This is a genomic window from Bradyrhizobium sp. 1 (assembly GCF_023073315.1).
GTDB lineage: Bacteria > Pseudomonadota > Alphaproteobacteria > Rhizobiales > Xanthobacteraceae > Bradyrhizobium.
This window is the reverse complement of record NZ_JADPJH010000022.1, coordinates 555,917-613,587: the sequence shown is the minus strand read 5'-3', so window position 1 is coordinate 613,587 and position 57,671 is coordinate 555,917. Positions and strand designations below refer to the sequence as shown.

Here is a 57,671-nt window from a genome sequence, read left to right as displayed (position 1 = left end):
TCCCTTGCGGCCATTCCCTGGCGCGCGCCCGCATCGCCTCGTGGAAGGCGGGAATGGTGACACCGGCGCTGGCCGGATCGCCGCCGACCTCATTCAGCGCGAGCAGCCGATGGAATTGATAGAATGCAGTGTCCTCCAGCGACTTTGCCATCATCGGTCCGGTGAACTGCTGCACCTTCAGCGCGAAACGTCTCACGCGCGGTGCACTGTGCGGCGGACGGCCGGGCTTGAGCAGGTCCATGGTCAGGGCGTCGCGCAGGAAGTCGAAAATGCCTTCGTCCGCGGCGAACCATTCTCCGCGCGCGTGCGCGATGGTGTCGTCGATCAACTTGCGGTCGAGGGCGGTTGGGCCGCTATGCGTCAGATAGGTGCGGTACACCGGAAAATGCAGCACGTACAATTCGAGCGCTTGCCGCAAACTGTCGGCAGAGAAGTCGCGGGTCGAATAGTGCCCGTTGGCGATGCGCGCGAGCAGCCGCGTCAGCACGGTGAATTCGCTGGTCAGCAGCGTCTCCAGCACGCGACGCTTGGCGTCCTTGACGTAAGGCACGAGCCGCGGCGGGCGGTTGCTGATCTGCCGCCAGGTCTCGTCCAGCGGCTCCAGCCCCTTGGCGTCGACCAGGACCTGGGTGATGACATTCATCCATTCATAGCCGGTGGTGCCCTGAACGCCGGCGAAATGCGGCAGCTGCTCGTGCTCGCACAGAATCTTTTCGATCACGGTATAAAACGGTTTCGTGTTGCCCTGCGCGTCGCGCACCAGCCGGCGCAGCCGCTGGCAATATTGCGCGGGATCGCGCAGGCCGTCGATGTGATCGAGACGGATACCTTGCAACTTGCCGTCGGCAATCAGCTGCTTCACCAGCCGGTGCGTGGCGGCGAACGTGCTCGGGTCCTCGACGCGCAGGCCCGCGAGCCCGTTGACGTCGAAGAAGCGGCGATAGTTGATGTCGCTGGAGGCGAGCCGCCAGTGGCCGAGCTTGTAGTTCTGGCGCTCCAGAAGGTGATGCAGCGCCAGTGTCGGTGCGGGACGGTCCTCGGCCGGGCGATAGGCTGCAAGACCGCGCGCGATGATGTCCGCGGCGCCCGCGATGTCCTTCAGCTCGGCTTTGAAGCCAGGGGCTTCCTTGCGGTTGGGGCGGCGCAGGCCGGTATAGCGCGCCGCAAGCGCGACCATGTGCTTGCCGGCCTCCGTCTCGGCGGCATCCGCTTCCTTGACCACCATGCGGAGCATTTCGCCGTAGCGTTCGGGCGCGATCGGCAGGCGATGCTCGAAATACCAGGCGGAAAAACTGCCTTCGCCGGCATCGTAGCGCAGCTCGATGTCACCGCGCTCCAGCGCTTCGCCATAGAAGGTGCCGAGGATCGGCAGCAGCACGCCGCCGCGGGCGCGGTGCGGCAGCAGATCCCAGTCGATATCGAATGCGACCGCGTGCGGCGAGGTCGGTCCCCATTCCAGCACGTCCAGCCACCAGGGATTGTCGGCAAAGTGCACGCCGACATGGTTCGGCACGAAATCGATGATGAGACCGAGATCGTGTTTGATCAGCGCCTCGCTCAGCCGTGCAAAGCCGGCTTCACCGCCGAGCTCGGGATTGAACTGGCTGTGATCGACGGTGTCGTAGCCGTGGGTCGAGCCCTTGCGGGCCTTCATCACCGGCGAAGCATAGAGATGCGTGATCCCCAATGCCTTGAGATACGGCACGACCGCAGCAGCCTTGTCGAAGTCGAAATCCGCGGTGAGCTGAAGCCGGTAGGTCGCCAAAGGAATTGCGGGAGGCATGCTAACCCCCGAGATGCCAGATCACCGACCAGGGCGGGAGCCGGTCGCCGGTCATGCCGCCCCAGATCGGCGCGCCCGGAGCGTTGCTGGAATAAGTGATGTCCTTGTCAGACAAATTAGCGGTCAGGCTCAGTGTCGTGCCGTCGCCCATGCGCCAACGTGCCGTCAGCAAGCCACTATCGGCCGCCGCGGCATCGCCGAAGCTCGCACCGTTCAGCCGTGGTGCGATCTCTTTGCCACGCAGTGCGAGCAGCTCACGCACCAGCGCAAGCCGCGCCTCCTGCTCCGGCGTGCGGCCAGTCCAGTCGAGTACCGCCGATTGCATCGTCGCGGGATCGAGCGGATCCGGCACCTCGTCGCCATACTTCTCGTAGGCCCAGGCATATTCCTGCTTGCGCCCCTTGCGTACGGCATCAGCCAGGCCACCCTGGAAATCGCAGAAGAACGGGAAGGGCGCGGCCGATCCCCATTCCTCGCCCTGAAACAGCATCGGCACCATCGGCGCGAGCAGGGTGATTGCGAGTGCGGCCTCGATCTGCTGCGGCGATGCCAGGCTCTCGAGCCGGTCACCGAGCGGCCGGTTGCCGATCTGGTCGTGATTTTGCAGGAAGTTGACGAAGGTCGTCGGCGGCAGCTCGCCGCTGGCCTCGCCACGCGGCTTCTTGCCCCAGAATTCCGAGATCTCGCCCTGATAGACGAAGCCTGAGGCGAGCGCCCGCGCGAGGTCCATGCGTGGGGTCTGGTAGTCGGCGTAATAGCCGGCGAGCTCGCCCGTCAGCAACACATGCCAGACGTGGTGATAGTCGTCGTTCCACTGTGCGCGGTATTTGCCGTTCGGCGGCTCCTGCGCGGCATCGAGCAGGCTGGCGCGGTTGTCACCATTCTCCAGTACGAGATGGATATGCCGTCCCGTTGCCTTTGCGAGCTCGCCCGCGGCGACGCTGAGATCGTGCAGCATAGATGGCTCGCCGGGCAGCGCCATGATGTGGTTGGCGGCGTCCAGCCTCAAGCCATCGAAGCGATAATCGGTCAGCCATGACAGCGCGTTCTCGACCGCAAACGCCCGCACCTGCGGCACGCGAAAATCGATCGTGCTGCCCCAGGGCGTGTGCGCGTCGGTGAAGAAAGTCGGCGCATAGCGGCCGAGGTAATTCCCTTCCGGACCGAAGTGATTGTAGACGACGTCGAGAAACACCATCAGCCCGCGCAGATGCGCTTCGTCGATCAGCGTCTTCAGGTCTTCTGGGCGGCCATAGGCATCGTCGGGCGCATACCACAGCACGCCGTCATAGCCCCAGCCGCGGCGGCCGGCGAAATCGGCCAGCGGCATCAATTCCAGCGCGGTGATGCCGGTTGCTGTGAGATGATCGAGCTTGTCGATCATGGCGCGGTAGGTGCCCGTAGCTGTGAAGGTGCCGACATGCGTCTCGATTAGCACCGTCTCTTCCCAGGGACGCCCGCGCCAATCTTGCGCGCGCCACGCGAAGGAATCGTGATCGATCACCTCGCTCGGGCCGAACACATCCTCGGGCTGGAACGCCGACGCCGGGTCGGGCACGTCGATCTCGTCATCGATCCTGAATTTGTAATTGCTGCCAACCGGCAGCCCGGCAATCTCAGCCACATACCAGCCATCCTGCCGGCGCTGCATCGCGTGCCGCCTGTCGAGCAGCAGATCGACGCGGCGCGCGCCGGGCGCCCACAGGCGGAACGACACGCCGTCCTTCGTCGGCATTGCCCCGAAGGATGGCCTCATAGCGCCCCCGCGAAAGCGAGCACGGAACGCGGCGGCGCCTTGCTGTCGCTTCCAGGCAGGAAATCAACGCTGTTCAGCTTGGCGTCCGTCGTGTTCAGGATCTGTTGCCAGCTCTTGTATTCGGGCATTTTGGGCAATCTGAATGCGATCTCTTCGGGGGCGGCGTTCAGTACGATAAAGATCGCGGCGCTCCCCGGTTCCATTGGCCCCATCACATAGGAGAGGAACCGCCCTTCGGGAAACTTCCAGTCGTTCTCCGTCATCTCGTCGCCCGCGGGCGTCAGCCACAGCGCGCCGTAGGAGAGGCCGTCCTTGGGCCGGCCGTCGAGCCAGCGATGGCTGCGCAGCTGCGAGAACCGGCGGCGGATGTCGGCGAGATCGGCGACGAAATCGACCATGTCGTCGCCGTCCTTGCCGAGATTGTCCCAGCCGACCCAGCCGACCTCGTTGTCCTGGCAATAGGCGTTGTTGTTGCCGGATTGCGAATTGCCGACCTCGTCGCCGGCAAGCATCAGCGGAACGCCTTGTGCCAGCATCAGGCAGGCCAGCACGTTCTTGCGAAGCTGCCGCCGCAGGGCAATGATCCCGGGATCGTCGGTCGGGCCCTCGACACCGCAATTGTTGCTGTGGTTGTCGCTGGAGCCGTCGCGATTATCCTCGCCGTTGGCCTCGTTGTGCTTCTCATTGTAGCTGAAGAGGTCGGCGAGCGTGAAACCGTCGTGGACTGTGATGTGGTTGATGCTGGCGCGCGGCCGCCGTCCGTCGTGATTGAACAGATCGGATGATGCGGTCATGCGGCTGGAGATGTCGCCGATCAGGCTGCCTTCGCCGCTCCAATAGCGGCGCATGGCGCTGCGATAGCGATCGTTCCACTCCGACCATTGCGAGGGGAAGGCGCCGACTTGGTAGCCGCCGAGACCGAGATCCCAGGGTTCTGCAACGAGCTTGACGGTCGCCAGCACCGGGTCCTGCCGGATCGCGGTGAGGAACGAGCTGCCGCGATCATAGCCGTTAGCTCCGCGCGCCAGCGTGGTGGCGAGGTCGAAACGGAAACCGTCGACATGGCAGACCTCGACCCAGTAGCGCAGCGAATCCATCACCATCTGGAGCACACGCGGATGGGTGAGGTTCACCGACGAGCCGCAGCCGGTGAAATCGTCGTAATAGCGCGGGTTCTCGCGGTTCAGCCAGTAATAGGAGGCGTTGTCGATGCCGCGGTAGCACAGCGTCGGGCCGAGGTGATTGCCCTCTGCGGTGTGGTTATAGACGACGTCCAGCATCACCTCGATGCCGGCATCGTGCAGGCGCGCGACCGTGGTGCGGAAGGAGTCCAGCGCGTTGTCCTGGGCGTAGCGCGCCTCCGGCGCGAAAAAGGACAGCGTGTTGTAGCCCCAGTAATTGGCGAGCTTCTTCTCGACCAGAACCCGGTCGTCGACGAAGGCGTGGATCGGCAGCAGCTCGACCGTGGTGACGCCGAGCTTCTTCAGATGCTCGATCATGGCCGGCGACGACAGCCCGCCATAGGTGCCGCGCAGATTTGGCGGCACGTCGTCGCGCTTCTGCGTCAGGCCCTTGACGTGGGCCTCATAGATGATGGTGTCTTCCCAGGGAATGTTGGGGCGGATCTCGCGCCGGCCCCAATTAAAAGTCTCGTCGACGACGACGCCCTTCGGCATGCCGCGCGCATTGTCGCGCCGGTCGAACGACAGATCCTCGCGCGCCGAGCCGGTGCGATAGGCGAAATGCGCATCGCTCCAGACCAGCCGTCCCGCAAGCCGCTTGGCATAGGGGTCGAGCAGCAGCTTGTTGGCGTTAAATCGGTGGCCCTGCTCGGGCTCGTAGGGGCCGTGCACACGATAGCCGTAGAGCTGGCCCGGCGAGACGTCGTTGAGATAGCCGTGCCAGACGTCCTCGGTACGTTCCGGCAATTCGATACGTTCGAGCTCGCGCCGCCCCTGCGGGTCGAACAGGCAGAGCTCGACCTTCTGCGCATTAGCCGAGAACAGCGCGAAATTGGTGCCGCGTCCGTCCCAGCTTGCACCGAGGCGTGCGGGCGATCCAGCAGTCAGGCGCATCGGTCAGCTTTCCGGAACGAGGAAGATCGCGGCGAGCGGCGGGATGGTGAGGCGAAGCTCGGGCGCCTTGCCGTCAACGGTATGGACCTCGCCGATGTTCCCGACATTGGTACCGCCATAATGGGCGGAGTCCGAATTGAACACCTCTTTCCACTTGCCGGCAAAGGGCACGGGGACGCGGTAGTTCCGATAGACGTTGGGGGAGAAGTTGACGATCACCAGACACCGCGCGTGCTCGTCAATTCCCTTGCGCAGCCAGGCGAAGACGTTGCGGTTGGCGTCATCCGTGATCAGCCACTCGAAGCCGGCCGGATCACAGTCCATCTGATGCAGCGCGGGCACGGCGCGATAGAGCCGGTTGAGATCGCGGATCAGGGCCTGGATGCCCGAGTGGTTTTTGTATTCCAGCAGGTGCCAGTCGAGCGACTGGTCGTGATTCCATTCGCGGCTCTGCGCGATCTCGGAGCCCATAAATAGCAGTTTCTTGCCGGGATGGCCGAACATGAAGCTGTAGTAAGCGCGCAAGTTGGCAAAGCGCTGCCATTCGTCGCCGGGCATGCGGCCGAGGATCGAGCGCTTCCCGTGCACGACCTCGTCATGCGACAGCGGCAGGATGAAGTTTTCCGAGAACGCGTAGTGCAGACCGAACAGGATGTCGCCGTGATGATGCTTGCGGTGAATGGGATCCTTGCTGATGTAGTTCAGCGTGTCGTGCATCCACCCCATGTTCCACTTGTAGCCGAAGCCGAGCCCGCCGAATTCGACCGGGCGCGAAACCTGCGGCCATGCGGTGGATTCCTCGGCCGCCGTGGTTGCCTGCGGAAAACGCGCGAACAGCTCGGTGTTGAAGCGGCGCAGGAACGCGACCGCCTCGATGTTTTCGCGGCCACCATACTGGTTCGGAATCCAGGCACCGGGCGGACGGCTGTAGTCGAGATAGAGCATGGACGCCACCGCATCGACGCGCAAACCGTCGATGGCGTAACGCTCCAGCCAGAACAGCGCGTTCGATACCAGGAAGTTCGTCACTTCGGTGCGGCCGTAATTATAGATCAGCGTGCCCCAGTCGAGATGGCGGCCCTGGAGCGGGTTGGCGTGCTCGTAGAGCGCGGTGCCGTCAAAGCTGCCGAGCCCGTGCGGATCGTCCGGGAAGTGGCCGGGCACCCAGTCGAGCAGCACGCCGACGCCTTCGCGGTGGCAGGCATCGACCAGCGCGGCGAAATCCTCCGGCGTGCCGAAGCGGCTGGTCGGCGCATAGAGGCCGGTCGGCTGATAGCCCCAGGAGCCGTCGAATGGATGCTCGCTGACGGGCATGAATTCGAGATGGGTAAAACCCATGTCGCGGGCATAGGCCGGCAGTTGTTCGGCCAACTCGCGATAGGTCAGCCATTCATCGCCGTTCTTGCGCCGCCACGAACCAAGGTGGACCTCGTAGATCGACATCGGCGCCGATAGCGCATTGATGCCATCTTGCGCCGGGCGCGGACGTGCGAGGTGCGCCTCGTCGAACACGATCGACGCCGTTTTCGGCCGCACCTCGCTCGCAAAGGCCATGGGATCGGACTTCAGCGGCAGCTGATGACCGTGCGGCCCGATGATGTCGAACTTGTAGTGATCGCCCGTCTTGGCGTGCGGGATGAACAATTCCCAATAGCCGGCGCCGCGCACCCGCATGGGATGGCGCCGCGCGTTCCAGAAATTGAAATCGCCGACCACGGCGACGCGCCGCGCATTCGGCGCCAGCACCACGAAGCCGATGCCATCGATACCCTCGAGTGTCATCGGATGCGCGCCGAGCTTATCGTAGAGCCGCTGATGGGTGCCCTCGCCGAGCAGATAGAGATCGAAGTCGGTCAGGATCGGTGGAAATCGGTAGGCGTCCTCGAACTCGACGACGTTGTCGCCGAATTTGGCGCGGAGCTGGTAGCGCTTGGAGCCGTTGGGAAGCGCGCCGATGAACAGGCCGGAATCGTGGACGCGGTCGAGCTTCGCCACCTCGCCATGCTCACCGACCGCCTCGACATTGGAGGCCTCGGGCAGGAACGCGCGCACCACGCTCCTGTCGCCCTCGGGATGTAGCCCGAGATAGTGGAAGGGGTCGGAGTGGCGGCCCTCGATGATCGCATAGGCCTCGGCTGGCAGTTTAGGCATGGGCTTCGCTCTCACTGGACAGAATGCGAAGCAGTCCGGTCAGCGGCGCATGGAGCCCCTCAGGCCGGTGGGACAGCTCGTACTCTACTTCGTCGAACGCTTGATCAAGCAGGAAAAACCTTAACAGGCCCTCCGCCGAGTGCTGGTCTTCCGGCCACAGAAGCCGGTCGGTCATGGCCTCGCGATAGGCGGACAGGAACGTCGCGGTGGCGCGTTCGCGCCATTGCCCGAGCGCGGCCGTGAGCCGGCCCTGCTCCTCAATCCCCCCCGACAGCGCCCGGTTAAGCGCGGCGTTAACCGAAAGATCAATCGAGCGGATCAGGCCGGCGACGTCGCGCGCGGCAGGCAGCTTGCGCCGCTTGTCGGCCAGCGGCAGGCGCGGATCGCCGTCGAAATCGATGATGAAGATATCATCCTTCACGATCAGAGTTTGCCCGAGGCGGAAGTCGCCGTGATGACGGATGTTCAACCCGCCGATCCCGGAAGGCAATAGTGCATTCAAATGGTCGGGCAGAGTCGCACGGACTGCGGTGAGCTGGTCGACCAGCGGACGGTCGGCTTCGCGCAGGCCATCGCGGCCGTCGGCCAGCCGTTCGAAGACCCGCTCGGCACGTGCCTTGAGGTCGGAGGCCCAGCGCTTGATGTGCGTGGAGCCGATCGGCTCCGGCGCGAGATCGGTGGGCTTTGCAGCGGCGAGAGCCACATGAAGCTCGGCCAACCGCCGGCCGATCTGCGCGATGAAATGCAGATAGAGCGCCTGCTCCTGGGTCTCGCGGGGGGCTTCGCCCACTGGCGTGAGCCGCTGCTCGTCGATATAGCGGTCGAGATAGCCATTGGTCACGGCCCAGCCGTCGCCCTGGTTCTCGACATAGGCGTGCAGCACGCCGACCGCGCTTCGGCTCCCACCTTCGACCAGCTCGACGCTGCCGAGCAGCGCCGGCGTATTGGCAAAGTGGGCGATCTCGGTCAGGTAGCGGCCGATCTCGATCTCGGGATTGATGCCGCTTTCGAGCTGGCGATGAATCTTGGCGACATACTGATTGTCGACCAGCGCCGTGCTGTTCGACTGCTCGATGGCGCGGATGCGTCCGGGCTCCTTGATGGTGTAATCGGCAAACCTGCTGGTGGCCTTGAACTCAAGCCGCAGATTGTTCTCCTCCACCACCAGGTTCTGCGAAAGACCACGCAGGAAAAGTCCGATGAAGATCTGCTCGGTCGCGACGTCGAGCAGTGTGCCCTCGCGCGCGCCCTGGCGCACGGCGGCGAGCGCTTTCGGGTTGAAGCGTTCGCGGTCGAAGCGCACCCATTCGATCTGCATGGGCAGTACGTAACGCGTGGTCGCATCGTCCTGTGTGGTCTCGAAAAACGCAATCCAGGGCCTGTTGTCGCCGATGTCGCTGAAAGGCACCGCCGAGGTCAGCGTGGCCTTGATGTGCTTGGGATTGTGTTCGGGATACCAGCGTGTCCGCGACAGGAAGCCCGGCAGCACGTCGCGCTCGAACATGCCGCGCTCGCGCGCAAGCGACACCCAGTTCGAATTGACCGGCACCACCAGCGTTTCGAACTCCGGCACCGCGTGCGGTATCACCGGCTCGGATTTGTCGCGCTCGTTGAGCTGGAACCAGTAGAAGCCGTAGGGCCCCAGCGTGATCATATAAGGCAGTTCGCCGATCGCCGGGAAACGCGTGCGTCCGAGCATCTCCAGCGGGATGCGGTCCTTCCACGGCGACAAATCAAGCTCGGTCGCCTGTGCTGCGCGGGAGAGGTTCGAGACGCAGAGGATCACTTCGTCGCGATACTGCCGGACATAGGCCAGCACGGCGCGATTGGAAGGCCGGATGAAGGTCATGGTGCCGCGGCCGAAGGCCAGCGTCGACTTGCGTACCGAGATCAGCCGCTTGGTGGCGTTGAGCTGCGACGACAGGCTGCGCGACTGCGCCTCCACGTTCACGGATTCGTAGCCGTAGACGGGGTCCATGATCGGCGGCGCGTAGAGGCGGGCCGGATCGGCGCGTGAGAAGCCGCCATTGCGGTCCGGGCTCCACTGCATCGGCGTCCGAACGCCGTTGCGGTCGCCGAGATAGATGTTGTCGCCCATCCCGATCTCGTCGCCGTAATAGATGATCGGCGTACCGGGGAAGGACAGCAGCAGCGAGTTCATCAGCTCGATCTTGCGACGATCATTGTCCATCAGCGGCGCAAGGCGCCGGCGGATGCCGACATTGATCCGCGCGCGTGGATCGTTGGCGTAGGTCGACCACAGATAATCGCGCTCGACGTCGGTGACCATTTCCAGCGTCAGCTCGTCATGGTTGCGCAGGAACAGCGCCCATTGGCAGCTCGCCGGAATGTCCGGCGTCTGGCGCAAAATGTCGGTGATCGGGAAGCGGTCCTCCTGCGCGATCGCCATGTAGATGCGCGGCATCAGCGGGAAGTGGTAGGCCATGTGGCATTCGTCGCCACGGCCGAAATATTCCTGCACGTCCTCCGGCCATTGGTTGGCCTCCGCGAGCAGCAGCTTGCCTTTGGAATACGCGTCCAGTTCATGGCGCAGCCGCTTGATGATCGCATGCGTCTCGGGAAGGTTCTCGTTCGAGGTGCCCTCGCGCTCGCAGAGATAGGGAATGGCATCCAGCCGGAAGCCGTCGACGCCGGCATCGAGCCAGCGCTTCATTACCTGGATGAGAGCGCTGACCACGCGTGGATTGTCGAAATTGAGATCCGGCTGGTGCGAGAAGAAGCGGTGCCAGTAGAAGGCGCCGGCCTCCGGATCCCAGGTCCAGTTGGATTTCTCGGTGTCGGTAAAGATGATCCGCGTGCCCTGGTATTTCTGGTCGGTGTCGCTCCAGACATACCAGTCGCGGGCACTCGAGCCTGCCGGACTGCGGCGCGCGCGCTTGAACCAATCGTGCTGGTCCGAGGTGTGGTTGACGACGAGTTCGGTGATGACGCGCAGGCCGCGCTTTTGCGCTTCCTGGATGAAGCGCTTGAAATCCTTCATGGTCCCGAAATCGGGATTGATCGAGCCGTAATCGCCGATGTCGTAGCCGTCGTCGCGTCCGGGCGACGGATAGAACGGCAGCAGCCACAGCGCGGTGACGCCGAGCTCCTGGAGATAGGGCAGCTTCTCGGTCAGCCCGGCGAAGTCGCCGATGCCGTCATTATTGCTGTCTGCAAACGCCTTGACGTGAAGCTGATAGATAATGGCGTCCTTGTACCAGAGCTCATCCACGATCTCGGCAGCCTCGGCTTTCTTGGTGTCGACGGAAGACAAAACATTCATGGCGTGATCCTTACGCCAGGCAGCGGAACAGCAATGCCGGATCGCGGTCGGGATCGATACGCAATTTGATCCCGCCCCATTCGATGCGGGACTGTTCGCCGGTGATGAGATTTTCGAGTGCGGAGACGGGACAGCGCTCGCCGCCAACGTCGATGGTGAGGTCGCCGAGCGGCAACCAGAACTCGCGCACATGGCGCGAGAGAGCGACGACCGCAACGACGCTATTGGTCGCGTCGGTCGCCGCCTTGGCGAAGGCGATCGTCTCGCCATCCTCGATGCCGAGGAAGCGCAAATTGGCCGTCTGCTGAAGTGCCGTGTTGTCGTTGCGGATGCGGTTCAGCGCGGCGATGTAGGGCTTGATGTTACCCGGCTTGTTCCAGTCGCGCGGCTTGATCTGATATTTCTCCGAGTCGAGATATTCTTCGCGACCGGGTGCGGCCTCATGCTCCAGCAGTTCGAATCCGCTGTAGACGCCGTAATTGCCCGAAAGCGTTGCCGCCAGCGCAACGCGGGATTTGAACGTCCAGGGCTCTCCGCTCTGGAGATGATAGGGCAGCAGGTCAGGCGTGTTCACGAACAGGTTCGCCCGATAAAAATCCCGCTCAGGATAGCGCGTCAGCTCGCCAAAATATTGCTCCAGCTCCCACTTCGCCGTGCGCCAGGGGAAATAGCTGAAGGACTGCGCGAAGCCGAGTTTTGCGAGGCCTTTCATCGGCTTCGGCCGCGCGTACGTTTTGGAGAACAGGATCACTTCCGGATGCCGGCGGCGGATGTCGCTGATCAGCCAGTCCCAGAACGGAAGCGGTGCGGTGTCGTGATTGTCGATGGCGAAAATCGTGACGCCATGGTCGATCCAGAACAGCATGGCGTCGCGGAACGCGTTCCACAGTCCGGTCCGGTCGACGGAGGCGAAATCGGGGATGACGATGTCCGAGTACGGGCCATCTGCCGTCCGCACCGAGCGATCCGGCCGCCATTTGAACCATTCCGGATGCTGCGTCAGCCAGGGATGATCCGGCGAGCACTGCACGGCGAAGTCGAGCGCGAGTTCGAGGCCGTACTCAAGACAGGTCGCGACCAGCGCGCGAAAATCCTCGATGGTGCCGAGCTCGGGATGCAGCGCATCGTGTCCGCCGTCGGCACTGCCGATCGCATAGGGCGAGCCGGGATCGCCTTCGCTCGCCACCAGCGCATTGTTGCGGCCTTTGCGGCGGGTGCTTCCGATCGGGTGGATCGGCGTGAAGTAAAGCACGTCAAAACCCATCGCGGCGATATCCGACACGCGCGCGATGCAGTCGCGCAGCGTGCCGTGCTGGCCGGCGGCGTGGCTCAAGTCCTGGCTCTGGCTGCGCGGCATCATCTGATACCAGGCGCCGAAGCGCGCTCTGTCGCGGTCGATGATTAACGGGAACAGTGGCGAGCGCGTCAAATCGGGGCGCGATTGGCTGTCGGCCATGGCTTCGCCGAGCTCGGTTGAAAGCAGCGGGGCGACGTCGCCAGTCTGAAGATAGTCCTCGCATTGCCTGACGATGACCTCTGCTGCGTCCTGCCGCACGCCATGCACCTTGGTCAGCAGGCTGGCGCCCTCGATCGCATCGAGGCTGACATCGGCACCCGTGCGCTGTTTTCGCGCGACGGCGTGGGACCAGGTGGCGAATTCGTCGGTCCAGGCTTCGATCGCGTAGACATATGGGCCGGGTTCACCGGGGGTGAACGCGCCGGACCAGCGATCATTGCCGTGAGGAATCATCGGCTTGCTCTGCCATTCCCGGTCCTGCTCGCGGCGCCAGATCAGCGCGGCACTGATCACGGCGTCGCCATCGCGGTAGATGTCGGCCCAGACCTCGACACGCTCGCCCGCGATCCGCTTCACGGCGAAGCGGCCGCCGTCGATCAAGGGATAGACGTCCTCGATGATGAAAGTGCTGCCGGCTGCGGCACTCTCGACAGTTTGAATTGTCTTGTTCACGGTGATGCCATTGACAAGAAAGCAGGAGCCCGTTTCCCTTGTCGGGAACCTACGCTTTATACCTATATAGAAAGCCGCTTGTGTGTCATTGGTTCCCCAGGGAACGGCCAGCGCGGTTTGCGAGTTAACCCTGACTAACGCCTTCCACCGCCTCGTTAAAATCGATGCCCCCGATAATCGGGTGGCTTGCAAGCCGCGTGCCGAATGGATCTTTTAGCTCAAGCCCAGATCAAGGGCGTTCAGTCCGAATTCGTAGACGCCCTCGGAAAGTTGCGGGTCACCGCGCCCGAGGCGCTCAAATCCATCCTCGACGCCCTCCCGGAGAAGCGGGTCTATCGCTTCGTCGGCGGGCCCGTCGTGGTGCGTGCCTTGCGACGTGCGCGCACTGAATTGGCGGCCATCGGCGCGCCGCCGCTGAAATGGACGATTACCGGCAACGGCAATTTGATCGCACAAGGCGAGACGCGCGAGCCCGTGATCGCCTGGCCCGCCGAACTGCCGCTCGGCTATCATCGGTTGACGCTCACTGATGCCGAAGATGCGACGGAAGATGTGCCCATGATCGTGGCACCCGAGCGCGCCTTCGGCGGCGATTTCGACCGCGGCTGGCTGCTCGCCGTGCAGCTTTACAGCATCCGCTCCGACCGCAATTGGGGCATCGGCGATTTCACCGATCTCGCCGGCCTCGTTCGGCTCGCCAAGCAGTTGGGCGCCGACGGCGTCGGGCTCAATCCGCTGCACGTGTTGTTCGACAATCATCCGGCCGATTGCAGCCCTTATTCGCCGAACAGCCGGCTGTTTCTCAATCCGCTCTATATCGACGTCGAGGCGATCCCGGAATTTTCCGCTGATCTCGTGCCTGACGCCACCGCGACCGCCGCGCGGCTGCGCGACGGCGATCGTGTGCCATATGTCGAAATGGCGGCGTTGAAATGGCTGGGCCTGCGTGCCGCCTTTGACAGCTTTGTGAAAAATGCGACCGGTATCCGCCGCAACCAGTTCGACGCCTTCCGCGCCGAGCGCGCACCGTTGCTGTCCCGCTTCGCCTGCTTCGAGGTGCTGCGCCACCGCTTCTCGACGCCGTGGTGGGAATGGCCGCAGGAATGGCAGCAGCCGGATGAGGCCACATGCGCCGAGCTGCGCAACGGCCCCGACAAGCACGAGGTCGAGTTCGTTGAATTCGTGCAATGGACGGCCGATAGCCAGTTGCAAGCCGCCAAGGAGTTGGCCGGCCAGCTCGGCATGCGCGTCGGGCTCTATCTCGACGTCGCCGTCGGTGTGCAGTCCAACGGCTTCGATGCCTGGAACGAGCAGACGGCGATTTCCCGCCATCTCGCCGTCGGCGCGCCGCCCGACGTGCTCAACACCGCAGGCCAGGACTGGGGGCTCGCCGGCTTCAATTCCGGCGGCCTCGAAGCGCAATCTTTCGTGCCTTTTGCCGATATGCTTGCAGCCTCGATGCGCCATGCCGGAGCGATCCGGATCGACCACGTCCTCGGGCTGAAGCGGCTTTACCTCGTGCCGCGCGGCTTCAAGCCTGATAGCGGCGCCTATGTGCAGATGCCGTTCGAGGCGCTGCTTGGCGCCATCGCGCAGGAGAGTATGGCGCATAAGTGCATCGTGATCGGCGAGGACCTCGGCACCGTGCCGGAAGGTTTTCGCGAGACCATGCAGGATTTCGGCATCTGGTCTTACCTCGTCATGATGTTCGAACGGGACGATGCCGGCCATTTCCGCAACAGCGACTTTTACCGGCCAAACGCGCTGGTGACGTTGAACACGCATGATCTTTGCACCTATGCGGGCTGGCGGTCGTTCAGCGATCTCAGGATGAAGCTGTCGCTCGGGATCGATCCCGGTGAGAGCGATCAGGCGCGCTGGGATGCGCTCGGCCAACTCGACGAGATCCTGCGCCAGAACGGCATCAGAGCCAATGATCTCTATTCGGTGCTCGCCTTCCTGTCGCGCACGCCGTCGCGTCTCCTGGCAGTGTCGCTGGAGGATCTGCTCGGCGTGCTCGACCAGCCCAACATCCCCGGCACGATCGACGAGCACCCGAATTGGCGCCAGCGCCTGCCTGTTTCGCTCGACAAGATCGCCGCGAAGATCGATCTCGCGGCTTTGAAAGCCGCGACGCGGGAACGTTCGCTCATCGGCGGGAGTTGATCAGCCGAGATTTTGCAAGGCGCGCAAAACATTGTCGCAGAAGATCGAAGACTATGCGCTGATCGGCGACTGCGAGACCGCGGCGCTGGTCGGGCGCAACGGCTCGATCGACTGGCTGTGCTGGCCGGCCTTCGATTCCGACGCCTGTTTTGCCGCCATCCTCGGCGCCCCCAAGAACGGCCGCTGGCTGATCGCGCCGGCCGAGGACGTCAGCGGCATCTCGCGCCGCTATCTCGGCGACACCCTCATCCTCGAGACGCGCTTCGAGACGAAGAGCGGCTCCGTCGCACTGATCGACTTCATGCCGCCGCGCGGCAAGGCCTCCGACATCGTGCGGCTGGTGCGCGGCGTCAGCGGCACGGTGAAGATGCGGATGGAGCTCGTGATCCGCTTCGGCTTCGGCGTCGACATTCCCTGGGTGCGGCGGATCGACCATTCGCTGCTCGCGGTCGCCGGCCAGGACATGACCGTGCTGCGCACGCCGGCCGAGACCCGCGGCGAGGATCTGACCACGGTGTCGGATTTCGAGGTGGCGGCCGGCGAGACCGTGCCGTTCGTCCTGACCTACGGTCCTTCGCATCTTGATCCGCCCGCGCCGATCGACCCGGAGATCGCGCTCCAGGAGACCGAGAAGTTTTGGCAGGATTGGTGCGGCCATTGCACCCGCGACGGTGATTATCACGATCTGATCATGCGCTCGCTGATCACGCTGAAGGCGCTGACGTTCGGTCCGACCGGCGGCATCGTCGCGGCGCCCACCACCTCGTTGCCGGAAAAGCTCGGCGGCGCCAGGAATTGGGATTACCGCTTCTGCTGGCTGCGCGATGCCACCTTCACGCTGCTGGCGCTGATGAACTCCGGCTATACCGAGGAAGCCTCGGCCTGGCACAATTGGCTGTTGCGCGCGGCCGCCGGCTCGCCGGCGAACATGCAGATCATGTACGGCATCTGGGGTCAGCGGCGGCTATTGGAATGGGAGGCGGGCTGGCTCGACGGCTACGAGGGCGCCCGGCCGGTGCGGGTCGGCAATGCCGCGCATGCGCAGCTTCAGCTCGACGTCTATGGCGAGCTGATCGACGCCTTCCACCAGTCGCGCATGGCCAAGCTCAAGCTCGACGACGAAGCGACCTGGGCGCTGGAATGCGCCGTGCTCAAGCATCTGGCCGAAGTCTGGGACCAGCCCGATCACGGCATCTGGGAGCGGCGTGGCAGGCCGAAACACTACGTCTTCTCAAAAGTCATGACCTGGGTCGCGTTCGACCGCGGCATCAAGAGCGCCGAGACCTTCGGCTTCAAGGCGCCGCTGCTGCACTGGCGCGCTTTGCGTGAAGCCATTCACCGCGACGTCTGCAACAACGGCTTCGACGCCGAGGAAAATGCCTTTGTCGAGTCCTATGGCTCGAAATTGCTCGACGCCAGCGTGCTGCTGCTGCCGGCGGTCGGCTTCCTGCCGGCGCACGACCCGCGCATCCGCGGCACCATCGCCGCCGTCGAGAAGCGCCTGATACGCGATGGTTTTGTGCTGCGGCACGATCCGCGCGAGCTGCCCGCGGGACAGCCGCCGCTGGAAGGGGCATTCTTGGCCTGCACTCTGTGGCTGGCTGACGCCCATGTGCTGTCGGGTGATCTCGACACGGCGCAGGTTCTGCTGGATCGTGTCGTCGCAGTTGCGAACGATGTCGGGCTATTGGCCGAAGAGTATGATTCAGACGCCCGGCGTCAGACCGGCAACTTCCCGCAGGCGCTGACCCACATCGCGCTGGTCAACACCGCGCACAATCTCTCCGCGGCGCGGCAGGAGAGCGAGAAGCCGGCGGTGCAGCGGTCGAAGTAGAGAAGGGGGGTAGTCTCGATTGTATTCCGAGCGGAAGTGCGCTCCCTCCCCCGCTTGCGGGGGAGGGCTGGGGAGAGGGTCTTTCCGCGAGCGAGAACCCCCAAGAGGAGAAAACCCTCACCCGCCGCTACGCGGCGACCTCTCCCGCAAGCGGGAGAGGTGGAACGAGCCGGCCCGTCTAACCACTTCCGTTCCGCTTCAAGATCACCTCCATCGCTTCCGCAAAACCGTCCTGTTCGTTGGTCGCGGTGACATGCGTCGCCTGGTCCTTGACGTTGGCGGCGGCGTTGCCCATGGCGATCGAGGTGCCGCTGACGCGGAACATCGCGAGGTCGTTCTGCATGTCGCCGATGGTGGCGACCGCGTCGGTTGAAATGCCGAGGCGCTTGGCCATGGCCTGCACGAAGGTGCCCTTGTCGAAGCCGGGCGGGGTGATGTCGAGATAATAGGTCTGCGAACGGACGGCGGTCGCCTCGCTGCCCAGCGCCTGCTGCATCGCCTTTTCGCAAGCTTCGAGCCCTGCGGCATCGGCGCTGGCGCCGACGATCTTGCAGGCGCTGGAAAGATACGGCGTGAAATCCGTCACGATGGTCGGGTCGGCGCGGATCGTGTGCTGCTCATGGGCGACGTACTTGCCGCTGGGATTATCGATCAGCCATTGGTCGGTGGTGAACAGCCAGATGTCGGCGCCGAATTCGCGCAGGATCTGCAACGACCGCTCGGCCGCGCTGGCGGGGATGAGATGCTGCTCGACCGGGTGCATCTCGGGATCGACGATCGAGGAGCCGTTGAACGGGCCGACCGGCAGCCACAGCGCCAGCGGCTCGATCAGGAAGCGCATGCCGATTGCGGGGCGGCTGGAGGTGATGGTGAAGCCGATGCCGGCCTTGTGCAGCCGCTGCACCGCGCTCCGCGCCCGCTCCGTCAGCGTCTTGTCCTTGGTCAGCAGCGTGCCATCGACGTCGGAAACCACGAGTGAGATTTGCGTCATGGCAGGACCTCAGGTTTCACGGCTGTCTTGTCGCCGCCCAATTTCAACTGCCGCATGACGCCGTCCACGATCGCCTCGACGGATTCGTCGATCGAGACGGTGATGACGTGCTCGCTCGCTTCGGGCGGCTCCAGCGTGCTGAACTGGCTTGTCAGCAGCCCGGGCGGCATGAAGTGTCCCTTGCGCTGCGCGAGCCGTTCGGCGATCAGCTCCCTGGTGCCTTTCAGGAAGACGAAGCGAACGTCGTTGCGTCCGCGCAGCAGCACGTCGCGATAGGTGTGCTTCAGTGCCGAGCAGGCGATGATGATATGCTCGCCCTTGTCGCAAACCCCTGCGATCTCGTCGGCGATGGCTTTGAGCCACGGCCAGCGGTCCTCGTCGGTGAGGGGATGGCCCGCCCGCATCTTCTCGACATTGCTGGCGGGATGAAAGCTGTCGCCGTCCTCGAACCGCCATCCGAGACGTTTGCCGAGCAATTCCGCAACCGTGCTCTTGCCCGAACCCGACACGCCCATCACGATCAATGCACAAGGTGCTTCAACGCCCGCCACGTATTTCCTCCGGAAGCGCGGCCTGGTCGACCAGCCAGACGGTCTCACCATTCGAGCGCGCGCGTACAGCCGGCAGAGTCTCGCCATTGAGCAGGCGCGTCAAGATCGGTTGCTTGTCATGCCCGGCAATCTCGAACAGCATTTCGCGGCAGGACGCCAGCGCGGGCAGGGTAAGCGAGACCCGGGGCACGAACGGCGCGACATTGGCCTTGGGGACGCCGACGGCCCAGCGCGGGGTCTCCTCGATCTCGGGATAGCCCGGGAAGAGCGAGGCGGTGTGGCCGTCCGGGCCGGCGCCCATCAGGACCATGTCGAACAGGGGACGCTCCGGATCAAGCCGCTCCGCGCCGTAGAAGGATTGCAGCTCGCGCGCGTAGGCTTCAGCGCTGAGATCGGGATTCTCGACCGTCGTCGGAATTGGATGGACATGACCGGACGGCGCGTTGCGGTCGAGAAAGGTCGCGCGCGCGACCGCCATATTGTTGAGGGGATCGCTCTCGGGGACAAAACGCTCGTCGCCGATGAACCAGTGCACGCGGTCCCACGGAATCTTGCCGCGCCAAGCATCGCTGCCGAGCAATTGATAGAGCTTCTTCGGGCTCGAGCCGCCGGTCAGGCAAATCGCGATCCGCCCGGGGTTGGCGGCGATCCGCGCCATCACCCGTTCAGCTGCGGCCTGCGCAAGCGCCTCGGCGTCGGCCGCGACGATCAGCTTCGGCTGCTCGGCCGCCGCCATCACGAAAATTTCCGCCAGCTTCGCCCGTCGCGCCGCAGCAGCTCGTCGGCGCAGGCCGGGCCGTCGCTGCCGGCTTCGTAGGTCTCGATGCCGTTGGTGCCTGCGCTCTTCCAGGCGTCGAGGAACGGCTGCACCGCCTGCCAGCCGGCCTCGATGCCGTCGGCGCGCTGGAACAGGATGTTGTCGCCGATCATGCAGTCGTAGATCAGCGTCTCGTAGCCGGTCGAGGGATCGGCGCGGAAATAGTCGCCGTAACGGAATTTCATCTCGACGCCGTCGATGGTGATGCTCGGCCCCGGGATCTTGGCGTTGAACTGGAGCTCGATGGTCTCGGTCGGCGCGATGCCGATGGTCAGGAAATTCTGCGACAGGCGGTCGACCGTCGTTCCCGAAAACATCGACAGCGGCGCCTGCTTGAACTTGATCGCCACCTCAGTGCGCTTGTGGCCGAGCGCCTTGCCGGTGCGCAGATAGAACGGCACGCCGGCCCAGCGCCAATTGTCGATCATCAGCTTCAGCGCGACAAAAGTCTCGGTGGTGCTGCCCGGTTTGACGTCCTCGGTCTTGCGATAGTCGATGATCTCGTCGTCGCCGATGCGCCCCGCGAGATATTGTGCGCGGACCGAATTCCTCAGCGCGTCCTCGTGGCCTGGCAGCTGTATCGCACTCAGCACCTCGGCCTTCTCGGAGCGCACGGAATGCGCGTCGAAGCGCGCCGGTGGCTCCATCGCGACCAGCGACATCAGCTGGAACAGATGGTTCGGCACCATGTCGCGCAGCGCGCCGGTGGCATCGTAGAAACCGCCGCGATGGCCGACGCCGAGCTTCTCTTCCACGGTGATCTGGATGTGGTCGATATGGTTACGATTCCAGATCGGCTCGAACATGCCGTTGGCGAAGCGCAGCACCAGGATGTTCTGCACCGTCTCCTTGCCGAGATAATGATCGATCCGGTAGATCTGGTGCTCCTCCATGATCTTCAGCAGCTCGGCATTCAGTGCCTTGGCCGACGCGAGGTCAGTGCCGAACGGCTTTTCGATCACGAGACGCCGCCAGGCGCCGTTCTCCTGCGTCATGCCGGTGCGGCCGAGCTCGCGCGCGGTCGGCGCGAACGCAGCGGGCGGCGTTGCCAGATAGAACAGCCGGTTGCCGCCGGTGTCCTGTGCGCATTCCAGTGAATCCAGATGCTCGCGCAGGCGATCGAAGGAGGGCGGGTCCTTTGCGTCGGCCTCGACGAAGGTCACGCATTCCAGCAGCCTTTTGGCAATGTCGTCGTCCACGGGCCGGGTCGCGAACTGGCGCAGGCCCTTCATCAGGCTGTCGCGCAGCTCGTCATCCGACTGGCTCCTGCGGCCGACACCGACCACGCAGAACTTTTCCGGCAGCAGGTGCTCGGCCGCCAGATTGTAGAGCGAGGGCATCACCAACCGATGGGTGAGGTCGCCAGTCACGCCAAAGATGACGAAGGCGCAATTTTCCGGCTTGCGCTTGGCTTGCGGGTCTTTTGTCACGAATGATCGGCCTTCGCTCTGTTACTTGTTACTTCGGCTCTTTATTTGGGTTTCGAAGCGCCGGGCAGCTTCGGCTCCCTGTGGCCGCCGAACCCTGCACGCATCGCGGAGAGAATTTTTTCGGCGAAGGTGTGTTCCTTGCGGGAACGGAAACGTGTGTAGAGTGCGGCGGTCAGGACTTCCGCCGGCACGGCCTCGTCGATTGCCGCATTCACGGTCCAGCGGCCCTCGCCGGAATCTTCCACGAACCCGGAATATTCCGCCAGCGCCGGACTGTCGGCAAGCGCAGTTGACGTAAGGTCGAGCAGCCAGGACGGAATCACGCTGCCGCGCCGCCACACTTCGGCGATGTCGGCGAGATCGAAATCGTAGCGATGATCGGCGGGCAGCGCTTCGATATTCGCGTTCTTGAGGATGTCGAACCCTTCGGCATAGGCCTGCATCAGGCCGTATTCGATGCCGTTGTGGATCATCTTGACGAAATGGCCGGCGCCGACGGGACCTGCGTGGATGTAGCCCTGCTCGATGCGGGGATCGCGGCCGTCACGTCCGTCCGTGCGCGGAATGTCGCCGGCGCCGGGTGCGAGCGCGGCGAAGATCGGATCGAGCCGGTCAACCACCTGCTTCTCGCCGCCGATCATCATGCAATAGCCGCGGTCGAGCCCCCAGACGCCGCCAGAGGTGCCGACGTCGACATAGTGGATGCCGCGCGCCTTCAGCGTCTTGCCGCGGCGGACGTCGTCCTGCCAAAAAGTGTTGCCGCCGTCGATGATGACGTCGCCCTCCTGCATCGCGCCCGCGATCGTATCGATCGTTTGCTCGGTAATGCGGCCCGCAGGCAGCATCACCCAGGCCGTGCGCGGCCGCTCCAGTTTCGCGATGAACTCTTCGAGCGTCGCCGAGCCCACCGCGCCGTCGGCGGCAAGGCCCGCGACGGCCTTGGCGTCCTTGTCATAGACCACGGTCGTATGGCCGTGGCGCATCAGGCGGCGAACGATGTTACCGCCCATCCGGCCGAGGCCGATCATGCCGAGTTGCATTGAGATATTCCCTTAATTCAGTGCGTCGTTAAGCGCCGCGTTGAGCGCCGCAAGACCTTTCTTGAGCGGTCCCTTGAGGTGAACCCGCAACGCGCGTCGGCCGCGCTCGGTGAGCACGTCGAAGTCGCCGCGGGCTTGCGCCGCCTTGATCACACCAAAGCTTGCCTTCTGGCCCGGCACCGGAAGATCCTTCGCGTCGTCAGCGGTGATCTGAAGGAACACGCCGCTGTCGGGCCCGCCCTTGTAGGCCTGCCCGGTCGAGTGCAGGAAGCGCGGTCCGAACTCGGCGCAGGTCGCGACATGACGCTTCTCCCGCACCTCCAGCCGCATCGCCTGGAGCGCGTCGATCGTGGCCTTGTCGCGCGCGATGTAGCCGAGCAGGGCGACATAATCGCCATGGCTGGAGCGCGAGAGATGCGCTTTCAGCCAGGAGGTGAGGTCGCCATTGGCGCCGGCGGCGCGCAGCGCCGCGGCGTTGGCCTCGTCGGTGTAGAGATCGGCTTCATCAGTGCTGACCACCGGCTGCTCGGCCGGCAGCGCGCCGGTCTTCTCGAACGACGCGGTGAGCTCGCGGGTCTTGATCTTGGCCTCTTCCACGTCCGGCTGGTCGAACGGGTTGATGCCGAGGATGCTGCCTGCCACGGCCGTGGCCATCTCGAAGCGGAAGAACTCCTGGCCGAGATGGTCGATCGATTTCATGACGATGCGCACGACGGGATGGCCGGCCGCTTCGATCGCGGCAAGCTTGGAGTCATGCGCGGCGTCCGCCTCGCCTTCGGTGCGGATGTCGATGAAGAACCGGTCGTTGCCGTAAAGCGAGGATTCGCCCAGCGGTTCGCCGGCGATCGGGATCAGGCCCTTGCCTTCCTTGCCGGTCGATTCTGCGATCAGCTGCTCGGCCCAGGCGCCGAAATCGGCGATCTTCTTCGACGACAGGATCGTCACCTTGTCGCGGCCTTCGAGCCCGGCGAGTCCCATGGCAAGGCCGAGCTGCACGCCCGGGTTCTCACTCGGCGGCACGTCCGGCCCGCAGGAGCGAGCCATCGCCAGTGCATGCTTGACGAAGGTTTTGACGTCGATGCCCGCGGTTGCCGCCGGCACCAGGCCGAACGGCGAGAGCACCGAATAGCGGCCGCCGATCGAGGGCTCGCCATGGAAGATGCGGGCGTAGTTCAGCTTCTTGGCGGCCTTTTCCAGCGACGAGCCGGGATCGGTCACTGCGATGAAGCGAAAGCCGGTCTTGGCCTTGGGGCCGAGGGCCTGCGCGACGCGCTCATGGAAATAATCCTTCATCGCGTTCGGCTCGGTGGTGCCGCCTGACTTGCTCGACACGATGAACACGGTGTTGGCGATGTCGATCTTGGCTTCCATCGCCCGCACCTGCGCCGGGTCGGTGGAGTCGAGCACATGCAGCTTCGGGAAGCCCGGCTTCCGCGCAAAGGTCTCGGCCAGCACCTCCGGTCCGAGGCTCGATCCGCCCATGCCGAGCACGACGGCGTCGGAGAACTTTTGCCCCTTTACGCGATTGGCGTAATCTTCGTAGTCGGCAACATCGGCCTTCGCTGCGCTGTCGAGCCAGCCGAGCCATTTGTTCTCGTCTGCGCCGGTCCAGACCGATTTGTCGCGCTGCCACAGCCTGCGGATCTTGGCGGATGCGCGCCACTCTTCCGTGCTCTTGGCCAAGGCCTTGCCGAGGCCATCGCCGAGCGAGAGAAGCTGGCGGTCGATCGCAGGCCCGAGCACGGTTGCGCGCTTGTGGGCGACGGCGCCGTAGAGCTTGTCAGCGGCGTCCGCAAACTGCTTGACGCCGTCCTTGACGAGCTCCTCGGTGATCGCGTCGAGCGAGACGCCGGAGCGCTCCAGCTCTTCCAGCACGCGGTAAGCGTCGTCGACGTTTTCTTCAAGACTGTCGCGTGGCTTGCCGTGGTCGCGGAATGCATCGAGCGTCGCTGGCGGCACGGTGTTGATGGTGTCGGGGCCGATCAGCTCCTCGACATAGAGGACGTCGCTGTAATCCTTGTTCTTGGTACCGGTCGAGGCCCACAGCATGCGCTGCGGCCTGGCGCCCTTGGCGGCGAGCTTGTCCCAGCGGGGACCCGAGAACAGGCGCTTGTAATCCTGATAGGCGACCTTGGCGTTGGCGATCGCGACCTTGCCCTTCAGCGCGGCGAGCCGCTCTTTCTCGGATGGATCGTTGGCGCGGGCAATCTTCTCGTCGAGCTGCTTGTCGACCACGGCGTCGATGCGGCTGACGAAGAAGCTCGCCACGCTCGCGACGTGCGAGGGGTCGCCGCCGCCGGCGACGTATTTTTCGAGACCGGCGAGATAGGCTTCGGCGACCTGAAGATAGACCGCCTTCGAGAACAGCAGCGTGATGTTGATGCTGATGCCGTCGCCGATCAACGTCTCGATCGCCGGCAGGCCCTCCGGCGTCGCCGGCACCTTCACCATCAAATTCTTGCGGTTGACGTCTTTCCAGAGGTGGCGCGCCTCGGCGACCGTGCGGGCGGTGTCCATCGCCAGATAAGGCGAGACTTCCAGGCTGACATAGCCGTCGCCGCCCTTGAGGCGGTCATAGACCGGACGGAGCACGTCGGCGGCGGCCTGGATGTCCTCGATCGCGACGGCCTCGAACAAATCGGCGACGGTCCGGTCGCCGCGCTTCAGCGCCTTGCCGATCGGGGCGTCGTATTCATCCGAGCTGCCGATCGCCTTCTCGAAGATCGAGGGGTTCGAGGTGACGCCCTTGACGCCGTCGGTGTCGATCAGCCGCTTCAGGTCGCCCTTGGCGATGAAGCCACGGGCCAGGAAGTCCAGCCAGACGGCTTGTCCGTGCTTTTCCAGTTCTTTGACGGGATTCATGATGCCTATTTATCTCCAAGCCTGCGGGCGAGGGGTTTCCGCGCCGGTCCTGACGCGCTATCCTCTAGCTTACATGCTCCCGGGAGGGAACCAATCAACCGTATAGGCGTCATACTCTCAGTCTAACTCCGTCGTGATCAGGTCGATCCAGGCGGGAGTGGCGGTGTTGCGTAAAAGGTCGTTGGCCGGTGGAATTGGCCAAGGTCTCGTTGCGTAACGTCATCGTGGCTCGGTCGCGAATGGCCATGCTGGGGGAAAGCATGCACGCACATCCTGACGGCTCTATGGTTGCCGTCGCCGAAAGTCCACCATCGATCGCGCCGGCCGTGTGCATCGACGCGGCTCACGATCTCGAAATCAATCAATGCGCGACGCGCCTGCGGCTGCTGGTCGCGGCGGGCTTTGCGATGACCCTGCTCAGCGCGAGCCTCGCGTTCGACTGGTGGGATGGACTTTGGGGGAATGGTCTTGGCGACTACGACACGACGCTCGGCTATGCCGGCGTCGCCGTGTTCGGCCTGATCACCAGCCGGCTGATCTGGTTGCTCCCCGCCGAACGGGGCTCGGTGGTGATCGTGACCCCCTATGGCATCCGCGATCTCCGCATCGGCAATGAATTTCTGCTGTGGGAGTCGATTGCGGAGGTTTCGGCCGAGGAGCGCCGTGGTCACAGGATGATCGTGCTGACGCCGACGCCGGCCTTGCAGCGGCAGCTCTGCTGTATCCGAGCCAGGATCGGAGGCAAGGTCGGAGGCAAGACGGGATCGAAGTCGGATGGTGTGCGGGATGATCGCATCGTCATTCGCCTCGATGGGCTGGCGACCGATTTTGAGACATTGCTGCGCGCCTGCCGTGACTGTCATGCCGCCAGCGATTCACGCACTGCATTGCGGCGAGACCGCGATCAAGGCAGGCAGGACTCGGTCTCGGCAGCCTCGATCTCAGAAACCCTTGCCGTCCGAGCGTCATAAAGCTGCCGCCAGCTGGCACCTATGCTGCACCGCCGGAAAGGCCGATCCCCGGTATTGCCCGGATGTTGCGACCGAGTGACATTTTCTGGAAATGAGCGAAGATGGATATAGATTCGCACAAATAACAGGCAGGTGCCTGTTCGTAACTCACCCGATGCCTACGTAGTGCGTTGCGTGGTGAAGGCCCCCGGGTGTCGAATGATCGTCATGTGCTCACGCTGATTCGAGAGTGGCGCTGCGGAACGGTCCAGTCGCTGCTTTAGTTCAGTTGTGTAGCGGAACTCATGCGGAGAGGGATCATGTACAACGATTCTCTATTCAACGCTTTCGCTCGGTCGTTCGAGGCGAGAAGCCAGCTCGACATGTCGATGGCGGAATATCTGGAATCGTGTCGAAGCGATCCCATGAAATACGCCAACGCGGCTGAACGACTGCTGGCAGCGATCGGCGAGCCCCAGATGATTGACACGGCCAAGGACCCACGCCTTGGCCGTATTTTTTTGAACCGCACCATCCGTACCTATCCGGCCTTCGCCGGCTTCTACGGCATGGAAGAAACCATCGAGCGCATCGTCGGCTTCTTCCGGCACGCGGCGCAGGGCCTCGAAGAGCGCAAGCAGATCCTCTATCTGCTCGGCCCGGTCGGCGGCGGCAAATCCTCGCTCGCCGAGCGGCTGAAGTCGCTGATGGAAGTGCATCCGATCTACGTGCTGAAGGCCGGCGATGAACTCTCGCCGGTGTTCGAGAGCCCGCTCAGCCTGTTCGATCCAGATAACCTCGGGCCGATGCTGGAAGAGAAGTACGGCATTCCGCGCCGGCGCCTCTCCGGCTTGATGAGCCCGTGGTGCTACAAGCGGCTCGAAGCCTTTGGCGGCGACATCTCGCAGTTCCGCGTCGCCAAGATTCAGCCGTCGCGGCTGCGCCAGATCGCAGTCTCCAAGACCGAGCCCGGCGACGAGAACAATCAGGACATCTCCTCGCTGGTCGGCAAGGTCGATATCCGCAAGCTCGAGACCTACGCGCAGAACGACCCCGACGCCTACAGCTATTCCGGCGGCCTCAACCGCGCCAACCAGGGCGTGCTCGAGTTCGTCGAGATGTTCAAGGCGCCGATCAAGATGCTGCACCCCCTGCTCACCGCGACGCAGGAAGGCAATTACATCGGGACCGAGAACATCGGTGCGATCCCCTTCACCGGCGTGATCCTTGCGCACTCCAACGAAGCCGAGTGGTCGAGCTTCAAGGCCAACAAGAACAACGAAGCCTTCATCGACCGCATTTGCGTCATCAAGGTGCCTTATTGCCTGCGGATCACCGAAGAGCAGAAGATCTACGAGAAGCTGATCCAGGGCTCCGAGCTCGCGGCCGCGCCGTGCGCGCCCTCGACGCTGGAGACGCTGGCGCGGTTCTCGGTGATGTCGCGGCTGCGCAAGCACGAGAATTCCACGGTGTTTGCCAAGATGCGGGTTTACGACGGCGAAAGCCTGAAGGAATCCGATCCGAAGGCACGCAGCGTCCAGGAATATCGCGATGCCGCCGGCGTCGACGAAGGCATGGATGGAGTGTCCACCCGCTTCGCCTTCAAGATCCTGGCTGCGACCTTCAACCACGATCCGCAGGAAGTTGCCGCCGACGCCGTGCATCTGATGTACGCGCTGGAGCAGTCGATCCGCCGCGAGCAGCTGCCCGAGGAAATCGAGAAGCGTTACCTCGAATTCATCAAGGCGGATCTGGCGCCGCGCTACGCCGAGTTCATCGGCAACGAGATCCAGAAGGCTTATCTCGAATCCTACTCGGATTACGGCCAGAACCTGTTCGACCGCTACGTCGACTATGCCGACGCCTGGATCGAGGACCAGGACTTCAAGGATGCCGACACCGGCCAGCTGCTCGATCGCGAGCTTTTGAACCAGGAACTGACGAAAATCGAGAAGCCGGCGGGCATTGCCAACCCCAAGGACTTCCGCAACGAGGTGGTCAAATTCTCGTTACGGTCGCGGGCCCAGAACGGCGGCAAGAATCCGACCTGGATCTCCTACGAGAAGATTCGCGAGGTGATCGAAAAGCGGATATTCTCTCAGGTCGAAGACCTGCTTCCGGTCATCTCCTTCGGGTCGAAGAAGGACGGCGAGACGGAGAAGAAGCACGGCGAGTTCGTCGCACGCATGGTGGAGCGCGGCTACACCGAGCGTCAGGTTCGCCGGCTCGTCGAATGGTACATGCGCGTGAAGCAGGCCGGTTGAGGCGGATGGAAAAGTGCCGATTCACATTATTGACAGGCGCCTGAATCCAGGCGGCAAGAGTCTCGAGAACCGCCAGCGGTTCTTGCGTCGGGCCAAATCCCTGGTGCAGGGCGCCGTCAAGAAGACCTCGCAGGAACGCGACATCAAGGACGTCCTGGAGGGTGGTGAGGTCACCATACCGCTCGACGGCATGCATGAGCCGCGTTTCCGCCGCCAGGGCGGAACCCGCGACATGGTGCTGCCCGGGAACAAGAAGTTCATCGAGGGCGACTATCTCCAGCGCTCCGGCCAGGGCAGCGCCAAGGATTCCGGCCCCGGTGAAGGCGACGGCGAGGACGCCTTCCGCTTCGTGCTGAGCCGCGACGAGTTCGTCGATCTCTTCCTCGACGATCTCGAGCTTCCCGATCTCGCCAAGCGCAAGGTTGCACAGACCGAAAGTGAAGGCATCCAGCGCGCCGGCTACACCACCTCGGGCTCGCCATCCAACATCTCGGTCAGCCGGACGGTCCGGCTCGCGCTGGCACGCCGCATTGCGCTCAAGCGTCCCAGCAAGGACGAACTCGAAGAGCTGGAAGCCGCGATCGCCGCCTGCACCGACGAGGACGAGCGTGCGGAGCTTGTCGCTCAGCTCGAAAAACTGAGGGCGAAGTCGAAGCGCATTCCCTTCATCGATCCGCTCGACATCCGCTACCGCCGCTTCGAGACGGTGCCGAAACCCGTCGCTCAGGCCGTGATGTTCTGCCTGATGGACGTCTCGGGCTCGATGTCCGAGCACATGAAGGATCTCGCCAAGCGCTTCTACATGCTGCTCTACGTGTTCCTGAAGCGCCGTTACAAGCATGTCGAGATCGTCTTCATCCGCCACACCGACCGCGCGGAGGAGGTCGACGAGCAGACCTTCTTCTATGGCCCGGCCTCGGGCGGCACGCTGGTCTCCAGCGCGCTGCAGGCGATGCACGAGATCGTGCGCGAGCGATTCAATCCGTCGGACTGGAATATCTACGCAGCGCAAGCCTCCGACGGCGACAATTCCTATTCCGACGGCGAGCTCACGGGCATGCTGCTGACCGACAAGATTTTGCCGGTCTGCCAGTTCTTTGCCTATCTCGAGGTCGGGGAATCCGGCGGCAGCGCCTTCGATCTCTCCGACTCCTCGCTCTGGACCCTCTACGACCGCCTGCGCAACAGCGGGGCGCCACTCTCGATGCGCAAGGTCAGCGAGCGCAGCGAGATCTTTCCGGTGTTCCACGATCTGTTCCAGCGCCGCGAAACTGCCAAGGAGAAAGCCGCTCCATGACGGAAAGATTGTTCGAAGGCGCGGATTGGGATTTCCACACCTTGCAGCGCATCACCGATGCCTGCGAGGAGGTGGCGCTGAAAGATCTCGGTCTCGACGTCTATCCGAACCAGATCGAAGTCATCACCGCCGAGCAGATGCTGGATGCCTACTCCTCCGTCGGCATGCCCTTGTTCTACAAGCACTGGTCTTTCGGCAAACAATTTGCGTACCACGAAGCGTCCTACCGCAAGGGCCTGATGGGGCTCGCTTATGAGATCGTGATCAACTCCTCGCCGTGTATCTCCTATCTGATGGAGGAGAATACGGCGACGATGCAGACGCTGGTGATCGCGCACGCCGCCTTCGGCCACAACCACTTCTTCAAGAACAATTATCTGTTCAAGCAGTGGACCGATGCCGATGGCATCCTGGATTATCTCGATTTCGCCAAGAACTATGTCATGCAGTGCGAGGATCGCTACGGCCGCACCGAGGTCGAGCGCACGCTGGACGCGGCGCATGCGCTGATGTCGCACGGTATCGACCGCTATCCCGGCAAGAAGAAGCTGGATTTGCGCGAGGAAGAGAAGCGTGCCGGCCGTCGCCGCCAGCACGAAGAGGAAGTCTTCAACGATCTCTGGCGCACCGTGCCCAAGGGGGTGTCGAAGACCCGGTCGGCGATCTCCCTCGAACGCCGCCGCAAGCTGCTCGGCCTGCCGCAGGAAAACCTGCTGTATTTCCTGGAGAAGAGCGCGCCGCGGCTGGCGCCCTGGCAGCGCGAGCTGCTGCGCATCGTCCGCCACATTGCGCAATATTTCTACCCGCAGAGCCAGACCAAGGTGATGAACGAGGGGACGGCGACCTACGTCCACTATCGCATCATGACCAAGCTGCACGAGCAGGGCCGCATCACCGACGGCAATTTCCTCGAATTCTTGGGATCGCACACCAACGTGGTGTTCCAGCCCGAATTCGACGATCAACGCTTCTCAGGCTTCAATCCCTATGCGCTCGGCTTTGCCATGATGCAGGATATCGAGCGCATCGTCACCAGGCCCGAAGACGAGGACCGCGAGTGGTTCCCCGATATCGCCGGCAAGAACGACGTGATGGGCGTGCTGCGCGACGTCTGGGCCAACTACCGCGACGAAAGTTTTATCGCGCAGTTCCTGAGCCCGAAGCTGATGCGGCAGCTCCGCATGTTCCATCTGCACGATGATCCCGAGGAGCGCGCCGGCATAAGGGTCGACGCCATCCACGACGATCGCGGCTTCCGCCGCGTCCGACGCGAACTGGCGCGGCAGCACGATGTCGGCTACATCGACGCCAATATCGAGGTGGTGGATGTCGATCTCTCCGGCGACCGCCGGCTGATCCTGCATCACCACGTCATCAAGGGCTCGCAGCTCAACGAGACCGACGCCAAGCGCGTGCTCCAGCATCTGGCCGATCTCTGGACTTACGACGTCTCGCTGATCGAGGTCGATGCCAACGACAAGGTCTTGCGCGAATATGTCGTGAGCCCGCGCCCGATCACCGCGGCGGCCTGACGCCGCCGGTTATGCCGAACGCTTCCTGGCGGGCTTCTTCTTCGACGCGTTCAGCTCCATCGCCGCTCGGATCAGCGCCTTCAACGCTTTCTCGTTGATCTTTTCGCCTTCGCGAATATCGATCGCGCGTCGCACATTGCCGTCGAGGCTGGAATTGAACAGGCCGGCGGGATCTGCGAGCGCCGCGCCCTTGGCAAACGTCATCTTCACCACGGCCTTGTAGGTTTCGCCGGTGCAGATGATGCCGTCGTGCTCCCACACGGGAACGCCGCGCCACTTCCATTCCTCGATGACATCTGGAGCGGCCTCCTTGATCAGGCCGCGGACCCGCGCCAGCATCTCGCCGCGCCAGTCGCCGAGCTCCTTGATCCGGCCGTCGATCAGCTTGGAGGGCGAGGGCCCAGTCGCGTCCTTCGCGCTGGTCTTCTTTGCGGTCACGGCTTGCTTCATGACCTCGCCTCGCCTCGCGTGTCGTCGCGCCGGCCGAGATAGGGCAGCGCGAACAGATAGAGCCCGGTGATGAGCATTGGAATCAGCGGGACGAGCGCCAGGAAGCCGATCCACGCGGCCTGGACCTGCTGCGTCATGGCGACGATGTTCGCGACGACGGCGAGCGTGAAACCAATCGACAGCCAGCGATGGATCTGCCGAACCCACATATTTCCGGTCAATGAAACCTCCTCTTGAGACGATCGAATGAAGGCCGGCGGCCGGGCTATTCCGCCCGCGCCAGCAGCTCGTCCAGCTTGGTGAAAAACTGCTTCCAGCCGGCATGCGCGCCGCCATAGGCCTGCTTCTGCGTCGGGCTGAAGCCAGCCTGCTCGACGCGCAAATGCGTGCCGGCACCCGTCGGCGTCAGCGTGAATGTCACGACGCTTCGCAAGTCGAACGCGGCATCCTCATGCGAGAAATTCCAGGTGTAGGCGAGCGTCTTCTGCGGCTCGATGGTGAGCACCTCGCAATCGAGCACGCCGCCCCATTCGCCGCGCAAATTGAAGCGATGGCCGACATCGGGCTTGAAGTCGTTCTTCATCAGCCATTCCTCGATCAGATGCGGCTGCGTCAGCGCGCGCCAGAGCCGCTCCACTGGGGCGGTAAACTCGCGTTCGACGACGACGGAACGTGTTTCAGCAGAAGCTTCGGTCATTGGTCCATCCTCTTCAGGAGATCGTCGAGCGCATCGAGCCGGTTCTGCCAGAAGCCGGCCATCTGGCTGGTCCAGTCGAGCAGCGGATTGAGCGCCCCGGGCTGCGCGCTGTAATGGGTCTGGCGTCCTTCATGCCGGTCGCGCACAAGGCCAGCCTGCTTCAGCGCGCCGAGATGCTTTGAGACCGCCGGCTGGGAAACGCCCGACTGCGCCGTCAGTGCCCCGACCGTCTGCTCGCCCTCGCGGCACAGCCGCTCGAAGATCGCCCGCCGGGTCGGATCGGCGAGTGTTCGGAACAGGAGGTCGGGTGCGGCAGGCATGTGAGATCCATAACTCATAGGTTATGAATTAATCCATAACCCTGGAGTTATGAGTAAGTCAAGCGGGATCAAGATCAGTTGGGAAAGGGGAGCCGCGGGCTCCACCTTACCTCTCCCGCTTGCGGGGGAGGTCGCGCACCTTTTCCTTGGCGCTCACGGCCGCAAATAAAGATACCCCTGCGACTGCAGCTCGGCCAAACGAACCACGCCGCCCTTTTCCGCGCTGACGAAGCCCGGCAGCAGGTCCGTCAGCGTGACGTTCTGCGCCTTCATCGTGTTGCCGCACGCCGCGAGCTCGACGCCGTCCTTGGAGAAGTCGCCGACGCGTTTGCTGATGTCAGGATTGGCCTGCGCCCAGTGAAACGCCTTCAGCGCGGGTCCGTGAATCACCAGCGCGATCGTGACGTGGTCGGGCCCGCCGACGCCGTCGATGTGGTTCTGGATATTGCCGAGCACGAAATTGACCTTCTCGGCGTCGCTGAGATGGTAGACGACCTTCAGCTTGTTCGATGCAGGAGCCTCAGTCGCGGCCTTTGCGCTGGAGGCGCCAAGAGCCGCCCCCAAAGCCGACATAGCGCTCCACAAGATGTTCCGGCGGTTCATGGCGATCTCCCTCGACTGCGCCCCACTTTGCCGGAGACATATCACTAGTGACGTAGTGCGGCGAGTTCCTCGTGGTCGGTCACCAGCGAGGCGCATTCGCTGTTGTCGGTGCGATCGAGGCGGAAAATCCCGTCATCGGCGCCGGCCACCAGCGACTCCTCGGCTTCGCTATCCGGCTTCTCGTTCTGCCAGACCCTGACCCTTCCGAGCCGTACAATGGCTGACTTGTCGTTGTTCGCGAGCGCCACGCCGAGGCTGCCGCCTTCGCAGTCGACGCCGCAGCCGAAGCGGATCTCGTTGCCATCCTTCGCGAACACCACCTGGTGACAGGAGCCGCCGGACCTGAAATCTCCGGAGCGATGGCGATATCTGAAGCCGAGGCGGAACGAATTGTGGAGCTGCTTGTCCTCCGTGTCGGCCTCGGCCGAGATCAGCAGCTTCATCGCGGTGACTTTCTGCTTCGGATGCCGGGCCAGATGCCGGGCATCGTAGCGGCGGACGAAGCAGGCAAAGGCTTTGTTGCCGGGGGGGCCCGCATACATCCGCGTATTGAAGGTTTCGGCCTCGGCCTGGCTGGCCTCCCGGATGTCGTCGGCGGTTTCCGCCCGGGCGGCGCCAACGAATGCGGCAAGGACAAGCGGAAGGACGAGGGCAAGCTTCATGGCCGCACCAGCGCGAGAGGCGTCGAGACCCGCATCGGGACGATGAGGGCCAATCGGCCTTTAGTCGCGAGCCAGCCGCCGCGCGTTCAAGTGCCCCTGGCCCGCAATGCCGTGGGGAGCCTCGCGCAAGGTTCCAGTCTTAACACTCTGGAAGGAGGGGCGTTGATAAACCCCTGGTTGTTGCAAATGGCTGGTGGCGCTCAAAATGTCCGAAAGTCACAACTTGCCCAACCTTACGGTCGGCTATTCCCTGCCGCGGCTGTTCATGCTGCTGGGGACCGGCCTGGTGCTGACGCTGCTGTGCGCCGCGCTCGCATTCAACTGGCACTACGTCAAGGACATCAGCACGTTCCAGATCGCGCTCTGCTATTTCGGCATCGTGTTTTTCGGCCTGGCCACCTGCAAGATGCTCTGGACCTTGATCTCGTCCGGTGAGCCGGTCGTCTTCATCACCCGTGTCGGCATTCGCGACACCAGGATCGCCGATGACACCATCTCCTGGAGATCGGTGCGGGACATCTCGATCTTTCGGTATCGCAGCCAGAAAGTCGTGGTGCTCCAGCTCGATCCTCTCCTCGCCGAGCGGTTCGACGGCGGCTTTCTGAAGCGCGTCTTGGTGCTGCTGAATAAGCCAATTGGTGCGGACGGCGTGCTCGTCAATGCGGGCGGCCTGACCATGGATGGCGAAGCCCTGTTCGACACCTGCAAGCATTATTGGTCGGCCGGCCGATTGGCATATTCGGGCCGCGCCGCAGCCGAGCCCGAACCCGTCCATTAGAACACGGTGTGTTTTCGCCGAACCGGAGCAAGCGTCAGCGCAGGCTGGCGTTGAACTTGTCCAGCGCCGCCGAGCCGGGGCACAGCGTGTCCGCTTCCAGCGTGTTCAGCGGCGTCTCGACCGTGTCGAGATGCGCATGCAGATCTTCCGCATCGGGATCGACGTACAGGAGCCCGGTGACGATCTGGCCCTTGGCGGCATGCCTCGCGAGGAAGGTTTGCGCGCCGAGCCGGTCGTGCGGATCGTAATCGGCGTCGATCTTGCGCAGCGCGATCTTGCTGCCGTCGTGCTGTTCGACCACCTGCACCGTGCCCGGCGCATAATCCACCGCAATGGGATCGCGGCCGACCAGCACGTCGAGTCGGTTCACGGCGTCGTTGTGCTCGCGGACATAATCAAAACTCTTGGTCGAGCCGGCGTGGTTGTTGAAGGCGATGCAGGGGCTGATGACGTCGATGAAGGACGCGCCCTTGTGGCCGATCGCGGCCGCGATCAGCGGCACCAGCTGGGTCTTGTCGCCTGAGAACGAGCGCGCGACGAAGGTGGCGCCGAGCTGCAGCGCGATGGCGACGAGGTCGATGGCGTTGTCCGTGTTGGTGACGCCCTTTTTGGACTTCGAGCCGCGGTCGGCCGTCGCCGAGAACTGGCCCTTGGTCAGGCCGTAGACGCCGTTGTTCTCGACGATATAGGTCATGTTGACGCCGCGCCGGATCGAATGCGCGAACTGGCCGAAGCCGATCGACGCGCTGTCGCCATCGCCGGAGACGCCGAGATAGATCAAATCGCGGTTAGCGAGGTTGGCGCCTGTCAGCACGCTGGGCATACGGCCGTGCACGGTGTTGAAGCCGTGCGAATTGCCGAGAAAATAGTCCGGCGTCTTCGAGGAGCAGCCGATGCCGGAGATCTTTGCCACCCGGTGCGGCTCGATCGACAGCTCGTAGCAGGCCTCGATGATCGAGGCCGTGATCGAATCGTGGCCGCAGCCGGCGCACAGCGTCGAGATCTTGCCTTCGTAGTCGCGATGGGTATAGCCGAGCTCGTTCTTCTTGAGGCCCGGGTGATGGAATTTCGGCTTGGCAATATAGGTCATGACACGGCCTTGCGGAGCGGGGTCACCTTGAGGTGATCCTGGTGGTCGCCAATGGCTTTTGCGATGTAACGGGCGGTGATCGGGGTGCCGTCATAGTGCACGATCGGCACGAGGCGGACCGGATCGATACCGTTTTCGTTGACGATGAGCTGACGGAGCTGGGCGTCGCGGTTCTGCTCGACGACATAAACGAAATCGTGCTCGGCAAGGAAGCTCGCGACGCTCGAATGGAACGGGAAGGCGCGGATGCGCAAGCGGTCGAGCTGATGCCCACGCGTTTCCAGCAGTCCGATCGCTTCGTCCATCGCGGGCGAGGTCGAGCCGAAATAGATCACGCCATATTTGGTCGGCCGTTCTGCATTGGCCTGCAGCGGCCGCGGTACCATGTCCTGCGCGGTTTCGAATTTGCGTATCAGGCGCTGCATGTTGTCGGCATAAACCGAGCCTTCCTCGGAGTAGCGCGCATAGCGGTCACGCGAGGTGCCGCGGGTAAAATAGGAGCCCTTGGTCGGATGCGTGCCGGGATAGGTGCGGTACGGAATGCCGTCGCCGTCGACGTCGAGATAGCGGCCGAAATCGCGGCCCTCGTCCAGCATCTCGGCGGTCATCACCTTGCCGCGGTCATACTGCTTGGCATCGTCCCATTTCAGCGGACGGCAGAGGCGGTGGTTCATGCCGATGTCGAGATCGAGCATCAGGAAGATCGTGGTCTGGAGCCGCTCGGCGAGATCGAAGGCGGCGGCCGCGAACTCGAACGCCTCGGCCGGATCTTCCGGGAACAGCAGCACATGCTTGGTGTCGCCATGCGAAGCATAGGCACAGGCGATGATGTCGCATTGCTGGGTGCGCGTCGGCATACCCGTCGAGGGGCCGGCGCGCTGGATGTTCATGATCACGGCCGGGATCTCGGCGAAATATGAGAGGCCGATGAACTCCGTCATCAGGGAGATGCCGGGGCCGGAGGTCGCGGTGAAGGCGCGCGCACCGTTCCAGGAGGCGCCGATCACGATGCCGATCGAGGCCAGTTCGTCCTCGCCCTGCACGATCGCGTATTTCGCCTTGCCCGTCTGGGGATCGTGCCGGTACTTCTTGCAATGGGCGGTGAAGGCCTCCGCCACCGACGAGGACGGCGTGATCGGATACCAGGCGCACACGGTGGCGCCGCCATAGACGGCGCCGAGTGCGGCCGCGCTGTTGCCCTCGATGAAAATGCGGTCGCCGACCTTGTCGGACTTCTTGATGCGCAAACCCAGCGGACATTTCAGATTTTGCAGCGCCCAGTCACGGCCGAGATGCAACGCGTGGACATTGGAGGAGAGCAGCTTCTCCTTGCCCTTGTACTGCTCGCCGATCAGCTGCTCGATCAGCTTCGGATCCATGTCGAGCAGCGCCGAGAGCGCGCCGAGATAGATGATGTTCTTGAACAGCTGGCGCTGGCGTGGATCGGTGTAGGTCGAGTTGGTGATGGCGGTCAGGGGGACGCCGATCACGGTGATATCGTCGCGGAATTTGGTCGACGGCATCGGCTTGGTGGAATCGTAGAACAGATAGCCGCCGGGCTCGATGCCGGCGACGTCCTTGTCCCAGGTCTGCGGATTCATCGCCACCATCATGTCGACGCCGCCGCGGGCGCCGAGATGGCCTTCTTCGGTCACCCGCACCTCGTACCAGGTCGGCAGGCCCTGGATGTTGGAGGGGAAGATATTGCGCGGGGACACCGGAACGCCATGACGCAGGATCGCGCGTGCGAACATTTCGTTGGCGCTGGCCGAACCGGAGCCGTTGACGTTGGCGAAGCGGACGACGAAGTCGTTTACGCTGCTGATCGGCTTTTTGTCGGACATGCTGAACCTGCGTGAGTCATTTCGATCAAATATTTCTGCATGTCCCAGGCCCCGGTGGGACAACGCTCGGCGCACAGCCCACAATGCAGGCAGACATCCTCATCCTTCACCATGACGCGCCCGGTCTTGAGATCGCTGGACACGTAGAGATCCTGGTCCGGATGCAGCGAAGGCGCCTTCAGGTGCTGGCGCAGGTCGGCTTCCTCGCCGTTCTCCGTGAAGGTGATGCAATCCATCGGGCAGATGTCGACGCAGGCATCGCACTCGATGCACAGCGAGGTCGAGAATACGGTTTGCACGTCGCAGTTCAGGCAGCGCTCGGCTTCGCCCAGCGCCAGCTTGACGTCGTAGCCGAGCTCGACCTCGGTGCGGATGTCCTTCAGCGCGATCACCTTGTCGCGATGCGGCACCTTGTAGCGCTTGTCGTTGGAGATGTCGTTGTCATAGCTCCATTCGTGGATGCCCATCTTCTGCGACGAGACATGCACCTCCGGCAATGGCCGCTCGGTGATGTCCTCGCCCGACAGCAGCTTGTGGATCGACAGCGCGGCGTCATGGCCCTGCGCCACCGCCCAGATGATGTTCTTCGGCCCGAACGCGGCGTCGCCGCCGAAGAATACTTTGGGATTGGTCGAGACGAACGTCTTCGGGTCGACCTTGGGCATGTGCCATTTGTCGAACTCGATGCCGCAATCCTGCTCGATCCAGGGGAAGGCGTTTTCCTGGCCGACCGCGACCAGCACGTCGTCGCATTCGATGGTCTGGTCGGGCTCGCCTGACGGCACGAGATTGCGGCGGCCCTTGGAATCGTATTCGGCCTTCACCTTCTGGAAGGTGATGCCGGTGAGCTTGCCGTTGTCGTGGACGAAGGCGACCGGGACCAGGAAATTGAGGATCGGAATGTCCTCGTGGAGCGCGTCCTCCTTCTCCCAGGGCGATGCCTTCATCTCCTCGAAGCCGGAGCGCACGACGACCTTCACCTCTTCGCCGCCGAGCCGGCGCGCGGTGCGGCAGCAATCCATCGCGGTGTTGCCGCCGCCGAGCACGATGACGCGCTTGCCGATCTTGTCGGTGTGGCCGAACGAGACCGAGGACAGCCAGTCGATGCCGATATGAACGTTGGCGGCTGCTTCCTTCCGGCCGGGAATGTCGAGCTCGCGGCCGCGCGGCGCGCCGGAGCCGACGAAGATCGCGTCGTATTTCTCCGCGAGCAGCGCCTTCATGCTCTCGATGCGGTGACCGCCTTTGAAGTCGACGCCGAGGTTGAGGATGTAGCCGGTCTCCTCGTCGATGACCGAATTGGGCAGGCGGAATTTGGGAATCTGCGTGCGCATCATTCCGCCGGCCTGGGGATCACCGTCGAACACGGTACAGTGATAGCCGAGCGGCGCGAGGTCGCGCGCCACCGTCAGTGAAGCCGGGCCGCCGCCGACGAATGCAACGCGCTTGCCGTTCTTCGCGGAGGGACGCGGCAGGCGCAGCGTGATGTCGTCCTTGAAGTCTGCGGCGACGCGCTTGAGGCGGCAGATCGCGACTGGCGTCTCCTCGACGCGTCCACGCCGGCACGCCGGCTCGCATGGACGATCGCAGGTGCGTCCCAGAATTCCGGGAAACACGTTCGATTTCCAATTGATCATGTAGGCGTCGCTGTAGCGGCCTTGTGCGATCAATCGGATGTATTCGGGAACCGGAGTGTGCGCAGGACAGGCCCATTGGCAATCGACCACTTTATGAAAGTAGTCGGGGGCCGCGATATCGGTCGGTTTCATTCCTACCCTGTCCGCGCAGGCTCAAAGACCCGGCGGCCTCTTGTGAGCTTGTCGGACGCTTAACGCGCGTCGATCTGGTTTCTGAATGACGTCATTGGGTTAGCTTATTAGAACCGTTTCGAAGTACAACGGCAAATTTTCGCGATTGACCGCTTTCATGGGAGCTGCGCGCGCACAGCATTAACGCACCGCGCGGAGCAATGCGGCGGTGCAATATGTTGCGATGCGGATGGCTGCTTAGCTGCGCGCGATGTCGCTCTTCGCGAGGTCCCACATCAGCGCGTAAGTGCCGACGGAGACGGGCGGCGGGAAGGGCGCGGCAGCAGGGCCGGTGAAGCGTTCGGCGATGACAGCCGAGACCGCGCCGACATGCGTGCCGTCGATCAGCACGAACCAGTCGCGCGCGCCTTCGTTGCGCACGGCCGGAATGTCGGCAGTTGCGCCCGACAATTCCGGCTCGCTTTCGAGCAGATGCATCGAGATGATGCCTTCGCGAGTCCCCGGCGCCAGCTTTTCTTGCAGTGCATCACGCCATGCGCTGGCGTTGTCGGCCGTGGGGCGCAGCCGCACCAAGCCGAGCGTAGCGCCGCGGCCAGTGCCCTTGCTGATCGTGATGCGCGCGACCACGCGCAGCATGTCCTTGAAATGCGCCATGCTCCGCCGCGACCATTCGGTCTGGTTGGCGAGCCGCGCCCGGTAGGCGGGACTGTCGAGCACGTCGAGCGTCGCGGTTGAGTACAGCGAGAGATATTTGGGATTGGCGGCGTGCGCGACATAGCGCCGTGCCTCCAGGAAACCCTCGATCGCGACGCGCTCTTCCAGATGCTCGCGATCGTACCAGCGGTTGAAATCGGCTTCATCCGCCGCGTCGATGTTCATCGACGTCAGCAGCATGCCTGTCCCGGCGAGCGGCATTTTCTTGTTGTCCTTGTTTCGCGCGTCAGCGTGCGGCCTTCGACGCGAGGTCGGCGATCGACTTCATGACCGCATCCCGCACGCCGGCATCATAGAGCGAATGCCCGGCTTCTTCCACGATCCTGACCTCGGAACCCGGCCAAAGTTTCGCTAGCCGCTGCGATGTCTCAGGAGGGCACAACAGATCATAGCGGCCCTGCACGATGATGCCGGGGATGCCGGCGAGCCTATCGGCGTTCCGCAACAACTGGTTCTCTGTCATGAAGCTGTCGTGGACGAAATAATGCGCCTCCATGAACGGCGTCGCAGGCAGCGTGCGCCAGACATTCAGCGAGGCGAGGTCGAGCCGTGTCTTGGCCGGCTTGTGCTCTGACAAGGCGCGCTCGGTGTCGTGCCATGCCCGCGATGCCGGACCGTGCACGGCCGGATCGGTATCGAGGATGCGGCGATAGTAAGCTTCCACCGGCCGCTCGCGCTCCTCCAGCGGCAGCACACTGAGAAAATCCTCGTAGAGGGCCGGATAGAACTGAGACAGGCGCGAGGTGAAGGCGGTCTCGACTTCCGCCCGCGTGCCCAGAAAGGTTGCCCGCAGCGCAATGCCGGAGACGCGCTCGGGATGCGCCTGCGCATAAGCCAGCGCCAGCGTCGCGCCCCAGGAGCCGCCGACCACCATCCAGCGGTCGAAGCCGAATTTCTTGCGGATTGTCTCCATGTCGGCGATCAGGTGCGCCGTCGTGTTGTGCTGGCGCGAGCCCTTGGGACGGCTGCGACCGCAGCCGCGCTGGTCGAACAGCACCGCGCAGAAGCGCTCAGGATCGAAAAGCCGGCGATGATCCGGCTGGCAGCCGGAGCCCGGCCCGCCATGCAGATAGATTGCGGGAATGCCGTCGGCGCGGCCAACGCTTTCGACATAGAGCTCGTGGCCGTCGCCGACATCGAGCATGTCGGAGGTCAGCGGCGCGAAGGGATCGGCACGCTTGACTGAGCTGGCCGCGTCGGCGTCAGGCATCATTCCCGGATTCCAGAGTGCCGCCGGCGAAATTGCGATAGAGAAAGCGGTTGGTCTCGCCCTCGGCCTCGCGCTCGGCCTGCTTGAAGATGGTTTCGTGCAGCGGCGACAGCGCGCAGGCCGGATCGGTGTTGGCGGCGTCGCCGGTCAGCGCAAAGGCCTGGCAGCGGCAGCCGCCGAAATCGATCTCGCGGAATTCGCAACTCTTGCACGGCTCCTTCATCCAGCCGGTGCCGCGATAGCGGTTGAAGGCGTCCGAGTTCTGCCAGATCCAGGCGATTGAATGATTGGACCGCACCGATTCGAAGTCGAGCCCGGTGATGCTCTCTGCGGCGTGGCACGGCAGCACCTTGCCGGCCGGCGAGATATTGAAAAACTGACGGCCCCAGCCGCCCATGCATTTCTTCGGCCGCAGCGCGTAATAGTCCGGCATGACGTAGTCGATCGTCAGTCTTCCCTTGAGCCGCTCGCTGGCCTCTTCGACGATGCGCGTGGTCTCATCGAGCTGTTCCACCGTCGGCATCAGCGCCGCGCGGTTCTTCAGCGCCCAGCCGTAATATTGCACATTGGCGACCTCGAGCCGGTCCGCGTCGAGATCAACAGACATCTGGATGATGTCGGGGAGCTGATGCAAATTCTGCCGGTGCATCACCGCATTCACGGTGAGCGGCAAATCGAGCTCGCGCGTCCACTTCGCGACTTCGAGCTTCTTGCGGTGGCCACCTTTGTAGCCGGCGACGCGATCGGCGAGGCCTCCTTCGATGCCCTGGAAAGAAATCTGCACATGGCAGAGCCCGGCATCGGCAAGCTCGCTGAGCCGCTCGCGCGTCAGCAGCACGGCCGAGGTGATCAGATTGGTGTAGAGCCCGACATCGCTGGCATGCTTGACCAGCTCGACGAGGTCTTTCCGCGCCGTCGGCTCGCCGCCGGAGAAATGCACCTGGAGCACGCCGATCTCGGCAAGCTCACTCAGCACCTTCTTCCATTCATCCGTGGTCAGCTCCTTGCCCGAGCGGTCGAGCTCGACCGGGTTGGAGCAATAGGGACATTGCAGCGGGCAGCGATGGGTGATCTCGAGCAGCACCGCGAGTGGAATGCCAAAGGTCTCCGCGGTCGAGCGGCTTCCCTCCAGCACTGCGAGGCTGTCGCTGGCGTCGGGCGGGATGATCGGGAGCACATCGCTCATTACGTCTTCTCCCTGATCTCGGTGAGAAAACCCTTGTCGGCGAGATCCTGCAACATGACGATGACGTCGGCCAGGATCGCCTCGCGCGGCGCCGCGTATTTCACCGCCAGCTGATCGGACAGGTCGCCGACACTGCGCTGACCGTCGCAGAGCTGCAAGACCTCGACCGCGATCTCGTCGGGCGCCAGCACGCGCTCCGGCGCCAGGATCACCCAGACTTTTCGCGTGTCGTCATATTTCAGCTTGGCATGCCGCGGCAGCACCGGGCGGCTAGCCTCGTTGACGCTGATGTTTCGCGGCCCGGCCATAGCTCTTGTCCCTCAGCTCGACTTTTTAGTTTCTTGGGGCACGAAGGCGCCCGGCGGAATGTGGCCCTCGACATAAGCATGCTGGAGTGCGTCGAGCTGCACCCATAGCACGTTGGTCTTGAAGATCAGCGCGTTGCACACAAGAGCGCGCTGTTCCGGCGTGGTGGCATGCGCCTTGACATAGTCGAGCGCAAAACCAGCATCGCGCGGCGCCTGCGCCAGCCGCCGCTTGAAGTAGCTCATGATATCAGGATTGACGAAGTCGTAATGCTCCAGCATGCCGGAGATGCGCTCTTCGTGCAGGTTCGGCGCAAACAATTCGGTGAGCGAGGAAGCGATCGCCTCCAGCGGGCTCTTTTCGCGGCAATAGTGGACATAGGCTTCCACCGCGAAGCGCGTCGCCGGCAGGATGCCTTCGGTCGATTCCACATAGGCCGCGTCGAGGCCGAGGCCGCTGGTCAGCTTCAGCCAGCGCTCGATGCCGCCTTCGCTGCCGATATCGCCGTCATGATCCTCGATGCGGTGGCGCCATTCCAGCCGCGTGGCGCGGTCGCGGAAGCGCGAGATCACCACCGCGTCCTTGATCGGGATCGTGCTCTGATAATAGTAGCGGTTCAGCGCCCAGGCCTGCACCTGGCCCTTGTTCAGCTTGCCGCCGTGCAAGAGCTTATGGAACGGATGCAGGCTGTGATAGCGCGTCGCGCCGATATGGCGCAGCGTCGCCTCCAGCTCCTCCGCCGAGTTGAGCCTGATGTCCTTGCCAACAGAAAGCGCAGTCATTCCAGTCAGTGACGCGGCATTCACAGCACGATCTCCGTTCCGTCGGCGGGTATCTGCCAGCCCGCTTCTTCAATTGCCTTGCGCTCGGGGGAAGAGGGCAGCAGCGCCGGGTTCGAGTTATTGATATGCAGAAACATCTTCCTGTCGAGTGTGAGATCGGCTAGCCGGGCGATTGCGCCATCGTGACCGGACATCGCGACATGGCCCATGCTCTTGCCGGTCTTGTGGCCGAGGCCAGCCCGGATCATCTCGTCGTCCTGCCAGACCGTGCCGTCGAAGAACACCAGCGAAGCGCCGTCGATCTCGGCCTTGAGCGCGTCGGTCACCTCGGCGCAGGCGGCAATGAAGTAGAAGCACTTGCCGGTGGACTTGTCGGTGATCTTCAGCCCGAGCGTATCGCCGTCGCCGGTCTCGCCGCCGGGATGGGCCTTGCCTTCGAGATACCAGGCCGATTTGCCCGGCACCGCAAAGGGCAGCACCTCCAGCCCCGAACGCGTGCCATCTACCAGCCGTGGCTCGAATGGCTCGCTGATCCCGATCGACTGGCGCTTGACGTTCTTTTCGTTCAGCACGTTGAAGATGCTGTTGCTGGCAAGAATCGCCAGCACCTTCTCATGCGCATAGACCGTGAAGGGCGAGCCTTCCCGCATCGACAGCAGGCCCGCCACCGCATCCACCTCGCTGTTGGTCAGGATCACGCCTGCAACAGGCGTATGGCGTAGCGTGCCCGGCTTGGGATGCAGCTGCGGCGTGGCGTTTAATTGCTGGCGCAGATCGGGGGAGGCGTTGATCAGGAACCAGTGCTCGCCGTCGCCGCTGAAGGCGACCGAGGCCTGGGTTCTCTGGAGGTCATGTCTGCCGCTACGTGCCGCCCGGCAGCCCTCACACCCGCAATTCCATTGCGGGACCCCGCCGCCGGCCCCGGCGCCCAGGACGACGACGCGAAGCATGATACGTCTCCTGGAAGCAACGTCGCCAGGTGGATATCAGGCCGACACAGTTTCCGTCGTCCGGAAACGGTTCGTGACCAAAATACCCACCTGCGCAGAACGCAAACTCACCAACCGCTTACTTGCGGGTGGCGCTCACATACATATTGATTTCCATGCCGCAGGGCACTTCGACGATCTTCGGGGTTTTCCAGGCCATTTTGGCTCTCCATATTCGCGAATTCGGACGTATCCGCCCAACGGTTAAGGTAATGCGGGCGCAAAAGTTCGCCAGTGAAATTTTCCCGATAAAGCCCATGTTGCGCCGCGAAAAATGATCGGGGAACATCAGTTCTGGTGATGCTGCCTTGCGCCTGGCGCATTCGGTCGCGAACCCTGCCCTGATAAAGCAGTTGTGAGTGCAGTGCGGCTTTCAATCCGGTACAGGCGACCCAAGTGGAATTCGGTGATGCCCAAATATTTCTTCAACACCCGTATCGGCGACGACTTGATCGTGGATCCTGACGGCGAGGATTTGCGCAATCCCGACCGCGCGTGGGAAGTCGCCCGCCAGATGATCCTGGAAGTCCTGAAATCAGAGGGCACCCAGCCGGCCCTGATGGAGGCGGTGATCGAGGTGACCGACGACGACGGGGAGGTGGTCCTCGAATTCCCCTTCACCGAGGCCCTGCTGGACGTCCCGGACCAGTCCGCGACGCGGCATTAGAGGGGTCCGCCACTCTCTCCCCGTCATTGCGAGGAGCCCTTGCGACGAAGCAATCCAGGCTGCTTCCTCCGAGGCAGTCTGGATCGCTTCGCTTCGCTCGCAATGACGGAGAATGAGGCGGCCGGCCGCACCAAACCCGCCCTTCGCCTCTGCGAAATCCGCATGGCTTTGCTGCGTTCCCGGCGCTAAAAGACGCGGGTCATACGGAGCAAGCCATGCAAGACCTCTGGCGCCTGTCGGCCGCCGACCTCGCCACCCTCGTCAAAGCCAAAAAAATCTCCGCCCGGGAGGCCGCCAAGGCCGGTCTTGCGCGTCTGGACGCGGTCAATCCCCAGCTCAACGCCGTGATCGACCACCGCCCCGAGGACGTGCTCAAGCAGGCCGACGCCGTCGATGCCGCGATCGCGCGGGGCGAGGACCCTGGCGTGCTCGCCGGCGTGCCCGTCACCATCAAGGCCAATGTCGACCAGGAGGGCTTTGCCACCACCAATGGCCTGAAACTCCAGCGCGACCTGATCGCGCGCGAGGATAATCCTGTGGTCGCCAATTTCCGCAAATCCGGCGCCATTCTCCTTGGGCGCACCAATTGCCCGGCCTTCTCCTATCGCTGGTTCACCACCAATCTGGTCCATGGCGACACCAGGAACCCGCGCGACGCCTCGCTGACCCCGGGCGGCTCGTCCGGCGGCGCCGGCTCGGCGGTCGCGGCCGGCATCGGCCACATCGCCCACGGCACCGATATCGCCGGCTCGATCCGCTATCCTGCCTATGCCTGCGGCGTGCACGGCCTGCGCCCGACCTTGGGCCGCATCCCCGCTTTCAACCCGGCGCTGCCGGAGCGTCCGATCGGCCCGCAGATCATGGCGGTGTCGGGCCCGCTGGCGCGCACCGTCAACGATTTGCGTATTTCGCTTGCCGCCATGTCGGCCCGCGACATCCGCGACCCCTGGTTCGTGCCGGCACCGCTGGAAGGTCCGGCGCGGCCCAAGCGTGCCGCGCTCTGCCTCAACCCGGATGGCCTTGCCACCACACCGGAGGTGAAGGCCGCGGTGATCGACGCCGGAAAGCGGCTCGAGCGCGCCGGCTGGACCGTCGAGACAATCGAGAACACCCCGCCGATGCGCGAAGCCGTCGAGTGGCAGATAAAACTCTGGCTTGGCGACGGCTATGAGGCGCAGCTGGAAATGGCCGAACGCGAAGGCGATCCCGGCGCGCTGGCGTGCCTGCGCGGCAACCGCAGCAGGGTCACGCCGATGGACCAGGCCAACTACGCCAAGGCGCTGACGCGCCGCGCCACGCTGACCCGCGACTGGATGCTGTTCTTCGAGCAATACGCGGTGGTGCTGACGCCGGTGTCCGGCGAGCTGCCATTCCCGGATCATCTCGACCGCAAGGACGAGGAGTCCTTCAAGCGCGTCTGGGAGGCGCAGCTGCCGCAGATCGCGACGCCCTTCATGGGATTGCCGGGCCTCGTGGTCTCCACCGGTCTCGTCGGCAAAGCGCCGGTCGGCGTGCACATCGTCTCCGGCCGCTACCGCGAGGACCTGTGTCTTCTTGCAGGCGAAGCGATCGAGGCGGGCGGCGTGCCGCCGTCGCCGATCGACCCCGTGGGTTAGCGATGTCTGTTATCTACGACTTCAAGGCCAATTCGCTTGCGGGCGATGAGGTCCCGATGAAACGTTTCGAGGGACAGGTGCTCTTGATCGTCAACACCGCGAGCAAATGCGGTTTCACGCCGCAATATCGCGGCTTGGAGGATCTGCACCGCGATCTCTCGCCGCGCGGCTTCTCGGTGCTCGGCTTTCCCTGCAACCAGTTCGGCGCGCAGGAGCCGGGACCGGCGAGCGAGATCCAGGCGTTCTGCTCGACCCATTACGACGTCACCTTTCCGCTATTCGCCAAGATCGACGTCAACGGCGCCCACGCGCATCCCTTGTACGCGTACCTGAAACGCCAGCAATCCGGACTGCTCGGCGCCTCCATCAAATGGAATTTCACCAAATTCCTGGTGGACCGTGCCGGCAAGGTGGTCGCGCGCCACGCGCCGACCGCACGGCCCGAAGGATTGCGGAATCAAATCGAGACCCTGTTATGAGCGAGACAATCATGAGCGACGAATTTCCGGACCGCCTGTCGGTCGACCCGAACAGCCCCCATTACAACGCGGATATTCTCTCGCGCGACGTCGGCATCCGCTTCAAGGGCGTCGAGAAGACCAATGTCGAGGAATACTGCATCAGCGAAGGCTGGGTCCGCGTCACCGCCGGCAACGCCAAGGACCGCCACGGCAACCCGCTGACCATCAAGGTGCACGGACCGGTGGAGCCGTATTTCAGGGATAAGAAGTAGAGCACGACACTCTCTCCTCGTCATTGCGAGGAGCCTTTGACCTCTCCTCGTCATTGCGAGGAGCTCTTGCGACGAGGCAATCCAGACTGTTTCCACGGATGCATTTCTGGATTGCTTCGCTTCGCTCGCAATGACGAAAGGAAACCCCATGTCCGTCCGCATCGTCGACGTCCGCGAGATCACAAAACCGATCTCATCGCCGATCCGCAACGCCTATATCGACTTCACCAAGATGACGACGAGCCTGGTCGCGGTCGTCACCGATGTCGTGCGCGACGGCAAGCGCGTCGTCGGCTACGGCTTCAACTCCAACGGCCGCTACGGGCAGGGCGGCCTGATCCGCGAGCGCTTCGCCTCGCGCATCACGGAAGCCGATCCGAAGTCGCTGTTGAACGTATCAGGCGACAATCTCGACCCCGACAAGGTCTGGGGCGCGATGATGACCAACGAGAAGCCGGGCGGTCACGGCGAGCGCTCGGTCGCGGTCGGCACCATCGACATGGCGGTGTGGGACGCGGTGGCGAAGATCGCAGGCAAGCCGTTGTTTCGTTTGCTCGCCGAACGTCACGGCGTCACCGCCAATCCGCGCGTGTTCGTCTACGCCGCCGGCGGCTATTACTATCCCGGCAAGGATCTCTCGATGCTGCGGGCTGAGATGCGCGGCTATCTCGACCGCGGCTACAACGTCGTCAAGATGAAGATCGGCGGCGCCTCGATCGAGGACGACCGCACCCGCATCGAAGCCGTGCTGAAGGAGATCGGCAAGGACGCGCAGCTCGCCGTCGATGCCAACGGCCGCTTCAACCTGGAGACCGGCATCGCCTACGCAAAGATGCTGCGCGATTATCCCTTGTTCTGGTACGAGGAAGTTGGTGATCCCCTCGACTACGCGCTGCAAGCAGCACTCGCCGAATTCTATCCGGGCCCGATGGCCACAGGCGAGAATCTCTTCAGTCACCAGGACGCCCGCAACCTGATCCGCTACGGCGGCATGCGCCCGGATCGCGACTGGCTGCAATTCGACTGCGCCCTGTCCTATGGCCTGTGCGAATACCAGCGTACGCTGGAAGTGTTGAAGACCCACGGCTGGTCACCCAGCCGCTGCATCCCCCACGGCGGCCACCAGATGTCGCTCAACATCGCGGCCGGCTTGGGCTTGGGCGGCAACGAGAGCTACCCCGACCTGTTCCAGCCCTATGGCGGCTTCCCTGATGGCGTCCGCGTCGAGAACGGCCACATCACCATGCCGGACCTTCCGGGAATCGGGTTTGAAGGCAAGGCGGATCTCTACAAGGAGATGAAGACGCTGGCTGAGTAAGCCTGCTTGCCGCCACGCAGACAGCTGTCATGCCCCGGCTTCACCGGGGCATCCAGTACGCCGCGGTCTATCGATTCAATCGCATCGTCTTGGAGTACTGCGCCCGCCTTCGCGGGCGATGACACCGAGGTTGTAGCTCACGCGCGCTGCAGCAGCGGCTGCAGCGCGCGGATGTCGGGCACGGATTCGATCGCGTAGACCGATTTGATCAGCTGCTCGGCCTTCTCGCCTCCCACCACCGGCGCAATGAGGTCGCGCGCCTTGTCGATGACCTCGTCCCGCGTCATCGGGTTGCGCGGGGTGCCGCGGACGGCGGTGACGCGTTCGGAGAGGCGGCTTCCATCGGTGAGCTCGATCTCGACGATGGCGACACGCACCGGCAGCAGTTTGGCCAACTCCTCGTCACGCACCAGAGTAATCTTGGCGCGCTCCTTCAGCACCGCGGCATCCTGCATGCGCGGCTTGTCATGCGCGGCGTGGAACGAGGCGGTCTTGTCGAGCAGCATCACGGCGACCATGTGCTGGAGACAGATGTCGGGGATGTCGCGATTGTCGACGACTTCGGCGACCGACGGCGCAAGGCGCACCGTCACCCGCTTGACCTGATCGGCCTCGAACGCCTGCTTGCCGCGGATCGCATAGATCGCGTCGAGCGGTCCCTGGATCGGCGAACCCACGGTCCATTTCTTGATGTCGGTGCCCGCGATCTCGTAACGCTCGCCGAGCCTGTCCACGAGCTTTGCGGTCACAACCTTCGGCGCATAGGCGAGGAAGTAATTGTCCGGCCCTGAGAACACGTCGTCGACGCCATTCCAGTCCGAACGCACCAGCAGCGCCGCGGTCACGCCGTTGCGGGCCGGCATGCCCGCGAACACAAAACCCTTCTCGATATGATCGACGTCGCGCCGCCACACGATGAAGCCGGAGGATTGCTGCGCGGCATAGTCGAGCGCCCAGCGCATCCGCCGCGCGTCGAAGCCGGCGACGCAGGCTGCGGCCGCCGAAGCGCAGAACGTGCCAGCGATGCTGTGCGTGCTCAGCACGCTCTCATAGCTGAAATCCGCGCCGCCCATCGCCATCACCACGCGGGTGCCGACGTCGTAACCGAGCGTCACCGCCCTCAGGAAATGCGCGCCGTCGATGCCGAGATGTTCGCCAAGCGCGAGCGCGGCCGGAACGGTCGAGGATCCCGGATGCGAGCGTGACGGGCTGTGTGAATCATCCGTTTCGTCAGCATGCGCCATGACGCCGTTGGCAAGCGCGGCTTCGATCGGCGATGCCGTGAGCGGAGTGCCGACGACGGTCGCCGTCCCCTGCGAGGCGTTGGCGCGGATGTAGCGCTGCGCGGCTTGGCCAGGCGGCAGCTCAGATCCTGAAATCATCGCGGCCAGCGTGTCGAGGATGTGGTGTTTTGCGTGTTCGACGATTTCGGGCGGCAGTGCGCGGGTTTTCGCTGCGCTCATGTAATCGCACAGCGCCGTCATCTCCGGCCCCGAACCGGAGCCCTCCGCAACACTGCGCACGGACGATAGCGAGAGGCTGCTGGCAGCCGCGGCGGTCAGCCCGAGAAAGTCGCGTCGTTTCATGGTGTCCCGTCTTTGGTGCAGGAGTTCGATGAAACGTCTAGCGTATATTCTCCGTCATTGCGAGCGCAGCGACTTGTCCGCCGAAGCCCTGGCGAAGGCGGAAGCAATCCAGAATCTTTCAGCAGAGGTAGCCTGGATTGCTTCGTCGCAAGGGCTCCTCGCAATGACGATGGGGTGGGAGCCGGGCAATTACGACAGCCGCATATCCAGAAGTCGCCGTCCCTCGCCCTTCAACAGCTTCTTCACTGCGCTCGACGCCACGACCTCTCCGTCATTGGCGTAGGCCTCGTGGTTCTTCTCGATGTCCTCGAGGCGGTAGAGGTAGTTGACCATGACGCCGGCGGATTCGCGCACGCCCTTGGGCGAGAGGTCGCCGAGCCAGTTGATGCGCTCGAGCCTTGCGCCGTTGCCGAGATGGAAGCGGGCGACGGAATCGATCAGCTTGCCCTTCGGCGTCCGCGCCTTGAGGAAGTAATGCGCCGCGAGCGGCTCGATCAGACCGCGCAGCAGCGTGGTCGTCTCGGGGTTCTCGAACCATTTGGAATCGTCGAGGCGCTTCATCACCTCGCGGTCCTCGTCCGTCAGCGGCAGATCCTTGTCCTGCTTGATCCACTGCATGAAGCCCGGCACCGGCGACAGCGTCACGAATGTGTCGAGTTTCGGCGTCTCGCGGCGCAGCTCTTCCACCACCTGCTTGATCAGGAAGCTGCCGAAGGAGATGCCGCCCAGCCCGCGCTGCGTGTTGGAGATCGAATAGAACACGGCAGTGCGCGCCTTCTCGATCGGAAGGTACTGGCGATCGACGGCAAGCAGCGGCGCGATCGCACCGGGAATGGTTTCGGTCAGCGCCACCTCGACGAAGATCAGCGGCTCGTCCACCATCGCGGGATGGAAGAAGGCGTAGCAGCGGCGGTCGACCGGATCGATGCGCCGGCGCAGATCGTCCCAGTCGGAGATCTCGTGCACGGCTTCGTAGCGGATGATCTTTTCGAGAATGTTGGCCGGGGTCGACCAGTCAATCCGGCGCAGCACGAGAAACCCCCTGTTGAACCACGACGAGAGAAGATGGGAGACGTCGCGATCGAGCGCGGCGAGATCGGTGTGTCCATTGGTCATGCCGAGCAGATCGGCACGCATGCTGACGAGATCGCCGGTGCCGCCGGGCGCACGGTTGAGGCGGCGGATCAGCTCCTGCCGCCGCGGTTCCGAGGCGAAGTGCAGCGAGCTCGCATCCTCGTCGCTGGGCTTGGCGCGCCATTTTTCGATCGCCTTGGACAGGCGTTCGCGGTCCGGGCCGAAATCGCGCACCAATCCTTCGAAGAAAGCGCGGCGTCCTGCCGCATCCAACTCCTGGTAGATGTCGAGCACCTCGCGCGCCATGGCCGTGCCGGAGGCTTCGCCCCGGCCCGACAGCAGCGCACCGCAGAGCTCGATCAGCCCGTCGGCGTCCTGTTTGGTGTCGGCAGAATCGCGGCGCAGCAGCGTGCGGCCGCGCTCGGAGATGGTGGCGAGCAGGTCGGAGAAGAAGGCGTTCGCCATCTGGGCCTTTCGAAACCGGGTTGTGCGGTGCGGGAAGCTTACACGGGATTTAGGCGGAAGCCGATCACAATCAAGCAGGCGAATTTGGCAACTTTAGCTGGGCCGTGCGTTTCGAGAATGCTGTCATGCCCGGCGAGGCCGTCGCATCCGGTACGCCGCGGCCTGTCGCCCGCGTCGCGAGTGGCAGCCGGTGCGTCCATGATCCGGTCCTCGACGTCAGCGTCAGAGAAAAGCCTGCTCAATTGCCGGATCAGCTGAACTGGACCAGGCTGAACGAGCCGATCCCGGTCGTCCGGACGAAAGCGAATCCGGCCGAGCCCGCCAGCCTGCGATACTCGGCTTCCGTCCGCTCGCAGCCGCCGGGTCCCCGCAGCATGTTGAGGTCGCTCATGACGCAGGAGCGATCCTCGGGTTCCGTCGTGGCAAGCTCCGGCATGACCCGTTCGATCACGATCAGCGTCCCGCCCGACGGCAACGCGTCCCGGCAATTGCGCAGGATGATCCGGCAACGGTCGTCATTCCAATTGTGGAGAATGCTCTTCATCACGATCGTATCGGCGCCGCCCGGGATCTTTTCAAAGAAGCTGCCAGCGACGAACCGGCAGCGGTCGGCGATACCGAGCCGATCGAAATGCGCGCGCGCATCTGCCTCGCAACGCGCGAGATCCACGGCGATGCCCTCGAGATGGGGGTTGTGCTGCAGTACGGCGCCGATCAATTCGCCGGTGCCGCCGCCGAGATCCATGACGAGGCGCGCGGCTGCGAAGTCGTGGGCCGCAACGATCCTCGGAACGATCGACCGCGTGAGGCTGACCATCGCAGCGTTGAACCGTCGGTTTGCGTCCGGCGCATTGCCCGAGGCGGCATAACGGTCATCGCCTTCTCCGCGCAGCTGGGTCGCAGTCTTTCCGGTGCGAACCGAATCGACCAGTCCGCTCCAGGATTGCGCGAGCATCTCGCCCTCAAAGAGAACCCAGTCCTTGAAGGATGGGTCGGCGGTCTCGCCGAGTTGCCGGCCGAGATCGGTCATGGCAAACCGGTCCAGGCCTGCCTGCCTGCACAGGCCAATTGTCGTCAGGCCGACGAGCAGTCTGCGTAGCGCGCTTTCGTCGGCGGACACCAGCCGGGCAAGCTCGGCCACCGATTTCGCCTCATCGCCGATGGCCTCGGCGAGATTGAGCTTCGCTGCAGCATAGATCACCGCGGTGATGCGATGCGACTGCACGAGATCATGCACGGATGCCGGCCCGTTCATGTGTTGCCCCCTGTCAATGCCGCGCTCAATCGGTCGGGACGAACCCCGTTTCCTGCACGATCGCCTTCCACCGGTCGGATTCCGATGCGATCAGCCGGGCGAAGTCTTCTATCGCGATCGTATCGGGTTCGACGGCCAGCTTTGCCATGCCGGCCCTGACCTCGTCGGTGCGCACGGCCGCCTGGATCGCGGCATTGAGCTTATCGACAATCGGCGCCGGTGTCTTCGCCGGAACGAAGAACGCAAACCATGTGAGGTCCTCGAGCGACGGATATCCGGCTTCCCGCACCGTCGGTACCGCCGGAATGAACGGGCAGCGGCGCGGTCCGGTGGTCGCCAGCGCGCGAAGATCTCCAGACTGGACAAGCCCGAGCGAGCTTCCGATCGGCATGACGGTCGCTGCAATCACGCCCTTGACCAGATCCTGAATCGCGGCACCGCCTTGATAGGGTATGTGAAGAAAATCGAAGCCCGCGCTGCGGCCCAGCATCGTACCGAGAAAATGCAGCGGGGTTCCGGCACCCGGCGTCCCGAAGGTGGCGAGCTTCGGATTGGCGCGGCACCAGGCAACGAAGTCCGCCAGCGTCTTGACGTCGGCCGGTACCTGCGGGCCGACCGTCAGCAATGTCGGGGTCGAGGCGACGGTCGACACCGGTGTGAAATCACGCGGCTGGTATCTCAGCGTCCGGTAGACGTGCGGAAAGAACATCATGAAGCCGAGCGGCGAGAACAGCATGGTCGATCCGTCGGCATCGGCGTTCTTCACCGCCTCCACCGCGATGCGACCCGCTGCGCCCGGCCGGGGCTCGACCACGATGGTGTCCGCATAGCCGCTCATCTGTCCGGCCACGAGCCGCGCCATGGCGTCCTGCAACCCGGGCGAGAAGCCCGTCAGAATGTGCACGGTCTTTGAGAGCGGCTGTGCGAGCGCGCGCGGCACAGGACACGTGGCGGCGAACGCGGCAGCGGCGGTCGATAACACATGACGACGCGTGATCATTGCCTGTCTCCCTGACCAAGCCCGACGTTTCCGCGCGGCTCTACCTTTGAATGTATCACGTCGGGAGGCCGGCGCGCTTGGGTCGCCGGCTTACATTTTCCTTACCGGCAGCTTATTCTTGAACGGAAGGATTTCAGCGATCGACCGCGACTGCAGGGACACGGCTTGCGCTATCTCTTTGAAAATTTCTCTCTCGACACCGAGCAGCGTGAGCTGCGCCGCGGAGCGGATGCGGTCGCCATCGCGCCACAGGTGTTCGACCTGCTCGGCTATCTGATCGGCAACCGCGAGCGCGTCGTCAGCAAGGATGACCTGATCCGTACCATTTGGCATGGCCGCGTCGTCTCCGATGTCGCCCTGACCACGCGACTTAATGTCGCGCGCAAGGCGATCGGCGATTCCGGAGACGCGCAGCGCCTGATCAAGACGTTTCCCCGCAAGGGCGTCCGGTTCGTCGCGGAGGTGCGCGAGGTGCCGACGACAGCAACTGTCGCCGTGTTGCCGAGCCCCGCCGCAGGCAAGCCGTCGCTTGTGGTTCTTCCCTTCGCCAATCTGAGCCCGGATCCCGCGCAGGAATATTTTGTCGACGGCGTGACCGAGAGCCTGACCACGGATCTGTCGCGAATGGCCGGCATCTTCGTGATCGGCCGTAACACCGCCTTCACCTACAAGGGTACGCATGTCGATCTGAAACGGCTCGGCCGCGAACTCGGCGTTCGCTACGTGCTCGAGGGCTCGGTGCAGCGGGTCGGAAGCCGGATGCGCATCAACATCCAGCTCATCGATGCCGGGACCGGCAATCATTTGTGGGGTGAACGTTTCGACAAACAGGTCGCCGACCTCTTCGACATGCAGGACGAGATTGGTGCCCGTCTTGCCAATCAACTGGGGACCGAGCTGGTCATGGTGGAGGCGCGGCGCGCGGCGCGGGCGCCCCATCCGGATTCGATGGACCTGTATTTTCAAGGCATGGAATATATGAATCGCGGAACGGATCCCGCGAGCCTGTCGCAGGCGCGCCCGTTCTTCGAACAGGCGCTCTGCCTGGATTCCGCGAACGTCGAAGCCATGGTGGGTATAGCCTCTGTCGATACCATGCGGGCGACCTCCATGTTGATTGACAGGACGGCGCCTCTGCAAGCGGTCGAGACGTCCTTGACGAGGATACTTGCCCACACGCCCAATCACGCGAGAGCGCATTGCCTGATGGGCGTCGTCCAGATTTTCACAAAGCGTGCCGCCCAAGGCATCGCCGAATGTGAGCGGGCGTTGGTGCTGGACCGGAATCTGGCCACGGCCCATGCTTGGATTGGGCTCGGTAAAAACAATCTCGGTCGGGCCGAAGAGACCGAAGCCCATGTCATGGAGGCCTTCCGGCTTTCTCCCCGCGACAACAAGGCCTCTTCCTGGATGAATACGGCGGGCGTCGCGCAATCATATCTCGGCGCCGACGAGGCAGCCGTTCACTGGTTCAAGCGATCGATCGAGACCAACCGGAATATTGCGCCGTTCATGTATTTCTATCTCGCCGCCGGACAGGCGCATCTTGGTCAGATCAAGGAAGCACGGGCCCATGTACAGGCGGGGCTCACGCTCGCTCCGAACTTCAGCATCGCCCAATTCCACGCCAGTTCGCCGTCGGATCATCCGACCTGTCTTGTGCAGCGAGCTCGCATTGCCGAGGGCTTGCGCAAGGCAGGACTCCCCGAAGAGTCAATGTTGAACAGGTAGGCCGCTCGCATCTGTGCCTCATTTCCCCGCAAATTCCGTCGGCGTCCGCCCCGTCACCTGCCGGAACGCCGCCGAGAACGCCGGCACGCTGGCATAACCGAGCTGCGTCGCGAGCTGTTTCACCGACACATTGGCATCCGTCGACATCCGCTGGATGGCCGCCGCAATCCGCGCGCGCTGGCACCAGCTCTTGAAGCTCAGCTGGGTCTGCGTCGAGAACAGCCGCGACAGCGTGCGTGCGGAGGTCCCGACCTCGCGCGCCAGTGTGTCGATGTCGTGCAGGCCGGTGGGATCGTCGAGCACGATCATCGCGGCGCGGCGGCAGCGCGGCTCATGCGGCAGCGGCACGAAGGTCGCGGAATCCTCCGCTTGATGCAGCTCCAGCATCACCAGTCGAACCAGCAGCTCGGTGCGCTCCTCCGTATTGCGCGCGTCGAACAGCGCGAGGATCGCCTGGTTCAGCAGCGGCGACACCCGCACCACGAATTCCCTGGTCAGTCCCTCATAGCGCTTTTCGCGCTTCAGCCAGGACAGGTCGAAATACAGCGTGCGCATCTCGATGTCGGCGAGCAGGTCGATGGCGTGCTCAAGCCCGGCTGGCACCCAGACCGCACGGTCCGGCGGCACCAGCCAGCGTCCCCCGGGCGTCGTCACCTGCATGGTGCCCCTGGCCGCATAGATCAGCTGCGCCTCGCGGTGCATGTGCGGATCGATCCGCATGCCCTTGGGATAGTCGCGCGCGACCAGATGCACGCCGGCGGGCGAGCGATGGTTGCTCCGGACCTCCCGCAGGATTGGCGTTTCCAAGATTGGCGTTTCCAAGACAGTCATTGGCAGCATCCCGTCATCGCTACGACATATAACTCATTTCGGAGCAGGAGAGGATTCGGAATGAACAGCCCCAGCCGGGTCATCAGTTTCGTCAACGCGGGCCATTTCATCGACCATTATGCGATGCTCATTTTCGCCGCCGCCGTGATCATCATGGGGCCGGCGCTCGGCATGGCCTATTCGGAACTGCTTCCCTACGCGACCCCCGGCTTCGTCGCCTTCGGCGCCGGCTCGCTGATCACCGGCTGGCTGGGGGACCGCTGGAGCCGCCGCCACATGATGCTGATCTTCTTTGTCGGCATTGGGCTCTCCATGATCTCGGTCGGCTTCGTGCAGACCCCGGCGCAGCTCGGCGCGGCGCTGTTCACGATCGGCATTTTTGCCTCGATCTATCATCCCGTCGGCACCGCGATGATCGTGTCCTATGCCGACAGGCTCGGCCGCGAGATGGGGCTGAACGGCGTCTGGGGCAATCTCGGGGTTGCTTCCTCGGCGCTGGTGACCGGCGTGGTCGGCCAATATCTCGGCTGGCGTTTTGCTTTTATCGTCCCGGGTATCGTCACCATCCTGATCGGCATCGCGTTCGCGATGATGGTCGTGCATGAGGATCGCAAGGGCTCGAAGCAGGCGGCAGCGCAAGCGCGGGTGGCGAAGAAAGACATGTGGCGCGTGATCCTGTCGCTGCTGATCGTGGTGATCGCGATCTCGACCACGTTCAACGCCGTCACCGTGGCGCTGCCAAAGCTGTTCGCGGAACGGCTCGCGGACCTGACGAAGAGCCCGGCACTGCTCGGCGTCATCGCGGCCTGTGTCTACGTGTTCGGCGCGATGACGCAGTACACCATCGGCAGGCTGCTCGACCGCTACTCGCTCAAGACCGTGGCGCTGCCGCTGTCCTTCATGCTGGCGCCGTTCCTCTATCTCGCGGCGAGCCTGTCCAATCTGCCGCTGATTCTGGTGTCGATCGGCATCGTCATGGGCGCGTTCGGGCAGGTCACGGTGAACGACGCCATGGTCGGCAAATACACCAGCGAGGAATGGCGCTCGCGCGCCTATGCCGTGCGCTATTTCATCGGCTTCACCGCGGCCGGCGCCTCCGTCGGCCTGGTCGCCTGGCTCTACGAGCAAGGCGGCTTCGTCACCATGCTGCACGCCTTCGCCGCCCTCTGCCTGCTGGCGATCGCAGCCGCAATCATCCTGCCCCGCGAGATCAGAACGCCGCAGGTGGCGTGAAATCTCGCGTT

The 57,671-nt window shown here is 63.6% G+C and carries 47 protein-coding genes (1 of these 47 cut by a window edge); 14 read left to right on the top strand and 33 right to left on the bottom strand.

Translation table 11 applies throughout. The features are described 5' to 3' along the window. The 6 genes in view from treY to IVB29_RS19550 are tightly spaced (at most 10 nt apart) and all read right to left on the bottom strand, a layout consistent with a single transcriptional unit that may run on beyond the window. Positions 1–1,783, bottom strand: the 5' portion of a protein-coding gene (gene treY / locus IVB29_RS19575) for a malto-oligosyltrehalose synthase (protein WP_247504996.1). Its footprint begins 1,004 nt before the window's first position; only the first 1,783 of its 2,787 coding nucleotides appear in the window; it begins with the start codon at positions 1,781–1,783; its stop codon lies off the left edge, out of view. Between the two features lies 1 nt (position 1,784). Then, on the bottom strand, positions 1,785–3,539 hold the full coding sequence (treZ, locus tag IVB29_RS19570; RefSeq protein WP_247504995.1) for a malto-oligosyltrehalose trehalohydrolase: 1,755 nt from the start codon (positions 3,537–3,539) through the stop codon (positions 1,785–1,787). Beyond that, positions 3,536–5,614 (bottom strand): glycogen debranching protein GlgX, encoded by a 2,079-nt coding sequence (gene glgX, locus IVB29_RS19565; protein ID WP_247504994.1) that lies wholly within the window; start codon positions 5,612–5,614, stop codon positions 3,536–3,538. The genes treZ and glgX overlap by 4 nt, the downstream gene beginning before the upstream one ends. 3 nt (positions 5,615–5,617) lie before the next feature. Beyond that, positions 5,618–7,765 (bottom strand): 1,4-alpha-glucan branching protein GlgB, encoded by a 2,148-nt coding sequence (glgB, locus tag IVB29_RS19560; protein WP_247504993.1) that lies wholly within the window; start codon positions 7,763–7,765, stop codon positions 5,618–5,620. Continuing rightward, entirely contained in the window at positions 7,758–11,048 is a 3,291-nt protein-coding gene (gene treS, locus IVB29_RS19555; RefSeq protein WP_247504992.1) for a maltose alpha-D-glucosyltransferase, read from the bottom strand. The genes glgB and treS overlap by 8 nt, the downstream gene beginning before the upstream one ends. 10 nt (positions 11,049–11,058) lie before the next feature. Continuing rightward, on the bottom strand, positions 11,059–13,017 hold the full coding sequence (locus tag IVB29_RS19550) for a maltotransferase domain-containing protein (protein WP_247504991.1): 1,959 nt from the start codon (positions 13,015–13,017) through the stop codon (positions 11,059–11,061). A 204-nt stretch (positions 13,018–13,221) separates the two neighbouring features. Here IVB29_RS19550 and malQ point away from each other — a divergent pair, with 204 nt between their 5' ends. Together malQ and IVB29_RS19540 are read left to right on the top strand one after the other, a co-directional pair. Further along, positions 13,222–15,183, top strand: a complete 1,962-nt coding sequence (gene malQ / locus IVB29_RS19545) for a 4-alpha-glucanotransferase (protein ID WP_247504990.1) — start codon at positions 13,222–13,224, stop codon at positions 15,181–15,183. A 31-nt stretch (positions 15,184–15,214) separates the two neighbouring features. Beyond that, entirely contained in the window at positions 15,215–17,017 is a 1,803-nt protein-coding gene (locus IVB29_RS19540; protein ID WP_247504989.1) for a glycoside hydrolase family 15 protein, read from the top strand. 178 nt (positions 17,018–17,195) lie between these two features. On the opposite strand, the gene IVB29_RS19535 is transcribed toward IVB29_RS19540, so the two are convergent. The 6 genes from IVB29_RS19535 to IVB29_RS19510 are packed head-to-tail and all read right to left on the bottom strand — an operon-like array spanning position 17,196 to position 24,708. Further along, on the bottom strand, positions 17,196–18,008 hold the full coding sequence (locus IVB29_RS19535) for an HAD family hydrolase (protein ID WP_247504988.1): 813 nt from the start codon (positions 18,006–18,008) through the stop codon (positions 17,196–17,198). Beyond that, positions 18,005–18,559 (bottom strand): gluconokinase, GntK/IdnK-type, encoded by a 555-nt coding sequence (locus tag IVB29_RS19530; RefSeq protein WP_247504987.1) that lies wholly within the window; start codon positions 18,557–18,559, stop codon positions 18,005–18,007. The genes IVB29_RS19535 and IVB29_RS19530 overlap by 4 nt, the downstream gene beginning before the upstream one ends. After that, positions 18,546–19,295, bottom strand: a complete 750-nt coding sequence (gene pgl, locus IVB29_RS19525; protein ID WP_247505146.1) for a 6-phosphogluconolactonase — start codon at positions 19,293–19,295, stop codon at positions 18,546–18,548. The genes IVB29_RS19530 and pgl overlap by 14 nt, the downstream gene beginning before the upstream one ends. Further along, the gene (gene zwf, locus IVB29_RS19520) at positions 19,295–20,806 is read right to left on the bottom strand and encodes a glucose-6-phosphate dehydrogenase (RefSeq protein ID WP_247504986.1); all 1,512 of its coding nucleotides are present in this window, start codon (positions 20,804–20,806) and stop codon (positions 19,295–19,297) included. The genes pgl and zwf overlap by 1 nt, the downstream gene beginning before the upstream one ends. A gap of 41 nt (positions 20,807–20,847) precedes the next feature. Then, a complete protein-coding gene (gene gnd, locus IVB29_RS19515) occupies positions 20,848–21,846 on the bottom strand; it encodes a phosphogluconate dehydrogenase (NAD(+)-dependent, decarboxylating) (RefSeq protein ID WP_247504985.1) in 999 nt (332 codons plus the stop codon). 12 nt (positions 21,847–21,858) lie between these two features. Then, positions 21,859–24,708 carry a bifunctional transaldolase/phosoglucose isomerase gene (locus tag IVB29_RS19510; protein ID WP_247504984.1) on the bottom strand — a complete coding sequence of 950 codons (2,850 nt, stop codon included), beginning with the start codon at positions 24,706–24,708 and terminating at the stop codon, positions 21,859–21,861. Positions 24,709–24,947: 239 nt separating this feature from the next. Between IVB29_RS19510 and IVB29_RS19505 the strand changes: the two genes are divergently transcribed. From IVB29_RS19505 to IVB29_RS19490, 4 genes are all read left to right on the top strand, one after another. Further along, complete coding sequence (locus IVB29_RS19505) at positions 24,948–25,679, top strand: hypothetical protein (protein ID WP_247504983.1); 732 nt, start codon at positions 24,948–24,950, stop codon at positions 25,677–25,679. A 299-nt stretch (positions 25,680–25,978) separates the two neighbouring features. Continuing rightward, positions 25,979–27,922: a PrkA family serine protein kinase gene (locus IVB29_RS19500; protein WP_247504982.1), complete on the top strand. Its 1,944-nt coding sequence runs from the start codon at positions 25,979–25,981 to the stop codon at positions 27,920–27,922. A gap of 19 nt (positions 27,923–27,941) precedes the next feature. Beyond that, on the top strand, positions 27,942–29,219 hold the full coding sequence (locus IVB29_RS19495; RefSeq protein ID WP_247505145.1) for a YeaH/YhbH family protein: 1,278 nt from the start codon (positions 27,942–27,944) through the stop codon (positions 29,217–29,219). After that, positions 29,216–30,751, top strand: a complete 1,536-nt coding sequence (locus IVB29_RS19490; RefSeq protein ID WP_247504981.1) for a SpoVR family protein — start codon at positions 29,216–29,218, stop codon at positions 30,749–30,751. Before IVB29_RS19495 ends, IVB29_RS19490 begins: the two co-directional genes overlap by 4 nt. A gap of 9 nt (positions 30,752–30,760) precedes the next feature. Here IVB29_RS19490 and IVB29_RS19485 read toward each other — a convergent pair whose 3' ends face one another. The 6 genes from IVB29_RS19485 to IVB29_RS19460 all read right to left on the bottom strand — a co-directional run bounded on the left by IVB29_RS19485 (position 30,761) and on the right by IVB29_RS19460 (position 33,483). Continuing rightward, on the bottom strand, positions 30,761–31,201 hold the full coding sequence (locus IVB29_RS19485) for a DUF1801 domain-containing protein (protein ID WP_247504980.1): 441 nt from the start codon (positions 31,199–31,201) through the stop codon (positions 30,761–30,763). Next, complete coding sequence (locus tag IVB29_RS19480) at positions 31,198–31,422, bottom strand: hypothetical protein (RefSeq protein WP_247504979.1); 225 nt, start codon at positions 31,420–31,422, stop codon at positions 31,198–31,200. Before IVB29_RS19480 ends, IVB29_RS19485 begins: the two co-directional genes overlap by 4 nt. A 44-nt stretch (positions 31,423–31,466) precedes the next feature. Then, a complete protein-coding gene (locus IVB29_RS19475) occupies positions 31,467–31,898 on the bottom strand; it encodes an SRPBCC domain-containing protein (RefSeq protein ID WP_247504978.1) in 432 nt (143 codons plus the stop codon). Beyond that, positions 31,895–32,218, bottom strand: a complete 324-nt coding sequence (locus IVB29_RS19470; protein WP_247504977.1) for a metalloregulator ArsR/SmtB family transcription factor — start codon at positions 32,216–32,218, stop codon at positions 31,895–31,897. Before IVB29_RS19470 ends, IVB29_RS19475 begins: the two co-directional genes overlap by 4 nt. Positions 32,219–32,371: 153 nt before the next feature. After that, positions 32,372–32,821, bottom strand: coding sequence for a DsrE family protein (locus IVB29_RS19465; protein WP_247504976.1), 450 nt, complete (start codon positions 32,819–32,821; stop codon positions 32,372–32,374). A 44-nt stretch (positions 32,822–32,865) separates the two neighbouring features. Next, on the bottom strand, positions 32,866–33,483 hold the full coding sequence (locus IVB29_RS19460) for a hypothetical protein (protein WP_247504975.1): 618 nt from the start codon (positions 33,481–33,483) through the stop codon (positions 32,866–32,868). A gap of 205 nt (positions 33,484–33,688) precedes the next feature. On the opposite strand from IVB29_RS19460, the gene IVB29_RS19455 reads away from it, so the two are divergent. Further along, positions 33,689–34,261, top strand: a complete 573-nt coding sequence (locus IVB29_RS19455; protein ID WP_247504974.1) for an STM3941 family protein — start codon at positions 33,689–33,691, stop codon at positions 34,259–34,261. A gap of 34 nt (positions 34,262–34,295) precedes the next feature. Here IVB29_RS19455 and IVB29_RS19450 read toward each other — a convergent pair whose 3' ends face one another. The 10 genes from IVB29_RS19450 to pqqA all read right to left on the bottom strand — a co-directional run bounded on the left by IVB29_RS19450 (position 34,296) and on the right by pqqA (position 44,311). Continuing rightward, positions 34,296–35,351: a 2-oxoacid:ferredoxin oxidoreductase subunit beta gene (locus tag IVB29_RS19450; RefSeq protein WP_247504973.1), complete on the bottom strand. Its 1,056-nt coding sequence runs from the start codon at positions 35,349–35,351 to the stop codon at positions 34,296–34,298. Further along, complete coding sequence (locus tag IVB29_RS19445) at positions 35,348–37,195, bottom strand: 2-oxoacid:acceptor oxidoreductase subunit alpha (RefSeq protein ID WP_247504972.1); 1,848 nt, start codon at positions 37,193–37,195, stop codon at positions 35,348–35,350. Before IVB29_RS19445 ends, IVB29_RS19450 begins: the two co-directional genes overlap by 4 nt. Then, positions 37,165–38,964 carry an FAD-dependent oxidoreductase gene (locus IVB29_RS19440; protein WP_247504971.1) on the bottom strand — a complete coding sequence of 600 codons (1,800 nt, stop codon included), beginning with the start codon at positions 38,962–38,964 and terminating at the stop codon, positions 37,165–37,167. The genes IVB29_RS19445 and IVB29_RS19440 overlap by 31 nt, the downstream gene beginning before the upstream one ends. A 237-nt stretch (positions 38,965–39,201) precedes the next feature. Next, positions 39,202–39,879 (bottom strand): DUF4286 family protein, encoded by a 678-nt coding sequence (locus IVB29_RS19435; RefSeq protein WP_247504970.1) that lies wholly within the window; start codon positions 39,877–39,879, stop codon positions 39,202–39,204. Between the two features lie 25 nt (positions 39,880–39,904). Then, on the bottom strand, positions 39,905–40,891 hold the full coding sequence (gene pip, locus IVB29_RS19430; RefSeq protein WP_247504969.1) for a prolyl aminopeptidase: 987 nt from the start codon (positions 40,889–40,891) through the stop codon (positions 39,905–39,907). Beyond that, positions 40,881–42,074 (bottom strand): pyrroloquinoline quinone biosynthesis protein PqqE, encoded by a 1,194-nt coding sequence (gene pqqE / locus IVB29_RS19425; protein WP_247504968.1) that lies wholly within the window; start codon positions 42,072–42,074, stop codon positions 40,881–40,883. The genes pip and pqqE overlap by 11 nt, the downstream gene beginning before the upstream one ends. Beyond that, positions 42,074–42,382 carry a pyrroloquinoline quinone biosynthesis peptide chaperone PqqD gene (gene pqqD, locus IVB29_RS19420; RefSeq protein WP_247504967.1) on the bottom strand — a complete coding sequence of 103 codons (309 nt, stop codon included), beginning with the start codon at positions 42,380–42,382 and terminating at the stop codon, positions 42,074–42,076. Before pqqD ends, pqqE begins: the two co-directional genes overlap by 1 nt. Positions 42,383–42,394: 12 nt before the next feature. Continuing rightward, a complete protein-coding gene (gene pqqC, locus IVB29_RS19415; RefSeq protein WP_247504966.1) occupies positions 42,395–43,186 on the bottom strand; it encodes a pyrroloquinoline-quinone synthase PqqC in 792 nt (263 codons plus the stop codon). Next, complete coding sequence (gene pqqB, locus IVB29_RS19410) at positions 43,183–44,112, bottom strand: pyrroloquinoline quinone biosynthesis protein PqqB (protein ID WP_247504965.1); 930 nt, start codon at positions 44,110–44,112, stop codon at positions 43,183–43,185. Before pqqB ends, pqqC begins: the two co-directional genes overlap by 4 nt. A 118-nt stretch (positions 44,113–44,230) precedes the next feature. Continuing rightward, complete coding sequence (gene pqqA, locus IVB29_RS19405; RefSeq protein WP_045002119.1) at positions 44,231–44,311, bottom strand: pyrroloquinoline quinone precursor peptide PqqA; 81 nt, start codon at positions 44,309–44,311, stop codon at positions 44,231–44,233. A gap of 249 nt (positions 44,312–44,560) precedes the next feature. Between pqqA and IVB29_RS19400 the strand changes: the two genes are divergently transcribed. The 5 genes from IVB29_RS19400 to tarD all read left to right on the top strand — a co-directional run bounded on the left by IVB29_RS19400 (position 44,561) and on the right by tarD (position 48,485). Continuing rightward, positions 44,561–44,818, top strand: coding sequence for a hypothetical protein (locus tag IVB29_RS19400; protein WP_247504964.1), 258 nt, complete (start codon positions 44,561–44,563; stop codon positions 44,816–44,818). Between the two features lie 215 nt (positions 44,819–45,033). Then, positions 45,034–46,434 carry an amidase family protein gene (locus IVB29_RS19395; protein WP_247504963.1) on the top strand — a complete coding sequence of 467 codons (1,401 nt, stop codon included), beginning with the start codon at positions 45,034–45,036 and terminating at the stop codon, positions 46,432–46,434. A 2-nt stretch (positions 46,435–46,436) separates the two neighbouring features. Next, a complete protein-coding gene (locus IVB29_RS19390) occupies positions 46,437–46,913 on the top strand; it encodes a glutathione peroxidase (protein ID WP_247504962.1) in 477 nt (158 codons plus the stop codon). Then, on the top strand, positions 46,910–47,167 hold the full coding sequence (locus IVB29_RS19385; RefSeq protein WP_247504961.1) for a DUF3297 family protein: 258 nt from the start codon (positions 46,910–46,912) through the stop codon (positions 47,165–47,167). Before IVB29_RS19390 ends, IVB29_RS19385 begins: the two co-directional genes overlap by 4 nt. Before the next feature lie 148 nt (positions 47,168–47,315). After that, a complete protein-coding gene (tarD, locus tag IVB29_RS19380) occupies positions 47,316–48,485 on the top strand; it encodes a mandelate racemase/muconate lactonizing enzyme family protein (RefSeq protein ID WP_247504960.1) in 1,170 nt (389 codons plus the stop codon). 137 nt (positions 48,486–48,622) lie between these two features. Here the strand turns inward: tarD and IVB29_RS19375 are convergent, their stop codons facing one another. The 4 genes from IVB29_RS19375 to IVB29_RS19360 form a co-directional block, all read right to left on the bottom strand. Further along, positions 48,623–50,071: an MmgE/PrpD family protein gene (locus IVB29_RS19375; protein WP_247504959.1), complete on the bottom strand. Its 1,449-nt coding sequence runs from the start codon at positions 50,069–50,071 to the stop codon at positions 48,623–48,625. A gap of 189 nt (positions 50,072–50,260) precedes the next feature. After that, positions 50,261–51,610: a malonyl-CoA decarboxylase gene (locus IVB29_RS19370; RefSeq protein WP_247504958.1), complete on the bottom strand. Its 1,350-nt coding sequence runs from the start codon at positions 51,608–51,610 to the stop codon at positions 50,261–50,263. Positions 51,611–51,860: 250 nt separating this feature from the next. Further along, the gene (locus tag IVB29_RS19365) at positions 51,861–52,865 is read right to left on the bottom strand and encodes a methyltransferase (protein WP_247504957.1); all 1,005 of its coding nucleotides are present in this window, start codon (positions 52,863–52,865) and stop codon (positions 51,861–51,863) included. A gap of 25 nt (positions 52,866–52,890) precedes the next feature. Continuing rightward, positions 52,891–53,865, bottom strand: a complete 975-nt coding sequence (locus IVB29_RS19360; RefSeq protein WP_247504956.1) for a tripartite tricarboxylate transporter substrate binding protein — start codon at positions 53,863–53,865, stop codon at positions 52,891–52,893. A 165-nt stretch (positions 53,866–54,030) separates the two neighbouring features. Between IVB29_RS19360 and IVB29_RS19355 the strand changes: the two genes are divergently transcribed. After that, positions 54,031–55,596, top strand: coding sequence for a winged helix-turn-helix domain-containing protein (locus IVB29_RS19355; RefSeq protein ID WP_247504955.1), 1,566 nt, complete (start codon positions 54,031–54,033; stop codon positions 55,594–55,596). Between the two features lie 18 nt (positions 55,597–55,614). Here IVB29_RS19355 and IVB29_RS19350 read toward each other — a convergent pair whose 3' ends face one another. Further along, complete coding sequence (locus IVB29_RS19350; protein WP_247504954.1) at positions 55,615–56,436, bottom strand: helix-turn-helix transcriptional regulator; 822 nt, start codon at positions 56,434–56,436, stop codon at positions 55,615–55,617. A gap of 51 nt (positions 56,437–56,487) precedes the next feature. Here IVB29_RS19350 and IVB29_RS19345 point away from each other — a divergent pair, with 51 nt between their 5' ends. Beyond that, entirely contained in the window at positions 56,488–57,660 is a 1,173-nt protein-coding gene (locus IVB29_RS19345; protein WP_247504953.1) for an MFS transporter, read from the top strand. Positions 57,661–57,671 lie beyond the last annotated feature (11 nt).

Excerpts from the sequence above, each read along its gene's own strand:
- treZ (WP_247504995.1), bottom strand. The coding sequence starts at position 3,539 with ATGAGGCCATCCTTCGGGGCAATGCCGACGAAGGACGGCGTGTCGTTC.
- glgX (WP_247504994.1), bottom strand. The coding sequence starts at position 5,614 with ATGCGCCTGACTGCTGGATCGCCCGCACGCCTCGGTGCAAGCTGGGAC.
- glgB (WP_247504993.1), bottom strand. The coding sequence starts at position 7,765 with ATGCCTAAACTGCCAGCCGAGGCCTATGCGATCATCGAGGGCCGCCAC.
- treS (WP_247504992.1), bottom strand. The coding sequence starts at position 11,048 with ATGAATGTTTTGTCTTCCGTCGACACCAAGAAAGCCGAGGCTGCCGAG.
- malQ (WP_247504990.1), top strand. The coding sequence starts at position 13,222 with ATGGATCTTTTAGCTCAAGCCCAGATCAAGGGCGTTCAGTCCGAATTC.
- IVB29_RS19535 (WP_247504988.1), bottom strand. The coding sequence starts at position 18,008 with ATGACGCAAATCTCACTCGTGGTTTCCGACGTCGATGGCACGCTGCTG.
- pgl (WP_247505146.1), bottom strand. The coding sequence starts at position 19,295 with ATGGCGGCGGCCGAGCAGCCGAAGCTGATCGTCGCGGCCGACGCCGAG.
- gnd (WP_247504985.1), bottom strand. The coding sequence starts at position 21,846 with ATGCAACTCGGCATGATCGGCCTCGGCCGGATGGGCGGTAACATCGTT.
- IVB29_RS19510 (WP_247504984.1), bottom strand. The coding sequence starts at position 24,708 with ATGAATCCCGTCAAAGAACTGGAAAAGCACGGACAAGCCGTCTGGCTG.
- IVB29_RS19505 (WP_247504983.1), top strand. The coding sequence starts at position 24,948 with ATGGCCATGCTGGGGGAAAGCATGCACGCACATCCTGACGGCTCTATG.
- IVB29_RS19500 (WP_247504982.1), top strand. The coding sequence starts at position 25,979 with ATGTACAACGATTCTCTATTCAACGCTTTCGCTCGGTCGTTCGAGGCG.
- IVB29_RS19490 (WP_247504981.1), top strand. The coding sequence starts at position 29,216 with ATGACGGAAAGATTGTTCGAAGGCGCGGATTGGGATTTCCACACCTTG.
- IVB29_RS19485 (WP_247504980.1), bottom strand. The coding sequence starts at position 31,201 with ATGAAGCAAGCCGTGACCGCAAAGAAGACCAGCGCGAAGGACGCGACT.
- IVB29_RS19475 (WP_247504978.1), bottom strand. The coding sequence starts at position 31,898 with ATGACCGAAGCTTCTGCTGAAACACGTTCCGTCGTCGTCGAACGCGAG.
- IVB29_RS19470 (WP_247504977.1), bottom strand. The coding sequence starts at position 32,218 with ATGCCTGCCGCACCCGACCTCCTGTTCCGAACACTCGCCGATCCGACC.
- IVB29_RS19465 (WP_247504976.1), bottom strand. The coding sequence starts at position 32,821 with ATGAACCGCCGGAACATCTTGTGGAGCGCTATGTCGGCTTTGGGGGCG.
- IVB29_RS19460 (WP_247504975.1), bottom strand. The coding sequence starts at position 33,483 with ATGAAGCTTGCCCTCGTCCTTCCGCTTGTCCTTGCCGCATTCGTTGGC.
- IVB29_RS19455 (WP_247504974.1), top strand. The coding sequence starts at position 33,689 with ATGTCCGAAAGTCACAACTTGCCCAACCTTACGGTCGGCTATTCCCTG.
- IVB29_RS19450 (WP_247504973.1), bottom strand. The coding sequence starts at position 35,351 with ATGACCTATATTGCCAAGCCGAAATTCCATCACCCGGGCCTCAAGAAG.
- IVB29_RS19445 (WP_247504972.1), bottom strand. The coding sequence starts at position 37,195 with ATGTCCGACAAAAAGCCGATCAGCAGCGTAAACGACTTCGTCGTCCGC.
- IVB29_RS19440 (WP_247504971.1), bottom strand. The coding sequence starts at position 38,964 with ATGAAACCGACCGATATCGCGGCCCCCGACTACTTTCATAAAGTGGTC.
- IVB29_RS19435 (WP_247504970.1), bottom strand. The coding sequence starts at position 39,879 with ATGCCGCTCGCCGGGACAGGCATGCTGCTGACGTCGATGAACATCGAC.
- pip (WP_247504969.1), bottom strand. The coding sequence starts at position 40,891 with ATGATGCCTGACGCCGACGCGGCCAGCTCAGTCAAGCGTGCCGATCCC.
- pqqE (WP_247504968.1), bottom strand. The coding sequence starts at position 42,074 with ATGAGCGATGTGCTCCCGATCATCCCGCCCGACGCCAGCGACAGCCTC.
- pqqD (WP_247504967.1), bottom strand. The coding sequence starts at position 42,382 with ATGGCCGGGCCGCGAAACATCAGCGTCAACGAGGCTAGCCGCCCGGTG.
- pqqB (WP_247504965.1), bottom strand. The coding sequence starts at position 44,112 with ATGCTTCGCGTCGTCGTCCTGGGCGCCGGGGCCGGCGGCGGGGTCCCG.
- pqqA (WP_045002119.1), bottom strand. The coding sequence starts at position 44,311 with ATGGCCTGGAAAACCCCGAAGATCGTCGAAGTGCCCTGCGGCATGGAA.
- IVB29_RS19400 (WP_247504964.1), top strand. The coding sequence starts at position 44,561 with ATGCCCAAATATTTCTTCAACACCCGTATCGGCGACGACTTGATCGTG.
- IVB29_RS19395 (WP_247504963.1), top strand. The coding sequence starts at position 45,034 with ATGCAAGACCTCTGGCGCCTGTCGGCCGCCGACCTCGCCACCCTCGTC.
- IVB29_RS19390 (WP_247504962.1), top strand. The coding sequence starts at position 46,437 with ATGTCTGTTATCTACGACTTCAAGGCCAATTCGCTTGCGGGCGATGAG.
- IVB29_RS19385 (WP_247504961.1), top strand. The coding sequence starts at position 46,910 with ATGAGCGAGACAATCATGAGCGACGAATTTCCGGACCGCCTGTCGGTC.
- tarD (WP_247504960.1), top strand. The coding sequence starts at position 47,316 with ATGTCCGTCCGCATCGTCGACGTCCGCGAGATCACAAAACCGATCTCA.
- IVB29_RS19375 (WP_247504959.1), bottom strand. The coding sequence starts at position 50,071 with ATGAAACGACGCGACTTTCTCGGGCTGACCGCCGCGGCTGCCAGCAGC.
- IVB29_RS19370 (WP_247504958.1), bottom strand. The coding sequence starts at position 51,610 with ATGGCGAACGCCTTCTTCTCCGACCTGCTCGCCACCATCTCCGAGCGC.
- IVB29_RS19365 (WP_247504957.1), bottom strand. The coding sequence starts at position 52,865 with ATGAACGGGCCGGCATCCGTGCATGATCTCGTGCAGTCGCATCGCATC.
- IVB29_RS19360 (WP_247504956.1), bottom strand. The coding sequence starts at position 53,865 with ATGATCACGCGTCGTCATGTGTTATCGACCGCCGCTGCCGCGTTCGCC.
- IVB29_RS19350 (WP_247504954.1), bottom strand. The coding sequence starts at position 56,436 with ATGCTGCCAATGACTGTCTTGGAAACGCCAATCTTGGAAACGCCAATC.
- IVB29_RS19345 (WP_247504953.1), top strand. The coding sequence starts at position 56,488 with ATGAACAGCCCCAGCCGGGTCATCAGTTTCGTCAACGCGGGCCATTTC.